Consider the following 57,671-nt stretch of genomic DNA (forward strand, 5'->3'; position numbering starts at 1 on the left):
CCGCCCGGGAGCTCCCACTGGCCCGCGCGGAACACGCCGGCCGCGCGGCGGAGGAACAGGATCCGCTCGCCGCGCGTGATCCAGCAGTACGCCAGGTGCTTCTCCGTCATGCGGGCGATTCTCGCTCAGTTGGTCTTCGACGTCGGCAGGTGGGCGCCCAGATACCCGACGTACACCGTGCCCGTCCGGTCCGTGTCGTCTAGGAAGTGCAGGCGCGGGGCCGGCGCTTTGAAGCGCTCCAAGGCGATGTGCGCGCCGAAGTAGTCGCGGCCCGCGGGGTTGGTGCGGGAGTCGACGCGGAACGTCCTGGCCTGGCGGAGCCGCTCGTTCGTGGTCACCGTGTCGGACTCGGCCAGCGCGATGATGTTGGCGCTGATCAGCGAACCCGGCTGGCCGGTGCGGGCGAACGCGAGCACGTCCGACAGCTCGGGGCCCGGGTCATGGCCCGCCCCGAGCAACGACGTGCGCGCGGCCGCGTACGCGTCGAGCGTCCGCAGCGCGTCCCACGCCTTGCGGCGCCAGGCGGCGGCTTTCGGGTGGTGGTCGAGGATCGCGGCCGGTGCCGGGTCGGCCGTGACCGCGAGGTGCTTCAGCGACGCCGTCGCGGTGGCGATCAGCTCGGCGAAGCTGGGGAACTCCTCCGGCGGGCGGCCGGCGGCGGCCACTTCGTCGTCCGCGTCGTGGTGGCGGGCGAGGCGGCCCGCCAGCAAGCCGTTGACGCGCCTGAGCTCGTCGCGCTCGGCTTCGGTCTCCTCGAACGCGCGCGCGTAGTCGTCCACCTCCTCCTGCAGCCGCGCGAGCTGCTCGCGCAGGCACACGACGTCGGTCGCGGAGACGTCCTCGAGCCGGCCGCGCAGCGCCTTCACCTCGCAGGCGTGGCGATCGCGCTCTTCCGCGTGGGCCTTCGCCTTCTTCCGCAGGATCGTGATCACCCGGCGGGCCTCGGCCAGCTCGCGCTCGGCGCGGCCGAGCTTGCCGGTCAGTTCGGCGTCGGGGCCGCGGTCCGGCGCGACGAACGGATCGGCCGCGTACCAGGCCCGCACGCTCGCCACCCCGGCCCACTCCTCGGGCAGCGGCGTCCGGCCGCGCGCCTGGATGAGCTGCGTGATCGCGCCTTCGAGCGCTTCGCCGGAGACCGGGCTGGCGGTCTCGACGAAGTCCGGGAGCTCGTCGCACGGCGGCGCGTACAGCCGCGCGCCCGCCGGCACCGCACAGCCGAGGGGGAGGTTCCGGTTGAGCGTGCGGCGGAAGCGGTCGTCGACGTCGAAGACGTTGACCAGCCCCGGCCAGCCCGAGACGGGCACCGTCGGCGGCTCGGCGAGTACCAGCACCGCCGACGTCCGCCACGGGGCCACCAGCGCTTCGCCCAGCAGGTCGGCGAGGTGGTCGCACTCCTCGCGGGACCAGCCGCGCATCGCCAGCACCGGCGTTTCGATCGGGATTTCGTCGTGGCCGCTGGCGCCCAGCTCCTCCAGCCCGATCCGGTGCGCCGGCGCGACGTGGCAGCTGCGCCACGGCCGCGTGCACGCCGCGGCCAGCAGCCACGTCACCCGGTCCTCGCCGGCGCGGTAGCAGAGGGACAGCAATACCTGAACGGAGTAGCGGCCTTCGCCGTCGCCGTAAGCGAATTCGAGGTCGCACCGGCGCGAGCCGCCGTCGTCGGACGAGCCGAGATCGGTGACGGTGTAGTCGTCGTGCTGCCGCTGGCGGCTGATCAGCCTGCTGCGCAAGGCGTCCAGGGGGCGTTTTCCTTCGGTGGGGACCAGGCCGTGGTGCCAGATCCGGTGCACCCCCACAGGACTCAACTCCGTTCGCCGCGACGCCGACCTCAGCCGAACATAGCGGATCCTGTGACCGGCCGAACGCGGGGCGTCACCTCGTCCAGAGGCAGAACGGGTGCCCGGCGGGGTCGAAGCAGACGCGCACGTCGTCCTGCGGCTGGAAGTCCGCGACGACGGCTCCGGCGGCCCGCGCGACCGCGGTCGCTTCCTCGAGGTCGTCGACTTCGAGGTCCAGATGCAGCTGTATCTGCTGGGCGCCGTCGACGGGCGGCCAGGTGGGCGGGACGTGGCCGGTTTCGAGCTGGAACGACAGGCCGGCGCTGCCGTCGTCCGGGCGCAGCGTCACCCACTCCGGCTCGTCGGTGCGGATCGGCCAGCCGAGCAGCTTCGAGTAGAACGCGGCGAGCGCGCGGGGCTCCGGCGCGCCGAGCACGGTGGAGGTCAGTTTCATGATCGGGTGGTACCCGCGGATCGCCCGCCCGTGCACGTCCGCTGTGGACGTCGTTACAGACTTCACCCTTTAGGACGTTCCATGGTGAGCGTCTAGCCTGATCAGAGCGGTGGGGCTGACTTTCCGTAGCGAAAACCCTCCCGATCATTGCTCCGTTGTGGAACTATTGGGCCGTTCGCGGGGAGAGGGCCTCGCGAGGGGGACTCACCGTCACGGTCAGCGTCCCCATGCAGATCCCCAGGGGAGAGGAGATCGACCATGTCGACGCCTACGGACACCAAGCCGGAAGAGACGCCGGAACCGATCGAGAAGGCCGGGCCGGTGGTCCCGCAGCCGACGCCCGACGAGCACGGCTGGGTGCACATCGGGCACGAGCCCGAAACGCCGGTGGCTTCGCCCAACTGCGGCGACCCCTGCTACCAGCGCGTGAACTGAATCACCCGAGGATGGTCGCCCGCCTGCCGATCTTTCGCCGGTAGGCGGGCTTCTTTCTGCCCTCGGCTGTGCTGTCATAGGAGTGTGCCTGTGACGAACCCCAACCCCACCGATGTGCTCGAGCGGGTGCGCACGTTGCAGAAGGCGGCCTCCGCCGCTTCTTGCCTGGGGCGCTACCACGACGGGGTCCGGCAGCTTCGGCAGGGGATGACCCTGCTCGACTCGATCCACCCCGTGGCGCCGGCCCACCGCTCCGACTGGCTGGTGACGCGCATCCGCCTCGCCAGCACCCTGGCCGCGATCTCCACCGAGATCACCGGGGACGTCCCCGCGGGGCTGGCCGGCCTCGACGACGTCCGCCTGCTGATCGACGCGGTCACCGATCCCGTGCTCAAGGCCGAGCTCAGCGCATCGCTGAACCACAACTACGCCATGAAGCTCATGACCGTGGGCCGGAACGAAGACAGCATCGGGTACTTCGAAGAGTCGCTCGAGCACCACGAGTACCGGCTGGCGCACGGCCCGAACCCCGCGGCCCGCATGGGTGCGTTCGTGCAGACGCTTTCGGCGCGCGGCTGGTCGCACGCGAAGCTCGGCAACGTCCGCCAGGCGCACGGCGACCTGACCCGGGCGCTCGAACTCGCCGAGAAGCACGAACTGAGGGTGGAAGCGGCCGACGTCCGCCGCAGCCTCGGCGTGCTCGCGCACCGCACCGGCGACCTGCCCGAGGCCCTGCGGCTGTACCAGATCGGGGAGCGCACGTACCAGGCGCTCGGCCTGGAAGTCCCGCTCCAGCTCCGGCTCGAACAGGCGCAGGCCTTGATGGCGGCCGGGCTGGCGGACGAGGCGGGCGGCCACCTCGACGACGCTCTCGCGATGATGAACGAGCAGCACAACGTCACGCGCAAGCGCGCCAACGCCGAGCTGCACCGCGCGGCCGCCGCACTGATGACCGACGACCTCGCGCTGGCGCGGAGCATGGCCGCATCCGCCCGCCGCGGGATGCTCAAGGTCGGCTGCCGCACCTGCGTCGCCAACGCGACCTTGACCGGGCTGCAGGCCGACGTGCGGGAAGCGCTGCGCGCCGGGGTGATCCCGGCCGCGCTGCCGACCCGCGCCCTCCGGATCGCCGCGAAGATGCCTGCGCCGCTGCTGACCGAGCAGGCCGCCACCGCGCGGATGCTCGCCGTGCGGCTGGACATCCGGCGGGGGAACCTCAAACGGGCCGGCGAGACCCTCCGTGCGGTTCCCCGGCCCGGGCAGCTCACCCCGATCGACTACCGGATGCTGCGCCGGCTCTGCCGGGCCGAGCTCGCCGTCGCGCAGGGGAACCGGGCGAAGGCGCTCACCGAAATCCGGTCCGGGCTCACCGAACTCGACGCCGTGCGCGACCGGATGGGCGGGCTCGACCTCCTCTCCGGGACCGCGCTGCACGGGCAGGAGCTGGCCGATCTCGCCGTGAAGCTCGTGCTCGAACGCAACGACGCCCGGCGGCTGTTCGTCTGGCTCGAACGCACGCGGGCGCAGACCTACCGGTACGAACCGCTCTCCGCCGGGACCGATCCCGAGCTCGCCGCGAGCGTGGCCGAGGTGCGCGGGCTCGGGCAGGCCATCCAGGAGGCCCAGCACGACGGGCACCCGATCGCCGGGCTGCGGGCCAAGTACAACGAACGGCTGCGGGAGGCCCAGCGGCTCGGGTGGCACACCGGGCGGTGGGGACGGCCGCGGCCGGTGGCCGGGCTCGGGGAGGTCGTCGCGCGGCTCGGGGAGCGGGCCATGGTCAGCTTCGCCGCTTCCGGGGACGAGCTCGTCGCCGTGGTCGTGGCCGGTGGCGAGTGCCGGCTCGTGCGGCTCGGGTCGGCCGGGGCCGCCGCCGAGTCCGCGCGGGTGCTCAACGTCGACCTCGACGCGCTCGCGCCGGACAATCTGCCCGAGCGGCTGGCCGAGGTCGTCATGGCGTCCGCGCGCAAGCAGGCCGACAAGCTCGACGCGCAGCTCATCCAGCCTCTCGCCGAGCTGTTCGGCGAGCGGGAACTGGTGATCGTCCCGACCGGGCCGCTCTACGCCGTGCCGTGGGGCGTGCTGCCGGGGCTGCGGGGGCGCCCGACCGTCGTCGCGCCCTCGGCGACCGCGTGGCTCGCCGCCGAGCTCACCAAGCTGACGCGGGCGCGGCGGATCGTGCTCGTCCGCGGGCCCGGGCTGGCCGGGGCGCGGGGTGAGCTGGAGAAGCTGACCACGCACTACCGCACCGCGACGACCATGACCGGCGCCAAGGCCACCGTGAAGTCCGTGCTGCGCGCGATGGACGGTGCGAAGCTCGCGCACTTCGCCGCGCACGGGGCGCACGAGCCGGAGAACGCGCTCTTCTCCCGGCTCGAGCTCGCCGACGGCGCTCTCTTCGGGCATGAGATGGCCGGGTTGCGGCAGCCGCCGCGCCAGGTCGTCTTCGCCGCGTGCGAGCTGGCGCTGAACCGGATCCGGCCCGGCGACGAAGCCCTCGGCTTCGCCAGCGCGTTGCTGGCCAGCGGTTCGAGGACGGTGATCGCGCCGCTGTCCCGCGTCGGCGACCTGGCCTCGGCGGCCGCGATGGACGACTACTACCGGGCGCTGGCCGAGCGGGAAAGCCCGGCGCTGGCGCTGGCCGACGCGATCGCCGTCGACCCGTTCCGCCGTCCGTTCGTCTGCCTCGGCGCGGGCTGAAGGGGACGTTGGTGGTCCGGACGTCGTGAACGACCCTTTCACCGCGTCCGGCGAGGTGAACGACTCGTTCAAGATGTCGCGAGTCGCCGGCGACGGGCCCGGAACAGTCGCGCCGGGTGGGCACGAGGTGTCTTGAATGAGTCATTCAGGACCTCCGAAGACCTGAATGACTCATTCAAGACATCGGCGGGTCGCGGGCGTCACGTTCGTGCCGGTGCCGACTGGGCGGGCGGGGACCACACCAGCCGCGGGTCGGTCTGGACGAAGCTGCCCAGCAGCTGGTCGATCCGGGTCAGGACGTCGAGGTCGAGCCGGACGCCGGCGGCCTTCGCGTTCTCCGTGACCTGCTCGGGCGTGCTCGCCCCGGCCACCGTCGCGGCGACGCCCTCGTGCTGCAGCGTCCACGCCAGCGCGAGCTGTGCCATCGTCAGGCCCGCGTCGTCGGCGACGCCGCGCAGCAGCTCCACCCGCTCCAGCAGTTCCGGCATCAGCAACGGCCGCGCGTACGCCGGCCCGGCCGCGCGGGAGCCCGCCTGGATCCGGCCGTCGTGGTACTTGCCGGTGAGCACGCCCTGGGCGAGCGGCACCGAGGCGAACTGCCCGACGCCGATCCGGTCGCACACCGGCATCACCTGCGCCTCCGCCACCCGCCACAGCATCGAGTAGTGCGGCTGGTTGGCGATCAGCGGGACGTCGTACCGCTGCGCGGCTTCGTGGGCCTGCAGCAGCTGCTCGGCCGTCCACTCCGACGTGCCGACGTACCGGATCTTCCCCTGCCGCACCAGATCGGACAGCGCGAGGAACGTCTCCGCGACCGGCGTGCGGTAGTCGAAGCGCAGCAGCTGGTAGACGTCGACGTGGTCGGTGCGCAGCCGCCGCAGCGAGCCCTCGCACGACGCGATCACGTGCTTGCGGCTCAGCCCGGCCGCGTTCGGGCCGGGGCCCTCCGGCCAGAACACCCCGGTGCACAGCACCAGTTCGTCGCGGTTGGTTCCGGAAAACGCCGCGCCGTACGCCTCTTCCGCCGCGCCGCCGTCCCACGCGGCCGCGGTGTGGAACGTCGTGATGCCGGCGTCCAGCGCCGCGGCGACGCAGCCGGGTTCGCCGTGCGTCAGCCAGTTGCCGTACGCGATCTCGCTGACGGCGAGCCCGCTCGCGCCGAGCCTGCGGTACTCCACTTCAGCCTCCCACGGCCATCTCGTCGATCCACGCGTCGACCGCGCGCGCCTTGCGGGCGAACGATTCCCGCACCGATTCGTGCGGCAGGATCAGGAACTCCTCCTTGCCGAGCCCGTGCACGACGGCCTCGGCGACGTCCTCGGGTTCGAGCAGCGGGGCCGCCGCCGCGATCGCCAGCGCGGCCGGGTGGCCGGCGGCGATGCCGGGTTCGAGCAGCGCCGTGCGGACGCCGAGCGGGCACAGCGCGCTGACCCGGATGCCGCGCGGCCGGTAGGTGATCGCCAGCCATTCGGCGAGGCCGACGGCCGCGTGCTTGGTCACCGAGTACGGCGCGTCGCCCGGGGTCCCGAGCAGCCCGGCGGCCGACGCCGTGAGCAGCAGGTAGCCTTCGCCGCGCGCCAGCATCGCCGGCAGCACGGCCTGGGCGGCGTGGACGTGCTGCAGCACGTTGATCTCCCAGGACTTCTGCCACTGCTCGTCAGAGGCGTGGACACCGGTGCCGAACGCCGCGCCGGCGTTGGCGCAGAACAGGTCCACCGGGCCGAACTCGGCGCGGGCGGTCGCGACCAGCGCCTTCAAGTCCTTTTTGGACGTCGCGTCGGCGGTCGCCGCGACGGCGCGGCCGCCCGCGGTGGCGATCTCGTCGGCCACCCGGGCCGCGCCAGCGGCGTCGACATCGGACACCACCACGCCCGCCGCGCCCTCGGCGGCGAAGCGGCGGGCCATCGCGGCCCCGATCCCGTGTGCCGCGCCGGTCAGCACGACCACCCGTCCAGTCAGTTCCACGCGGGCTCCAGGTATTTCACGGTCGAATTGTCACTTGCGTGCGGGAAATGCATTCTTCGGTTGCGATCCAGGTGATAAAAGTGCTGGTCAGGGCCATGATCGCGGAGTGTTCCACGGTTTCGTACTCTAGCACGAGTATTGCTTTTCACCGGTCCGGTGCGTTATTTCTGAAGATCGCCCCACCCCGCGCTCAGGAGGTCCGCCGATGGCCGAGCTCGTCCCGCCGTCGCACGTTCGACGGCTGCGTTGCCTCGGCATCGGCGACCCGGACGCCGTCGCCGCGGTCGCCCGCGGTGGCGGCCTCGGCGTGCTCGACGGCGCCGATCCGGTGGCCGTGGCGCTGGTCGCCGACCGGGTCCGGGTGCCCTACGGCGTGCGCACCGACGGTCCGCTGCCCGCGGGCGCGGCCTTCGCCGTCCGCACGAAAGCGCCGTGGGCGGGCGCGCTCGCCGAAGTCGGTGACGTCGCCACGGCCGCCGAGGCGGTGGAGCAAGGCGCGCTGGGGCTGGTCGCGTGCGGCAGTGAGCTGAGCGACTTCGTGCTGCTGCAACAACTCCTGAACACTTTCGACGTCCCGGTGTGGGGGACCGTGGCCGGGCCGCGGACCGCCGTCGGCGCGCTGGCCGGCGGCGCGGCGGGCGTCGTCAGCAAGTCCACAGTGGAATCCGATGTGCGCCGGATCGCCGGTGCCACCGTCCCCGGCGTGCCCTCGCCGGACCGGCTCCTGCGGACGCTGGGTACCGCGCTCCCGGTCGTCCAGGGACCGATGACGCGGGTGAGCGATCAGCCCGCGTTCGCGGCCGCGGTCGCCGAAGCGGGCGGGTTCCCGTTCGTCGCCGTGGCCACCGCGAACGGCACGCGCACCACCGAACTCCTCAACCGCACCGCCGAAGTGCTCGGCGGCCGCCCGTGGGGCGCGGGGATCCTCGGCTTCGTCCCGGACGATCTGCGGGCCGCGCAGCTCGCCGCGATCCGCGCCGCCCGGCCGCGGTGCGTGCTGATCGCGGGCGGGAAACCCGGGCAGGCCAAGGCCCTCGAAGCCGAGGGGATCGCGACCTTCGTGCACGTGCCGTCGCCGATCCTGCTCGGCCAGTACCTCGACGCCGGGGTCCGCCGGTTCGTCTTCGAGGGCGCCGAATGCGGCGGGCACGTCGGCCCGCGCTCCAGTTTCGAGCTGTGGGAGGAACAACTGGCCGTGCTCGGCGCGGCGAAGGACGTCGAAGTGCTGTTCGCCGGCGGCATCCACGACGCCCGCTCGGCGGCCGTCGTCCGGGCGATGGCGGCGCCGCTCGACGCCGTCGGCGTCCTGATGGGCACCGCGTACCTCTTCACCGAAGAAGCCGTGACGCACGGCGCGATCACGGACCTGTTCCAGCGGCGCGCGCTCGAAGCCGCCACCACCGTCACGCTCGAGACCGCGCCGGGCCATCGCACGCGCTGCCTGCCCAGCCCGTACACCGCGGAATTCGAGCAGGTGAAAGCGAACTTGCGGGACGTGCCCGCGCAGGAGGCCTGGCAGCGGCTGGAGGAGCTGAACACCGGACGGCTGCGCGTCGCGAGCAAAGGCGTGCGGCACGGCGGTGCGGTGGTCGACGAAGAGGCCCAGCTCGCCGAAGGAATGTTCATGGCCGGGCAGGTCGCCGTGCTGCGCGACCGGAAGACGACGATCGCCGAGCTGCACCGCGATGTCACGGCCGGGAAAACGTTCACCCGCCCCGAAGAGCCCGTGCCGGCGGCGGGCACCCGCGACATCGCCGTCATCGGGATGGCCTGCACGTTCCCCGGCGCCCCGGACCTCGAAGCGTTCTGGTCGACCGTCCTGCGCGGCGCGGACGCCGTCACCGAGGTGCCGCCGGAGCGCTGGGACCCGGAGGTCTACTTCGGACAGTCGACGTCGAAGTGGGGTGGCTTCCTGCCGCCGGTGGCCGTCGACCCGCTCGACTTCGGGATCCCGCCGTCCGCCATGGGCCGCATCGACCCGGCCCAGCTGGTGTCGCTGGAAACCGCGCGCCGGGCCCTCGAAGACGCGGGGTACGCGCACCGCGACTTCGACCGCGAGCGCACGAGCGTCGTGTTCGGCGCGGAGGCGGGCGGCGACCTGGCCAACGCGGGCACCCTGCGGTCCCTGCTCGAGGGCTACCTCGACGAGGTGCCGCCCGAACTCCTGGCGCAGCTGCCCGAACCGACCGAGGACACCTTCCCCGGCACGCTCGCCAACGTCATCTCCGGCCGGATCGCCAACCGGCTCGACCTCGGCGGCGCCAACTACACCGTGGACGCCGCGTGCGGGTCTTCACTGGCCGCGCTGGACCTGGCCGCCAAGGAACTGCGCGCCGGGACCAGCGAGCTGGTCCTTTGCGGCGCCGTCGACCTGCACAACGGCATCCACGACTACCTGATGTTCACCTCGGCCGGCGCGCTCTCGCCGACCGGCCGCTGCCGCCCGTTCGACGCCGCCGCCGACGGGATCGCGCTCGGCGAGGGCGTCGCCTGCCTGGTGCTCAAGCGCCTCGCCGACGCCGAGCGCGACGGCGACCGGATCTACGCGGTGGTCAAGGGCGTCGGCGCGGCCAGCGACGGCAAGGCGCTCGGCCTGACCGCACCCCGCCCGGAAGGCCAGTACCGCGCCCTCGAACGCGCTTACCACGACGCCGGAGTGTCCCCAGTGGACGTCGGGCTCGTCGAAGCGCACGGCACGGGCACGGTGGTCGGGGACGCGACCGAACTGCGGACGCTGACCGGCTTCTTCGCCGACGCCGGCGCCGCGCCCGGCAGCTGCGCGCTCGGTTCGGTCAAGAGCCAGATCGGCCACACGAAGTGCGCGGCCGGCCTGGCCGGGCTGATCAAGGCGGCGCTGGCGCTCTGGCACGAAGTCGTCCCGCCGACGCTGCACTTGAGCGAGCCGAACGCCGCCTGGGACCCGGCCACCAGCCCGTTCACGTTCACCACCGCGGCGCGCCCGTGGGCGGACCCGGCCCGGCTGGCCGGGGTCAGCGCGTTCGGCTTCGGCGGCACCAACTTCCACGCCGTGCTCGGTGCCGGCCCGGTCGCCCCGGACCGCCGGCACGGCCCGCGTGACTGGCCCGCCGGCGCGGAGAAAGCCCTTGCCGGGATCCGGCGCGCCGACGCCGACCCCGGGAAGATCGCCTTCCTCTTCCCTGGCCAGGGCAGCCAGCGCCCCGGCATGCTCGCCGAGCTGTTCGTGCACTTCCCGGAGCTCGCCGACCTGCTCAAGCTCGCCCCCGACGTCGCCGCGAAGGCGTTCCCGCCCCGGGTGTTCGCCGCGGACGCCGTCCAGGAGCAGGAGAAAGCCCTTACCGACACGCGGATCGCGCAGCCCGCGCTCGGGCTCGTCGAGACGGCGGTGGTCCGGCTGCTGGCGCAGGTCGGCGTCCGCCCGGACTTCCTGGCCGGGCACAGCTACGGCGAGCTGGTCGCGCTGTCGGTCGCGGGCGCGTTCGGCACCGGGACGCTGCTGCGGCTCAGCCGGGCCCGCGCGCGGGCCATCGCCGACGTCGCCGAGCCCGGCGCGATGGCCGCGGTCAAGGCGCCGCGGGACGCGCTGACATCCACCCTGATCGGCCCGGACGTCGTGGTGGCCAACCACAACGCCCCCGAGCAGGTCGTCCTCTCCGGCTCGGTGCCGGCGGTCGAACGCGCGATCCGGCGGCTGCGCGAGACCGGGTTCGCCGCCAAGCGGATCCCGGTCGCCTGCGCGTTCCACAGCCCGCTGGTCGCGGGCGCGGGTGCCGTTTTCGCGGCGGAGCTCGTGGAAGAGTCCGTTGTGGACCCGAAGCTGCCGGTGTGGGCGAACCGCACCGCGGCGCCCTACGACGGCGACGTGAAGGCCGAACTCGCCGCGCAGATCGGCGCGCCGGTGCGGTTCCTCGAGCAGATCGAGTCGATGTACGCGGCGGGCGCGCGGACGTTCGTCGAGGCCGGGCCCGGCCGGGTGCTGTCCCGGCTGGTCGCGGAGATCCTCGGCGACCGCCCGCACACGGTCGTCGCTTGTGGACCCGACCTGACCGGTTTCGTGACCGCACTGGCGAAACTGGCCGACGCGGGCGTCGACGTCCGCACCGAACGCCTCGAGCGCGCCAAGCCCCCGGCACCGTCCCCCACCGCCTGGGCCGTGGACGGGCGGTCCGCCCGCGCGCCCGGCGCCGAGGTCCCCGCCCTGCCCCCGGCCCGACGAATCCGGAGTACCGCCATGACCCAGCCCGCTCCCGGCCGCGACCAGGCGGTCGTCGACTTCCTGCGCACCACCCGCGAACTCGTGGCGGCGCAACGGGAAGTGATGCTCGGCTACCTCGGCAGCGCGCCCGCCCCGGCGCCCGTGCCCGCTCCCGCGCCGGTGCCGGTGGTGCTCGAAGAACCGGAACCCGAGCCGGTCGCCGAGGCGCCGGCCGACGTCCTCGGCACGGTGATCGGCGTGATCAGTGAGCGCACCGGCTACCCGGCCGAGATGATCGCCGGCGACCTCGACCTCGAAGCCGACCTGTCGATCGACTCGATCAAGCGCACCGAAATCGCGGGCACGCTGCTGTCCCGGCTGGGACTGCCGGCCGACGACCGCACCGACCAGCTCAGCCGCGACCGGACGGCCGACGCGCTGACCGCGCACCTGGAGACCTGGCTCAGCCCCACCCCGATGGCCGCCGCGCCCACCCGGTACCGGCTCGACCGGGTACCGGTGCCGCTCGACCCGGATCCCGCGCGGCTGCACGGGAAATCCGTGGCGGTGCTCGGAAAGGATGACTCCGTCAGTACCGCGTTCGCCGCGGCCGGTGCGGCGGTCGTCGACGGCGACGCGGACATCACCGTGCTCCTCGCCCGCGACCTGACCGACGTGTTCACCCGGCTCAAGGCGCTGCGGGGGACCGTGCTCGTGGCGGCCGAGCCGGACGCGGTGCCGGGCCTGCGCGGCCTGGTCCGGTCGGCCGCACTCGAACGCGACGGCGTCACCCGGCTGGTCGAGGTCACGCAGGACGTCGCCAAGGTGCTGGTCGACGAGGCTCTCAGCGACGGGCCGTCGGTGGTCGGCCACGACGACGGCGGCCGGTTCACGATCGAACCCCGGCCCGCCGATCTCGGCTCGATCGCCTACTCCGGCGCCGGGCCGGGCGGCGGCGAACTGGCCGCGCTGGGCCTCGGCCCGGACTCCGTGGTCCTGCTGGTCGGCGGCGCCCGCGGGATCACCGCCCGCGCGGCCGTCGCGTTCGCCGCCTCCGGGTGCCGGATCGAACTCGCCGGGCGCACGCCGTGGCCGGGCGAGCCGGACGACCTGCCCGCCGACCCCGCCGCGATGCGCGCGGTGCTGGCCGGCCGCGGTGGTTCGGTCGCCGACATCGAGCGCCGGGTGCGGACCGTGCTGGCCCAGCGCGAGATCGGGCGCACGCTCGACGAGGTGCGCGCGGCCGGCGGCGACCCGGCGTACCGGTCGCTCGACGTGCGGGACACCGAAGCCGTGCACCAGCTGGTCAAGGAACTCGGCGGGCGGATCGACGGTGTCGTCTTCGCCGCGGGGGTCATCGACGACAAGCTCATGGCGGACAAGGACGAGCGGTCGTTCCGGACCGTCTTCGAGACCAAAGCGGACGGTGCCCGCACGCTGCTCGCCGCGCTGGCGGAGACCGGCGCAGAGCCCGGGTTCGTCACCTTCTTCGGCAGCATCGCGGCGGTGCTCGGCAACCGCGGCCAGACCGACTACGCCGCGGCGAACGACGCGCTGGAGACGCTGGCGAGGACCTGGCCGGGCCGGGCGGTGACCGTCCACTGGGGACCGTGGGCGCCCGCGGCCGACCACAGCGGCATGGTCTCGCCGGAGCTGGCCCGCGAGTACGAACGCCGGGACGTCGGCCTGCTCGACGCGGACGAGGGTGTCGCGGCCCTGCTGCGCGAACTCGCCTACGGCACCGACCGTGCGGTCCTGTACACGGCGTCGTTGTGGTGAGCCAGGAGCCGGTGGCGATCACCGGCATGGGCGTGTTCCTGCCCGGCGCTTCCACTGTGGACCAGTACTGGCGGAACCTGGTGGCCGGCACCGACGCCGTCACCGAGATCCCGCCGCACCGCCGCGATCCCGCGTTCCACGGCCACGACGGCGCCGCGCCCGACCGGACCCACGGCCGGCGCGGCGGCTTCACCGCGGACACCCTGGAGTTCGACGCGATCGCCCACGGCGTGCCGCCGACGTCGCTCGACGGGACCGAGCCGGACCAGCTCACGGCGCTGGCCGTCGCCGTGGCCGCGGTCGAGGACGCCGGTGGCCTGGGGCGGCTCGGCGCCCCTGAGCGGATCGGCGTCGTGCTCGGCCGCGGCGGGTACCTCTCGCCCGGGCTGCAGGGCTTCGACCAGCGCGTCCGCACCGTCCGGCAGATCACCCGCACGGTCGGCGAGCTGATGCCCGCGGCCGGCCCGGACGTCCTCGAGCGGCTGCGCGCGGCCCTCCTCGAACCGCTGGGCGAGTTCCGGCCGGAGACCGCGGCCGGGCTGGTGCCGAACCTCGCCGCGGCCCGCGTCGCGAACCGGCTCGACCTCGGCGGTCCGGCGTACACAGTGGACGCCGCCTGCGCGTCCTCGCTGGTCGCGGTCGACCAGGCGATCGGCGAGCTGACCCGCGGCCGCTGCGACGTCGTGCTGGCCGGCGGGGCGCACCAGACGCAGGACGACACGCTGTGGGCGCTGTTCACCCAGCTCGGCGCGTTGTCGCCGAGCCAGCGGATCAGCCCGCTGTCCCGTGCCGCCGACGGCATGCTCATCGGCGAGGGCACCGCGATCGTCGTGCTCAAGCGGCTGGCCGACGCCCGCCGCGACGGCGACCGCGTGTACGCCGTGATCCGCGGCAGCGGCACGTCGAGCGACGGGCGGGGCGCCAGCCTGCTCAGCCCGTCCGTCGCCGGGCAGACCCTCGCCCTGCGGCGCGCCTGGGCCGGGCTGGACCCGGCGGAGATCGGCCTGCTGGAGGCCCACGGCACCGCCACCCCCGCCGGCGACGCCGCCGAGCTGACCACCGTCGCCGACGTCTTCGGCCAGGCGAGCGGGCCGCGCTCGGTGATCGGCTCGGTGAAGTCGATGATCGGGCACACGCTGCCGACCGCCGGGGTCGCCGGGCTGGTGAAGGTCGCGCTCGCGCTGCACCACGGGGTCCTGCCGCCGACGCTCCACTGTGCCGACCCGAACCCGCTGCTGGACAAGACCCGGTTCCGGGTGCTGGCCGAGGCCGAGCCGTGGGGCGAGCTGCCGCGGGTGGCCGCGGTCAACGCGTTCGGCTTCGGTGGCGTGAACGCCCACGTCGTGCTCGAAGTCGGTGACCCGGCGCCGAAGCGGCGGGTCCGCGTCGACGAGCCGGAACGCGTGCTGCGGCTGGCCGCGGCGACGCCGGAAGCGCTGCTGGAGCAGCTCGAGAAGCCCGGCGAAGGCGACGGGCGCTGCCGGCTGGGGATCGTCGGCGCGGACGAGCGCAAGCTGGCCACCGCCCGCCGTGTGCTCGCGAAGGTGGCGGCCGAGGGCCGGTCGTGGCACGGCGGTGGCGACATCTGGTGCTCGGTCGACCCGCTCCTGCCCGGTGGCAAGACCGCGTTCCTCTACCCGGGCCTGGAAGCCGACGCCGAGCCGCGCCTCGACGACGTGGCCCGGCACTTCGGCCTCGACCGTCCACAGTGGTCGACGGCGACCGTGCCCGCCCGCGCCACGAGCGTCTCGTCGACCGGGCTGCTGCTCGACCACGCCCTGCGGCGGCTGGGGATCCGCCCGGACGCGCTCGCCGGGCACAGCGCCGGCGAGTGGACGGCCATGCAGGCCGCCGGGATCTACCGGGCCGAACCCGATCTGCTGGAGCGGTACTGGCCCGGTGGGTTCGAGCTGCCGGAGGCGGACTACCTGGTGCTGGGCTGTGCTGCCGCGCGGGTGGCCGAGCTGCTCACCGGCGAACTCGTGATCTCGCACGAGAACGCGGCTCAGCAGACCATCGTGTGCGGGCCGCCGGCCGCCGTCGCGGAGTTCGCGGTGACCTGCCGCGGGCTCGGCATCGTGGCCCGGACGCTGCCGTTCCGGTCCGGCTTCCACACGCCGCTGATGGAACCGCACCTCGCGCCGTTCGCGCGGCTCGTCGCGGACCTGGACCTGCTGGCGCCCGCGGTGCCGGTGTGGTCGGCGACGACGACGCGGCCGTACCCCGCGGCCGCGGCCGACGTCCGGCGGCTCTACCTCGACCACCTGCTGCGCCCGGTCCGGTTCCGGCAGCTGACCGAGGCACTGCACGACGCCGGGTTCCGGGCGTTCGTGCAGGTCGGCGCCGGGCAGCTCGGCTCCTTCGTCACCGACACCCTCGGCGAGCGGCGGCACCTGGTCGTCGCGGCCGCGTCCGGCACCCGGCCCGGGCTCGCGCAGCTGCGGCGGGTCGCGACCGCGTTGTGGACCGAGGGCGGCGACCCCGATTTCGCGGCGCTGGAGCCGCGGCGGGTCCGGCTCAACACCGGGAAACCCCTGCTGTCGCTGGGGGAATCGGCCCGGGGCATCCTGGACACCGCGGCGCCGCCCGAGCTGCCCGCGGGGGTACCGGACGCGATCGTCGCCGAGTTCACCGCGCTGCTCACCGAAACCCGCCGGAGCGCGGCGGACGTCGTCGTGGCCGCCGCGCGACGCCGAGTCGAGTCCACAGTGGACGTCTCGCTCGCCGCGATGCCGTACCTGCGCGACCACCGGTTCTTCCGCCAGCGCGACGACTGGCCCGACGAGGACGACTTCCGCCCGGTGGTGCCCGCGACGACGCTCGTCGACCTCGCCTGCCGGGCCGTCGAACGCACCTGGCCGGGCACGAAGGCGGTGACCGTGCGGGACGCCGTCTTCTCGCGCTGGCTGATCGCGTCACCCGCCCGGGAGGTGCCGTTGTCGCTGAGCCGCGAGGGCGACCGCGTGACCGTCGAGATCGGACCGTACGCGCTGCTGACCGTCGAGGTCGGGGTCCACGCGGCCCCGCCGCCACCGGCCGGGGTGCCCGGGCCGGAGACCGCGCCGCCGCTGAGCGCGGCCGAGATCTACGAGCGGCGCGAGATGTTCCACGGCCCGGCTTACCAGGGCCTGGCCCGGCTGACCGGGCTCGGCGAGCAGCACATCCGCGGCGAGCTGGTCGTGCCGTCCGCGCCCGGCGGGCTGCTCGACAACGTCGGCCAGCTGCTCGGCTGCTGGCTGATGGCGACCCGGTCCGACGACCTGCTCGCGTTCCCGCGTTCGATCGGCAAGCTGACCTGGTACGGCCCCGAACCGCCGCCGGGCACCCGGGTGACCTGCCAGGTGCGGGTCCGGCTGCCGCGGCCCGACGTCCTGGAGATGGACGCCGAGCTGGTGCGGGACGGCCGGGTGCTGGCGAGCGTCGAGGGCTGGCGGGACGTCCGGTTCCCGTGCGACCGCGCGGCCCACCGCGTCTACGCCTTCCCCGCGGAAAACCTGCTGTCCGAACGGCGGGAGGACGGCTCGGTCGCGGTCACCGACCGCTGGCCGACGGTCGCCGCGCGGGACATCTACGCCGGGATCTACCTCAGCGCCCAGGAGCGCGCCGAGTTCGCCGCCGTGCCCCCGCGCCGGCAGCGCGGCTGGCTGCTGCGGCAGATTGCCGCGAAGGACGCCGTCCGGGCCCGGCTCGCCGAGCCCGTGTACCCGGCGGAAATCCGCGTCCACGACGACGGCACGGTGTCCGGCAGGCACCGGGAACTGCCGCGCTGCACCGTCACGGTCGAGCTGACCGGGGAGACCGCCATCGCACACCACAGGAGCACGCCATGACCATCGACCACGCGTCCGCGACGTTCGACGTCGTCGCCGAGTTGCTCGCCGAGCTCGTCGGCGACGCCGAGGTGCTCGGGATCGAGATCACGCCCGACACGACGTTCCACGAGGACCTGCAGCTGGAAAGCATCGATCTGGTGACCTTCGCGAGCATCCTCGCCGAGCACTTCGGCGCGGACGTCAACCTCGCCGAGCACCTGGCGGAGAAGGACCTCGACGACGTCATCGGCCTGACCGTCGGCGACATCGCCCGGTTCGTGGGGGAGCGCACGTGCCCACGATGACCGTCAACGGGTTGCGCACCAACGTGCAGCTCGTGCCCGCCGGCGGTACCGAGACCGTGGTGTTCCTGCACGGCATGGGCACCGACAGCCTGGCCAGCTTCTACCTCACGCTGGCGCCGCCGGTCGCGGCCGCGGGCATCGACGTGATCAGCTACGACCTGCGCGGGCACGGCAAGACCGAGCGCCCGGTGCACGGCTACACGCTCGGGGACTTCGTCGCCGACCTCGACGACCTGCTGGTGCAGCTGGCCGTCGACCGGCCGGTGCACCTGGTGGGCAACAGCTTCGGCGGCACGCTCGCCTACAGCTACGCCGTGGCGAACCCGGACCGCGTGCGCAGCATCGTGTGCATCGAGTCCGAGCCCGCGACCGAGGTGTGGGCCGGGAAGATGCGCGAGATCCTCGCGCACACCGTGCGGTTCCTGCAGGTGGAGGAGAGCTTCGACTGGATCGAGGCGAACTTCAGCGCACATCACCGGCGGCTCGCACGGCTGGCGGCCGAGCGGATCACGTCGACGAAGATGGCCGAGGAGGTCCCGCTCGGGCCGTTGCTCACCTGGGAGCAGGTGGCGGCGATCGGCTGCCCGGTGCTGTCCATTTTGGGCAGTCACGGCTACCAGGCCGACGACCTCGAAGCCTTGACGTCGTTGCTGCCGAACGGCGAGCTGCACGTCTTCGAAGGTCAAGGGCACTCGGTGCTGGTGGAGCAGCACCGCGAGGTCCGCGAGCTGGTGCTCAAGTGGATCGATCGGCACGCGGCGTGAAGTTCCTGCTGGTCGTCCCGCCGCTGGCCGGGCACGTGGCGCCGCTGCAAGGGGTGGCCGCGGTGCTCGAAGCGCGAGGGCACGAGGTGGCCTGGTGCGGTCCGGTGCCCGCACTGTCCACAGTGGTCCCCGGCCGGGTCTTCCCGGCCGGGGACTCCGCGCCGTTTTCGGTGGCCCTGCGGCCGCCGGAACTGCGAGGGTTCGCAGCGTTGAAGTACCTGTGGGAGTCGTACCTGGTGCCGCTGGCGGACGCGATGGTGCCCGGGGTCGCTTCGGCCGTCGCGGTGTTCGAGCCGGACGTCGTCGTGGTGGACCAGCAGGCGATGGCGGGTGCGCTGGTGGCCGCGCGGTGCGGGCTGCCGTGGGCGACGTCGGCGTCGACGTCCACCGAGCTGGCCGACCCGCTGGGCTCGCTGCCGAAGATCGCGTCCTGGGTGGCCGACCTGCAAGCGGGCCTGCGCGCGCGGCACGGCGTGCTGCTCGGCGACCTGCGGTTCTCGCCGCACCTGGTGCTGGCGTTCACGACCCGGGCACTCGCGGGCGATTCCCCGCTGGCGGTGCCGGTGTCCTACGTCGGCCCGGCGCTGCCCTCGGCGCCCGGTGAATGGTCCTCTATGGACGATCGGCCGCTGGTCGTGGTGACGCTGGGGACGTCGAACGCGGCGGCGGGGGCCCGGTTCCTCGCCGAGAGCGTGGACGCGCTGGCGGGGATGCCGGACGTGCAAGGCCTGGTGGTGGACCCGAGTGGTCACTTGATCAGTGAAAGTGTCGCCCTGGCCCGGCGGATCCCGCAGGTGGCGGTGTTCGCGCGGGCGTCGGTGGTGGTCTGCCACGGCGGGCACAACACAGTGTGCGAAGCGCTGGTGGCCGGGGTGCCGCTGGTGGTGGCGCCGATCCGGGACGACCAGTCGATGCTGGCCCAGCAGGTGGTCGCGGCGTCGGCGGGGGTGCGCGTGCGGTTCGACCGCGCCAAGGCGGGCGACATCCGGCGGGCGATCGAGGCGGCCGGCCAGTACCGCTCCGGAGCCGAGAAGATCCGCGAGTCCTTCGAGGCGGCGGGTGGCGCGGCGGAAGCGGCGACCCACCTGGAGGCACTGGGCTGAAGTCCCGGTCTTGATCCGGCCATGCGCCCCAATGTGGCGTTCGGTGCGTCCAGCGCACCCAATGTGGCGTTCGGTGCGTTGGACGCAACCAACGCCACATTGGGGCGCTTTGAGGGCTGGCCTTCAGGCGCGGTTGCGGAAGGTGCGGGCCGCGAGTGTCGAGCCCGCCACCGCGGCCACCGCCGCGATCACCAGGGCCGTCAGCACCGACCAGCCGATCGGGCGGCCCAGCGCCAGCGCGCGGGTCGCGTCGATCGCGTACGTCAGCGGGTTGACCGCCGAAACCACCCGCACCCACGCCGGCATCGTGTCCAGCGGCATGTACGCGCTGGAGGAGAACATCAGCGGGAACATCACCACGAACGACGCCGCCTGCAGGGTTTCCGCCTTGCGCAGCCACGTCGTGATCGCCACGAACACCCAGCTCAGGCACCAGCCGACCACCAGCGTCAGCAGCAGCGCCAGTCCCAGGCCCAGCACGCCGCCCGCCGGGCGGAAGCCGAGGAACAGCACGCTCGCCAGTGCCGTCACCACCAGCTGGACCGCGAGCCGCGCGGCGTCGGCCAACGTGCGGGCGACCAGCACCGAGACCAGGGAGATCGGCAGGCAGCGGAGCCGGCCGGTGAAGCCGCCGTAGATCTCGGCGAGCAGGCCCGCGCCCGAGCTCATCGCCGTCGTCATCGCGATGTTCACCAGCGTCGCCGGCACCAGGAAGTTCACGTAACCCTGGTACGCCGCCACGCCCGGCAGGGCGCCGACGCCGCTGAACACCTGGCTGAACAACAGGAGCAGCACCACCGGTTGCAACAGTCCGAAGAAGACCAGTCGCCGGTCGCCGAACGCCGTGCGCAGCGAACGGCCCGCCAGCACGCGGACCTGGGTCCAGAACCCGGATTCCGGCCACGCCGTGGGATCGCCGAGCGCGGAGACGGCCGCCCGGTGCCGCGCCTGCGTCACCAGCCGACCGCCGTCCGGTGCAGGGACAGGTAGACGTCGTCGAGCGTCGGCTCGGTCACCGTCAGGTCCCGCAGCGGCGCGCCCGCCGTGTCGAGCGCGCGCACCAGCACCGGGATGTCGCCGGGCCCGGTCAGCGGCACCGCGAGGACGAGCCCGGTGCGCCCGGCCCCCATCCCCAAGCGGGACAACGCGTCCGCGGCTCGCTGCAGCGCCAGCTCGGTACCGAAGGTCAGCGTCGCGGTCCGGTTGCCGAGCCGTCCCTTGAGCTGTGCCGGCGTCCCGGACACGGTGATGTGCCCGAGGCCGAGGACGACGACGTGGTCGGCCAGCCGGTCCGCCTCCTCGAGGTACTGGGTGGTGAGCACGACGGTCGTGCCGCGCGCCGCGAGCCCTTCGACGACCGCCCACAGCCCGGACCGGCTCACCGGGTCGAGTCCCGTCGTCGGCTCGTCGAGGAACAGCACCTGCGGCGCGCCGACGAGGCCCGCGGCCAGGTCCAGCCGCCGCCGCATCCCGCCGGAATAGGTGCCGGCGGGCCGGTCGGCGGCGTCTTCGAGGCCGAAGGACGCGATGAGCTCGGCGGCCCGCGCCTGCGCCTGCCGGGGTTTCGCGCCGAGCAGCCGGGCGATCAGCACGAGGTTCCCGCGCCCGGACAGGGCGTCGTCGACCGCGGCGAACTGCCCGGTCACCCCGATCCGCCGCCGGACCGCGCGCCCGCGCTGCACGACGTCGTAGCCGCACACGCGGGCGGTGCCCGCGCTCGGCCGGACGCGCGTGCTGAGGATGTCGATCAGCGTGGTCTTCCCGGCGCCGTTGTGGCCGAGGACCGCCAGCACCGCGCCGCGGGCGACGGTCAGGCTGATCCCGGCGAGCGCGGTGACTTCGCCGTACCGTTTCGCGAGGTCGGTCACGGCGATGACCGGCTGGTTCATGGCCGCTCCTTCCCCTACTTTTGGAAAAGGTAACGGGACGCGGGCGCTGCGAGCAAGAAGATCGCGGCCACCGGCCGTGCGCATGACAATTTTCGCGACCCCGATCCGTCCGCATGTGACAAGCGCTGACCTGCGTGACCCTTCCCGATGAGCGTGATCCCTCACGGGTGACAAAGAATTCACGGTCGCTTGTTCGGCTGGAAACACGGAGGTACTTTTCGCTGAAATTCCCCCATTCCCTGAGGTGACGACCCGTGAGATTTTCGTGGAAGTCGAGAAAGCCCGCGTTCGGCCTGGCCGCCGCCACCGCCGCGGGGGTCGCGGCGACCGTGGTGCTCGTCGGGGCCGGGCCGACCGAGGCCGCGCCGGTGACCCTGACGTTGAACTACAACTGCCCGTTCCCGCTGATCGGCGACCAGGTACTGGCGGTGAAGATCGACACGAACCTGCCCGACAACGCCGTCGCGGGTGCCTCGTCGACGCCGATCACCTTCGACGTCGACGTCACCGTGCCGGAGACCGCAACCGAGGGCCTCGCCCTGGTCGGCGCCACCTCGCTCGACGGCTCGGCGAAGGCCGCGGCGCAGCTCAAGTACCCGGTCGACAAGACGCTGAACCTGAACCTGCCGCTGACCATCGCGTCGACGCCGGTGCCGCCCTCGGGCGCGTTCCACGTCAAGAGCAGCGGCAAGGCGCCGGCGGTGACGTTCCCCAGCCCCGGCACCGCTTCGGTGACGGTCGGGAACTTCAGCACCACGATGACCCCGCGCACCGCGGACGGCCAGCCGACCGACCTGGGCACGTTCACGTCGGACTGCGTCGCCGTCCCGGGCCAGAACCAGCTGCTCGGCACGTTCGAGATCAAGCCGGCGGGCGGCACCACGACGCCGACCACGCCGACCACCCCCACGACGCCGACGACTCCCACGACGGAGCCGACGACTCCGACGACCGAGCCGACGACGCCGACCACGCCGACGACTCCCACGACGGAGCCGACAACGCCGACGACGGAGCCCACGACTCCGACCACGGAGCCGACGACGCCGACGACCGAGCCGACGACCCCGACGACGGAACCGACGACTCCGACCACGGAGCCGACGACGCCGACGACGGAACCGACCACGCCGACCACGGAGCCGACGACGCCGACGACCGAGCCGACGACCCCGACGACGGAACCGACGACTCCGACCACGGAGCCGACGACGCCGACGACGGAACCGACCACGCCGACCACGGAACCGACCACGCCGACCACGGAACCGACGACACCCACCACCGAGCCGACCACGCCGACGACCCAGCCGACCACGCCGCCGGGCGGCATCGAGGTCAAGTACTCGGTCAAGGGCAAGTCGTTCCTCAAGCAGCTGCACGCCACGCTGCCGCTCGGCCCGGGCAGCCTGGACGCGAAGCTCGACGCCGCGTCCGGCAAGTTCGGCGCCCAGCTCGCGCTGCCGAAGTCGGACGTGGACTTCCGCGTCCTCGGCTTCATCCCGGCGTCGGCGACGGTGAAGCTCGACCAGGTCGGCGCGATCAACGGCACGCTCACCGGCGGCGCGGTCAAGGCGGACGCCCAGATCGACGTCCAGCTGACCAAGGTGCGGGTCTTCGGGTTCCCGATCCTGCAGTCGAAGTCGTGCCACACGGTGAAGCCGGCCGACGTGCCGCTCGCCTCGGCGCCCGGGTTCGACCCGCTCAAGGGCGGCAAGCTGACCGCGACCTACGGCATCCCGCAGTTCACCGGCTGCGGCTTCCTGACCGGTCTGATCAGCGGGCTCACCTCCGGGCCCGGCAACAAGCTGGAAGTGACCCTCACCAAGAAGTGAGGTAGGGCCGCGAAAACGCAGACCCGCGTGACAAGAACGTGAACAACCCTTGTCCCGCAACGAGAATCGTCAGTAGCTTCGGAAAGGATCTCCTTCGATGAGGAAGGCCGTATGTCCGTGCTGACCCGGTTCTCGCTGCCGCTCGTGCTGATCGGAGTCGCGTTCTCGCTGGGTGCCGCGGAAGCCGCGCCCAGCGAGAACGCGCCTCAGGCGCAAGCGGCCACGCAGATCCCCTTCGGGTTCACCCTCGGGGACGCGCAGCAGCCGACCACGAGCCACGTGGCCAAGCTCGGGTCGGACATCGCCTTCCCACCGGGCACCTTCGACGGCGCGCTCGGCGGTCTCACCAACACCGTGCCGATCACCGGCAAGCTGAACATCCCGCCCACCGACGGCTACTTCGTCGCGTTCCGGTTCATGGGCACCACCGGCCGGGTCGAGATCGTCCCGGACGGCGACGCCACCGGCACGGCCACTGTGAAGACCGGCAAGGACACCAACTGCAAGGCCACGCAGACGAACATCTGCGCCGACACCGACGTGACCGCGAAGGTGTTCATCAAGCTCTCGGACGTGAAGGTGGACGGCAAGGCCCTCGACGTCGGCGCGAACTGCCGGACGGCGCAGCCCGCGTCGGTGACCATCAAGGCATTGGTGCCGATTTCGCTGCCGGCCCCGCCGGTGAAGGTGACTTCGACGTTCACGACGCCCGCGTTCGCCGGGTGCACCGGGCACGAGGACCTGAGCCGGCTGCTCACCGGCCTGGTTTCGGGGCCGGGCAACACCTTCGTCTCGAACCTCACGTTGCGCTGCTTCAGCTCCGGGTGCAAGCCGGCATGACCACCCTGCTCAGCGAAGCTCCCCGGAAAGCGGCGAACGGCCTGCGCGAGTTCGGCCGCATGTGCGCGATGGGCCTCGACATCGTCCTGGCGATGTTCCGCCGCCCGTACCAGGTGCGCGAGTTCGTCCAGCAGTTCTGGTTCATCGCCAGCGTGTCCATCACGCCGGCGATCCTGGTGTCCATCCCGTTCGGCGCGGTCATCTCGCTGCAGCTCGGCTCGCTCACCAGCCAGATCGGCGCCCAGCAGTTCAACGGCGCGGCGAGCGTGCTGGCCGTCGTGCAGCAGGCGAGCCCGATCGTGACGACGCTGATCATCGCCGGCGCGGGCGGCAGCGCCATCTGCGCAGACCTCGGCGCGCGCAGCATCCGGGAGGAGATCGCCGCGATGGAGGTGCTCGGCGTCTCGCCGATCCACCGGCTGATCGTGCCGCGGGTGCAGGCCGCCGTCGGGGTTTCCGTGCTGCTCAACGGACTCGTCAGCGTCGTCGGTGTGCTGGGCGGCTACTTCTTCAACGTCATCATCCAAGGCGGCACGCCGGGCGCGTACCTGGCCAGCTTCAACGCCCTCGCGCAGCTGCCGGACCTCGTCGTCAGCTCCGTGAAGGCGGTGATCTTCGGCTACCTCGCCGGGGTGGTCGCGTCCTACCGCGGCCTGAACCCGAAGGGCGGGCCCAAGGGCGTCGGCGACGTCGTCAACCAGTCCGTCGTCATCACCTTCCTGCTGCTGTTCTTCGTCAACACCGTGCTGACCGCGCTGTACCTGCAGCTCGTCCCGGCGAAGGGAACCTGAGTGGCCATCCTCGGCAAACCCGGCGACCGGCTGTTCGAACTCGGCGACCAGCTGATGTTCTACGTCCGGGCGATCGCCGCCGTCCCGCTCGCGGTGACCCGCTACTTCCGCGAGGTGGTGCGGCTGCTGGCGGAGGTGACCTTCGGCAGCGGCGCGCTCGCGGTGATCGGCGGCACGATCGGCGTGATGGTCGGGCTGTGCGTGTTCACCGGCGTCACCGTGGGCCTGCAGGGGTTCAGCGCGCTGAACCAGATCAACATCTCGGCGATGACGGGCTTCCTGACCGCTTACTTCAACACCCGCGAGATCGCGCCGCTGGTCGCCGGGCTGGCGCTTTCGTCCACAGTGGGCAGTGGCTTCACCGCGCAGCTGGGCGCCATGCGGATCTCCGAGGAGATCGACGCGCTGGAGGTGATGGCCGTGCGGAGCATGCCGTACCTGGTCACCACCCGGATCGTCGCCGGCTTCATCGCGATCATCCCGCTGTACGTCATCGGGCTGCTGATCTCCTACCTCGGCTCGCGGCTGACGACGGTCGTCTTCTTCGGCCAGTCCGGCGGCACCTACGACCACTACTTCACGCTGTTCCTGCCGCCCGGCGACGTGCTGTGGTCGTTCGGCAAGGTGCTCGTCTTCAGCGTCGGCGTGATCCTGACGCACTGCTTCTACGGCTACCGCGCCTCGGGTGGCCCCGCCGGGGTCGGCGTCGCGGTCGGCCGGGCCGTGCGGACGTCGATCGTGCTGATCAGCGTGCTCGACCTGTTCCTGTCCCTGGCCATCTGGGGTGCGACGACGACGGTGAAGGTGTCCGGATGAGCCGCTTCGCCACGCAGCTCGCCGGGGTCGCCTTCCTCGGCGTGCTCGTGCTGCTCGGCTACCTCGCGGTCGCCATCTACGACAAGGACTTCGACGACTCGGAACTGGTGACGCTGCGCGCGGACCGCGTTGGCAACCAGCTCGCACCGACCGCGGAGGTGAAGGTCAAGGGCGTGCCGTTCGGCGAGGTCCGGGCGGTCCGCAGCACGCGCACCGGCGCCGAGATCGACCTGGCGCTCGACCCGGCGAAGATCGGACAGCTGCCGGGAAACGTCTCCGCGCGGCTGCTGCCCAAGACCGTCTTCGGCGAGCGGTACGTCAACCTCGTGCTCCCGGACCATCCACAAGGGACGCTGCGCGCGGGGGACGTCATCGCGCAGGACCGCTCGTCGAGCGCGATCGAGCTGGAACGCGTCCTCGGTGACCTGCTGCCGCTGCTGCGCGCGGTCCAGCCGCAGAAGCTGAACAGCTCGCTGGGCGCAATCTCGCAGGCCCTCGACAACCGGGGGCAGCCGATCGGCGACAGCATCGTCAAGCTGCAGGACCTGCTGGCCCAGGTGAACCCGCTGATGCCGCAGTTCAAGGCGGACATCACCGGGTTGGCGAACGCGGCCGACGTCTACACCACCGCGGCGCCGGACATCCTCCAGGCGCTGACCGACTTGTCGACCACCGCGAAGACCATCGTGGACACCCGCGCCGACCTGGACAACCTCTACACGAGCGTCACGAGCGCCACCGGGCACCTGAACGACTTCCTGCGGAAGAACAAGGACAACATCATCGGCGTCTCCGTCGCCAGCCGCCCGTCGCTGGAGCTGCTTTCCCAATACTCACCCGAGTTCCCGTGCCTGTTCGACGCGGTGAACCGGCTCAAGCCGCTGATGGAGAAGGCGCTGGGCAAGGGCACGAACGAGCCGGGCCTGCACGTGACACTCACCGTGCAGGACCCCCGCGACAAGTACGTGCCCGGCCGGGACACCCCGCGCTTCGACGCCACCGGCGGCCCCAAGTGCTACGGCGGCGGCGCGGCGGCCTCGGGTGCCGCGTTCGCGACCGACGGCGACCTCGGTCCGGCCAACTCACCCGGCGAGCGGCAGTTGGTCGCCGAGCTGTTGAAGCCCACGCTGGGTGACGTGCCGGACTGGAGCAGTGTCCTGATCGGACCCGCGTTGCGCGGCACGGAGGTGACCGTCCGATGAGGAGCGTCGCAGGGCCCGCCGTCAAGGGCCTGATCTTCTTCCTGGTCACCGCGGTCGCCACCGCGATCCTCGCGATCACCATCGCCAACTCCAGCGTCGGCGCCACCATCGGCTACACGGCCCGCTTCACCGACGCCACCTCGGTCAACCCCGGCGACGAGGTCCGCATGGCCGGCGTCCGGATCGGCCAGGTCGACTCGGTGCGGGTCGTCGAGCACCGCCTGGCCGACGTCGACTTCTCGGTCGACCGCACGCACCGGCTCACCGCGTCGGCCGCGGTGACGATCCGCTACCGCAATCTGGTCGGGCAGCGGTACCTCTCGGTCGACCCCGGCGCCACCGACACCTCGCCGACCCTGGCCGAAGGCGCGCAGATCCCGCTGGACCGGACCACCCCGGCGCTCGACCTCACCGCGTTGTTCAACGGCTTCAAGCCGCTCTTCCAGGCCCTCTCGCCCAACGACGTCAACCAGCTGTCGTTCGAAATCATCCAGGTGCTGCAGGGCGAGGGCAGCACGATCGAAAGCCTGCTGCGGCACACGGCGTCGCTGACGTCCACATTGGCCGGCAAGGACGCCGTCATCGGGCAGGTGATCGGCAACCTCAACACCGTCCTCGACACGGTGAACGCCCAGGGCGACCAGTTCGACGCGCTCGTCGACACCACCGCGCAGCTGGTCACCGGCCTGGCCGCGGACGCGAAGCCGATCGGGCAGGCGATCGGCGGGCTCGGCGAGCTGACCACCGCCACCGCCGGGCTGCTGGAGCAGGGGCGCCAGCCGCTCAAGGACAGCATCACCGCGCTCGGGGACCTGTCGAAGAACCTGGCCGACAACACCCCGGTGTTCCAGCAGTTCGTCGACAACCTGCCGAAGAAGCTCGACCGGATCGGCACGCTGTTCTCCTACGGCTCCTGGGCGAACTTCTACCTCTGCGCGGTGGAGACCGACGCGAAACCGGCGCCCGGCGGCCCGCCGCCCGGCATCCCCGTGACGGCCGGGAGGTGCCGGTGAAACCGCCCCGCATCAAACCGTTCCGCAGCCGGAACCCGATCGCCGTCGGCGCGGTCACCGCGCTGGTGATGGCGCTGATCGGCGGCGCCACGTTCTTCTCCGACGACCTGCCGCTGGTCGGCGGCGGCACGACGTACAAGGCGGAATTCCACGAAGCCGCCGGGCTGAAGCCGAACGACGAGGTCCGGGTGGCCGGGGTGAAGGTCGGCGAGGTCACCGACGTGCGGCTGGCCGGCGACCACGTCGAAGTGCTGTTCCGCGTCAAGGACACCTGGGTCGGGAACCGGACGACCGCGGCGATCAAGATCAAGACGCTGCTCGGGCAGAAGAACCTCGTGCTCGACCCGGTCGGCAACGGCGAGCTGGACCCGGACCAGGCCATCCCGCCCGAACGCACGAGCTCGCCCTACGACGTCACCACGGTCTTCAACGACCTGGCGGGCACAGTCGGCGCGATCGACACCGACCAGCTCGCGCAGGCGTTCCGCGTGCTGTCCGACACGCTCGGCGCGTCGGCACCGCAGGACGTGCGGACGGCGTTCGACGGCATCGCCGCCCTGTCGCAAACGCTGGCCTCGCGCGACGAAGAGCTCGTGAAGCTGTTCCAGAACACCAACCAGGTGTCGAAGACGCTCGGCGAGCGCACCGGTCAGATTCAGGCGCTGATCCGCGACGGCAACACGCTGCTCACCGAGCTGAACGCGCGCAAGGACGCGATCGCGCAGCTGTTCAGCGGCATCAAGAACCTCTCGATCCAGCTGCGCGGGCTGGTCGCGGACAACCAGAAGACGCTCGGCCCGGCGCTCGACCAGCTCGACCGCGTCGCGACCGTGCTGCAGCGGAACCAGGGGAAGCTCGAGGACAGCCTGCGCCTGGCCGGGCCGTTCTACCGGCTGCTCGGCAACGCCGTCGGCAACGGCCGGTGGATCGACACCTACATCTGCGGGCTGATCCCCACCGGCACCACGCCGGGAAGCTGCCTGCCGCCGAAGAACGGGGGACGCTGATGGCGCACCAGCTGACCGACCTGGGAGCACGGGCGCGACGGCGGTCGAGAATGCGCGCCCTCACCGTCGGCGTCGTGCTCGCGCTCGTCGTCTCGGCGGCGTGGCCGATCGCGACCGCGCCCGCCGAACGGACGCTGACCGCGTACTTCACCGCCGCCGTCGGCATCTACCCCAACTCCGACGTCCGCGTGCTCGGCGTCGCCATCGGCTCGGTGTCCAAAGTGGAGCCGAACGGCACCGACGTCAAGGTGACGATGACGCTCAAGCCGGACGCGCAGCTGCCCGCGGACGCCGGTGCCGTCGTGATCACGCCGAGCTTGGTCGCCGACCGGTACGTGCAGATCACGCCCGTCTACCGCGGCGGGCCGCGGCTGCCCGACGGCGCTTCGATCCCGCGTGAGCGCACCGCGACCCCGGTCGAGGTCGACGACCTGCTGCACAGCCTCAACCAGCTGATGTCCGCGCTGGGACCGCAGGGGGCCAACAAGGACGGCGCCGTCAGCGAGGTGCTGACCAAGTCGGCCGAGTACCTCAGCGGCAACGGGCAGACCATCGGCACGGCGATCAAGAACCTCGGCGAGTTCGCCCGTGCGGCCAGCGATTCGAAGGACGACCTGTTCGGCTCGGTCGACAACATCAGCAAGTTCACCGCGATGCTCGCCGCCAACGACGGCCAGGTGAAGCAAGCGATCTCGCAGATCGCGTCGCTGAGCAAGGTGCTGGCCGAGCAGCGCGACCAGTTCTCCGGCGCGCTGACCGAGCTGACCCAGGCGCTGAGCGTGGTGCAGGGGTTCATCAAGGACAACCGCGGCAAGGTGCAGTCCGATGTGGACAAGCTCGCGGACGTCACGAAGATCCTGGTCAACCAGAAGGATTCCCTCGCCGAAGCGCTGCAAGCGGCGCCGAACGCGCTGACGAACCTTCTGGGCGCCTACGACCAGGCGAACGGGACCATCGACGGCCGCGGCAACCTCCTCGAGTTCCCGGAGGGGAAATGAAGTCCCTGGTCAAACTCGCCGCGGTGGTGACGCTCGCGCTGGTCACCACCGGCTGCGGGCGCGGGGTCAGCGTCTACGACATCCCGCTGCCCGGCGGTGCCGCGCTCGGCGACCACCCGATCCACGTCACCGCGAGCTTCACCAACGTGCTCGACCTGGTGCCGCAGTCCGGCGTCAAGGTCAACGACGTCCCGGTCGGGCAGGTCGTCAAGGTGGAGCTGGCGCCGGACGGGCACAGCGCGATCGTGGACCTGCTCCTCAACGGCGACGTCGACCTCCCGGGCAACGCCGTCGCCCGGCTGCGGCAGGCCAGCATCCTCGGCGAGAAGTTCGTCGAGCTGGCCGCGCCGCCCGACGCGACGCCGTCGGGCCGGCTCCTCGACGGGGCGACCATCCCGCTGGACCAGTCCACGCTGACGCCGGAGATCGAGGAGGTCTTCGGGGCGTTGTCGCTGCTGCTCAACGGCGGCGGGGTGGCGCAGGTCCAGAACATCAGCCACCAGCTCAACGAAGCCCTCGGCGGCCGTGAAACCGCGGCCCGCAGCCTGCTGTCCAGTTTGGACGAGTTCGTGCGCGGCCTCGACGAGCACCGCACCGAGATCACGCGTGCGATCGAGAGCGTCAACAAGCTCGCGCAGACGCTGAACGCGCACACCGACCAGATCACCACGACACTGAACGGCCTCACCCCCGGCATCGGCGTGCTCAACCAGCAGCGGGAAGCGCTGGTCGGGATGCTCAAGTCGCTCGACGGCCTGACCTCGGTCGCCGTCGACACGGTGAACAAGAGCAAGGACGACCTGGTCGCCGACCTCAAGGCGCTCGAACCGCTGCTGCGGCGGCTGGCAGATTCCGGGGACAAGCTGCCGAAGGCGATGGAGATGATCCTCACCTTCCCGTTCCCGGACGCGGCGCTCGACACCATCCGCGGCGACTACCTCAACGGCTTCCTCAAGGTGGGTCACTGATGCTGACCCGGTTCGTGCGCGTCCAGGTGACGATCTTCGTGGTCATCGCCGTCCTCGGCGTGGCCTACGTCGGGGCCACCTACGCCGGCCTCGACAAGGTGTTCTTCGACCGCGGCTACACCGTGAAGGCGCAGTTCCCGACCGGCGGCGGCATCTTCACCAACGCCGAGGTCACCTACCGCGGGGTGCCGATCGGCCGGGTCGGCGAGCTGCGGCTGACCCCGGCCGGGATGGAAGCCGACCTCGAGATCGACGCCGGCACCGCGCCGGTCCCGGCCGACACCGAGGCCGTCGTCGCGGACCGCTCGGCCGTCGGCGAGCAGTACGTCGACCTGCGCCCGCGTGCCGACGGCGGCCCGAAGCTGCGGGACGGTTCGGTGATCACCCAGGCGGACACGAAGATCCCGCTACCCGTCGACGTCGTCTTGTCGACAGTGGACACCTTCGCCAACTCGGTGCCGAAGCCCGCGTTGCGCACGGTCGTCGACGAGCTGTACCGCGCGACCACCGACGCCGGCCCGGCGCTGGACCAGCTGGTCGGCCGCGGCATCGAGTTCGTGCAGGCGGCGAGCGCGCACGTGGCGCCGCTGACCCGGTTCGTCACCGACGCGCACGTCGTGCTCGACACGCAGGTGCAGCAGGCCGGCGCGATCCGCGAGTTCGGGGCCAACGCGAAGCTCCTGGCCGCCACGCTGAAGCAGTCCGACGGCGACCTGCGCACGCTCATCCCGGCGGTGCCGGCCGCGGCGAACGAGGTCGGCGCGCTGATCCGCGACTCGGGCCCGCAGCTGGGTGTGCTGCTGGCGAACTTGCTGACCACCGCGGACGTCCTGGAGAGCCGGCGGGACGGGCTGCGGCAGCTGCTGATCACCGCACCGCAGGCGGTCGCCGCGGGCAGCGCGGTCGTGCGCCCGGACGGCGCCCACTTCGGGCTGTCGCTGACCTTCTTCGACCCGCCGCCGTGCACGACCGGGTACTCGACGCCGTACCGCGACGGCCTGGACACCTCGACCCGCCCGCTGAACACGGCCGCGCGCTGCGCGCTGCCGAAGGGCGACCCGACGAACGTGCGGGGCTCGCAGAACGCACCGGGAGGACGGCCGTGAAGATCCTGACGTGGCTGGCCCCGGCGACCGCGGTCCTGGCGACCGCGGCGGCCGGGTGGTCCGGGTTCACCTGGTGGCAGGCGGCGCACGACGACGGCGTCGACCGCGCGGTCGTCCGGGAAGACGCGCTACAGGCAGGCCGGACGGCCGTCGCTGGACTGACCACTTTGGACTACCGGCAGGCGGCCCCGGGGTACCAGCACTGGCTGGACCTCTCCGGCGGCGCGCTGCACGACGAGCTGGCCGCCGACCGGCAGGGGAGCCTCGACCGGATCGCGCAGGCGAAGACGGTCACCACCGGCAAGGTCACCGACGCCGCGGTGACCGAAGTGGACACCGGCGCGGGGACGGCGAAGCTGATCGCGTCGGTCGAGCTGGTCGTCGCGCCCGACGGCGGCGACGCCGTGACCAAGCGCAACCGGTTCCAGGCCGACCTGACCCGCGGCCCGGACGGCTGGCGCGTCACCGGGCTCGGCCAGGTCCCGGCAGGGGAGGCACCGTGACCGTTCCGACGAAGAAGCGAGCCGTGAAGGTGGCCGGGCGCCACCACGACCCGGACCCGGAACCGGCCGCCGAACCGGATCCGCCCGCCGCCCCGCACCGCCGTTCGTGGCTGGTGTTCGCGGTGGTCGCCGTGGTCATGGCCGGGATTGCCGGGTGGTGCACCATCGAGGCGCGGCAGACGAACGCCGTCGTCGCGCACAACAGCGCGCTCGCCGACGTCTCGGGCACCGCGGACGCGGCGAAGCAGATCAGCGCCGCGCTCGGCACGGTCTTCTCCTACCGCTTCGACGACCCGGCCAAGAGCGAGCAGGCGGCGAAGGACGTCCTCACCGGTCCCGCGCTGGCCCAGTACGACCAGCTCTTCGGCCAGGTGCGCAAGCTCGCCGCGGACCAGAAGCTGGTGGTCACCTCGACCGCCGTCGCGTCCGGCGTGAAGCTCCTGGACGGCGACCGCGCGGCGCTGCTGGTGTTCCTCGACCAGACCGGGACGCGGGGCGACGGGCAGCGCAGCACCGGGGCCGCGCAGCTGAGCGTCACGGCCGAGCGCGTCGGCGGGAAGTGGCGTGTCACCGGGATGTCCGCCGCCTGAGAATGCACGAGGGACCGATGCTCACGAGTTCTGAACGGGCCGCCGGCGGGCTGACCGCCGCGGCCGGGGCCACGACGCTCTCGACGCTCCTGACCGCGCGCGCCGCGGCCGCGGGTGGCGAGAGAGCGCTTACCCGGTTCGGCGGTGCCGGAGGGAGGACGGTGACGTGGGCCGGGCTGGACGACCGGGTGACCGCCGTCGCCGCGGCCTTGCGGCAGGTCACCGAACCGGGGCAGCGGGCGGCGATCGTCGTCGCGGATCCGGTGGAGTGCGTCGTCGCGTTCCTCGGCGTGCTCCGGGCCGGGCTGGTGGCGATCCCGGTCGGGCCGGACCGCGCCCGTGTCCTCGGGGACGCGGAACCGGTGATCGTGCTGGCGACTTCGGCCACCGTCGCTGCCACTCGGCAGTTCTTGTCTACTTTGGACACTTGCGGGCACCGGGTGCTGGCCGTGGACGCCGTTCCCGAGGCACCGGGTTTTGTTGAAGATCCGGTGGCCGCCGAGGACGTGGCGTACTTGCAGTATCCGGGCGGGGTGATGGTCACGCACGCGAACGTCGTCGCCAACGCCCGGCAGGCGGCGGCGGTGCTGGGACCCGGGGCGCTGGTGAGCCGGTTGCCGCTCAGCGATCCCTTGGGGCTGCTGCTCGGGGTGGCGGTGCCGCTCACGACGGGCCGGTCCGTCGTGCTCGTCGAGCGGCTGGAGTCGATTGCGTCGCTTGGGTCCGTGACCACACTCGTGAGCCTCGCCGATCCGGACCTTGAGCGGGTGCGCGAGGCGTTCGCCGGGGCCGGGCAGCTGCGGGAGTGCTACAGCGTGCCCGAGGCGACCGCGCTGGTCGCTTGTGGACACCCGGCGGGTCAACGCGTCGCGATCGTCAGCCCCGATGGACGGCGGCTGGCCGCGGGCGAGGCCGGTGAGATCTGGGTGAGCGGGCCGAACGTCGCGCGGGGCTACCGGAACCGGCCGGAGGAGTCCGCCCGCGTCTTCTGCGCCTTCCTCACCGGGGACGACGAGCCGCGGTGGTGGTTGCGGACCGGGCACCTCGGTGTGCTCGACGAGTCGGGCGAACTGGCTGTGCTCGACGACGACTTCGCTGCCGGGCACCACCCGCGGGACCTCGAAGCGACCGCTGGGGAGGCCCATCCGGCGGTCCGGGACGCGGCCGCGTTCGCTGTGCCCGGGGCGCAAGTCGTCCTCGTCGTCGAGCTGGCCGCGGGGATCGTCCCGCCGCGCGGTGCGGTCGAGCGGGCCGTGCGCGGTGCGCTGTCGGCGCGGCACGGGCTCACGCCGCGCCGGGTCGTCGTGCTGGGCGCGGGTGAGCTGCCGCCGACCCGGGCCGAGTGCCGGGAGCGCTACCTGGCCGGCCTGCCGACCCCGGACGGCCTGCGGTGACCGGGCCGGTCGAGGACGCGCGCGCGGTGTCGCCGGGCGTCCCGTTCGCCACCCGGTCGTTCGAGGTGACCTGGCCCGAAGCGCCCTTGCCGCCGGCGCCGCCGGTTGCGCCCGGGTCGTGGCTGCTGCTCACCGACGAGCACCCGGCGGCGCTCGCCCGGGCCGTCTCGCTCGCTTTGACCCTGGCCGAAACCGGCGACGAAGCCCTTTCGCTGCCGCAGGACGACCTCGGCGAGCTGCCCGGGTTCCTGGCCGGGCGGGCGGTGCGCGGCGTCGTGTTCCTCACCGGCGCACCGCACGCCTACCACGACCCCGAAGACGCGCGCGAGCTCCTGCGCACGATCTCGTCGGTGGTCGCGCGGCTCGACCGCGGCGTCCGCTTCCACCTGGTGACGCAGGCCCACGACGAGCCGGGGCTGGTGTTCCTGCGCGGGCTGATCCGGGTGCTCGCCTGCGAACGCCCGGACCTGCGGGCGAGCATCGCCGACTTCGATGCCCGGTCCGATGTGGACGCACTCGCCCGCGAGCTGCGCGCGGACGCGCCCGACGACGAAGTGCGCTGGCGTCACGACGTCCGGTACGCGGCGCGGCTGACCCGCGTCCCGGTCGCGCCGGAAGTACCGGCCGGGCCGGGTGCGTACGTGGTCACCGGCGCGTTCGGCCCGCTCGGGCTGGCCACCGCCCGGTGGCTGGCGGACCACGGGGCCACCCGGATCGTCCTTTCCGGACGGCGAGGCGGCGTGGCCGATCTCCCCGGCGTGGACGCCGTGGTCGTCGCGGGGGACCTCGCCGAGTCGGGTGTCGCGGACCGGCTGGTCGCGGAGGCGACGGCGAGCGGTCTGCCGTTGCGGGGGATCGTGCACGCGGCCGGGGTGTTCGCCGAGGACGCCGACACCGCGTGGCGTGCGAGGGTGCTGGGCGCGCGGCGGTTGCACGAGGCGACGGCGGAAACCCCGCCCGTCTGGTGGCTGCTGTGTTCACCGGCCACGGCGCTGTTCGGGTCGCCGGGCCGGGTGGGCGGCGCGACGGCGGACGCGTGGCTGGACGCGTTCGCGGCCTGGCGCCGCTCCCGAGGACTCCCCGCGGCGATCACCCGGGTCGGTACCGGGCAGCTGTCGCCTGCGGTCTGGCGGCCGTACTTTTCGGCTGTGCTGGACGAGTTCGTGCAGTTCGGCGAGGAGCCGTAGGACTCAGGCGTCCGACGGCAGCCGCTCGGCCAGCAACCCGCGGAAGTGCGGACACGTCATGAGGTCGTCGTGCGGACAGGGCCCGCCCGCCATCAGGTCGAGCGCCGCCTGGGTCCGGGCGAGCCGGGCCTCCAGCCGCCGCCGGTGTGCCGCGAGCAGCTCCTCGCGCGCCGACGCGGACTCGGCCGTCAGCACCGCGCGGATGTCCGCGAGGCCCAAGCCCGCCTCCTTCGAGACCAGGATCGCCGCCACCCGGTGCTGGTCGGCGTCGGTGTAGCGGCGGCGGTTGCCGGTGCGGGCGGGGGCCAGCAGACCCTCGGCCTCCCAGTGGCGCAGCACGTGGGCCGGGACCCCGAACCGGGCCGCCACCTCGCCTATTGACTTCATGCCGACATTAAGTCGCAGGATGGCCGCCATGTCCACGTTGCTTGCCCTCCTGGATGCCTTCGACGACCGGCCCCAGGCCGTCGACCTGCGAGAACTCACCTACCGCGGCTTGGGGACGACGGTGGTCGACGTCGGCTGCGGCGGCGGCCGCGCGGTCGGCGAGCTGGCCGCGCGCGGGGTGCGCGCCATCGGCGTCGACCTGAACCCGGCCATGGTCGAGGCCGCCGCCGGGCGCTGGCCCGCGGGGGAATTCCACGTCGCCGACGCGACTTCGCTGCCGCTCGCCGACGGCTCGGTCACCGGCTACCGGGCCGACAAGGTGCTGCACACCCTCGCCGATCCCGGGCAGGCGGTCGTTGAGGCCCGCCGGGTGCTGGCGCCGGGCGGCCGCGCGGTGCTCACCGGGCAGGACTGGGACACCATCCTGATCGACTCCGACGACCCGGTGCGCACCCGCGCGCTCGTCCACGCCCGCGCGGACCGCGTGCCGAGCCCGCGGGTCGCGCGCCGCTACCGGAACCTCCTGCTGGACAACGGGTTCACCGACGTCACGGTCGAGGTGCGCACCGCGGTCTGGACCGACGGCGCCTGCCTGCCGATGCTCGCCGACCTCGGCGGCGAAGGCGCGTGGCTCGAGGAGCAGGCCGCGAGGGCGCGCGAGGACCGGCTGTTCGTGGCGATGCCGTTCGTGGTGGCGGCCGGCGTCCGCTGAGCTACGTCAAGGTCGCGCGCAGGGCGAGGATCATCTCGAAGCGGTCGTCCGGGTTGCGGAGGTGGTCCGCGAACAGGGTTTCCAGCTCCTGGGCCCGAGCGCGCACCGTTTGCGGGTGGATGGCCAGGCGGTCGGCGACCTCCCGGACGTTGCCGCACGTCTCCAGCCACGCCAGCAGCGTGCCCGCGAGGCGGTTGTACTGCTTCGGGGTCAGCGCCGTCAGCGGGGCCAGCCGCCGGCGGCACACCTCCGTCGCGAGGAACGGCTCCTTGCGCAGCCACAACGTCGCGAGGTGGTCTTCGCACCAGGTCAGCGGCTCGTCCGGGAGGACGTCCGCGGCCACCAAGCGCAGGGCTTCCTGCGCCGTCGCCAGCGACCGGCCCGCCTGACGCGGCGGTACCGGCGGCCCGACCGCGGCGCGGTGCCCGGCCAGCGCGGCCGTCAGCGGGCCGCGGTCCTCGGGCGCGGCCAGCAGCAGCCGCGGCGTCCCGTCTTCGAAGTCCTCCAGCGCGTCCAGGCCGCGGACGTCGCCTGCCCCGTCGAGCGCCACCGCGACGAGCCGGTGCGGCAGCGGCCAGTCCGCCGCCGCCGCGGCTTCCTGCACCGTCCGCGACGGCGACGGCGGGTCCGCCAGCAGCAGGTCCAGCAGCCGGCGGCGCCGCCGTTCCAGCGCGCCCGCCGCACGGGCCTGCGCCGCCGCGTGGCCTTCGATCGACAACGCGGACAGCTCGTCGATGTAGGCGAAGATCGCCTCGGCCAGCAGGCACAGGGTCGCCGACGGCACCCCGGCCCGCGTCCCGACCTCCGCCATCCGCCGCCACGTCACCCGCGCGCCGACCCGGTAGGCCGCCTGCAGGACGTCGAGGTTGCGGCCCTGCGCGAGCTCGTGCACGCCGAGCCCGACGAACAGCTTCCGCCGGTCGTCCGGTGCCGGGCCGGACGCGGCGATCCGGTCGATGAACTGCAGGATCGCCGCCTGCACGCCGGCCCGCAGCGCCTTGCCGAACGCGCCGTCGAGCGGCCGCGCGTAATCCGGGATGGTCCGCTGGATCTCGCGCAGCACCTCGTCGGCGACGTCCAGCAGCCGCGGCCGGAACACCGCGGCCAGCTCACGGGGGAGCAGGGCCCACAGCTGTCCCGGCCGGCCGTCGCCGCCGAGCATCGGCCCATACGTCGTTTCGACGGGTGGTCCCGTCATCCGCCCACCTCATCGTGGTCAGGAACCGAGGAGTGCCTCCGCGCGCAGGGCGATCTCCATGTCGAGCCGGTCGTCGGCGTTGTTCAGCCGGTCGCCGAACAGGTCGATCAGCTGGTGCATGCGGTACCGCACGGTCTGCGGGTGCACCTTGAGCTTCTTCGCGATCTCGGGCGCGCTGCCGCGGGACTGCAGCCAGATCAGCAGCGTCTCGCCGAGGCGCGCCCGCTGCTTCGGGGTGAGGTCCTTGAACGGCTCCAGGCTGCGCGAACACAGCTCGCGGACCAGGAACTCGTCGGCGAGCAGCCACAGCGTGGACAGGTGGTCGGTGCAGCGCGTCACCGGCGCGTCCGGCAGCACGCCGCGCTGGACGAGCTTCAACGTCCGGCGCGCCCAGAGCAGCGACCGCGGCGCGTCGGTGAGCCGCACGGTCGGGCCGACCACCGCGCGCCAGCCGCGCAGCCGCTCGGCCAGGTTGGTCAGGTGCTTGGCCGGGTCGCCGGTGACCAGGCACGGCTCGCTGCCCTCGAGGTCGACGAGGACGTCGGAGTGCAGGTCCGGCACGGCGAGGCTGTGCTGGTCGGCCCGGGGTTCGAGGGCGACGACCGTGACCTCGGCCGGCAGCGGCCACTGCGCCGTGGCGGCCTGCGCGGTGATGGTCTGCGGTGCGGACGGCGGATCGGCGAGCATCAGGTCGAGCAACCGTCTCCGGCGGCGGGCCCGGGTGCCGGCCGCCCGCGTCTGCGCGGCCGTGTAGCCCTCGATCGACAGCGCGGAGATTTCGTCGACGTAGGCGAAAATGGCCTCGGCGCTCGTGCACAGCGTGTCGGCGGAGACGCCGGCGGCCTGCCCGAACTCCGAGATGTGCCGCCACGCGACCCGCCCGCCGACCCGGTACGCGGTCTGCAGGCAGTCGAGGCTGCGGCCCTCGTTGAACTCGATTTTGCCGAGGTTGCGGAACACGGTCGTCCACGTCTCGAGCGGGACGGCGCCGGGGGTGCCGACACTGTCGAGGCACTGGATGATCGATTGCCGCACACCCTGGGTGATGATGTGCCCGAACGCGCCTTCGAGCGGCTGGCGGTACTCGGGCACCGCCCGCTGGACCTCCTGGAGGATGGCGCGGGCGAGCGGGTCGACCCGCGGCTTGAACCGCACGGCCAGCTCGCGGGGCAGCGAAGCCCACAGCCCGATGGCGCCGGAAACGCGCCCGTGCTGGGGTTCCGCCGGGGTCCGGGGGACGGGTGGGTAGGCGGGCCGGGGCCGGTCGGCCGACACGGACTGCTGCCGGTAAGCCGGTCCGGAAGAGCGCTCGCCGGGATGGGGCCGGTTCGCCCGCAGGGCGGGGCCGGCGAACCCGGTGTCCACGTCGGTCATGTGTTTTATCCTTGCTGGCAACAAAATCGGCCTCTTCGTCGTCGAAGCCGATCCGATTTTTGTGGCTCAGGCAACATAATTTCGCGCGAACGGCACTGTCAACGGGTTCTCCGCTGACTTCGGGGTAACCCGTCCGGACTACACCCGAACGGGTGGAACGGCGCGAGGGGAGGTGACACTTCCGCCGCGAGCCGATGGTGCGCGGGTGACAACTTTTCAGGAGGCTTCGCGCACCGGGTTCCGGGCGAGGAGCCGGGCGACGACGTCGTCGAGCGTCAGCCGCGCGGGCGTGGTCTCCGAGACGAACTCGTTGAGCAGCAGGCAGAACCTGTCCGGATCGGCCACGTGTGGAAAGTGTTTCACGTTTTCCAGCACCGTCAAGCGGCTGTCCGGAAGCAACGCGGCGGTCCGGTGTCCGTGCACCGCCGGGATCAGCGGGTCGCGCGCGCCCCAGACCAGCAGCACCGGCACGGATTCGGCCAGGTAGAGCTTCTCCACGGCGCTCGCGCGCTGACCGCGCAGGTCGATCAGGCCGCGTGCGATGGCGAGGAACGCGCGCCGCCGCCCGGGGTCGGCCAGCGAGCCGAAATGCCTGGCCAGTTCCCGTGTTTCAGGTTTCAACGATCCGCCGAGCCGCCGTCCGATGCGGGCGGCGGCCCGTGCGATCGCGAGCGTCCACCGGTTCACCGCGAGCGCCACGGCGATCCGCGCGCCGGGCAGTGCGGTCGCCCGCAGCACGGGACTGACCTCCGGGCCGAGACCGGCGCTGCCGACCAGGACGAGCCGGTCGCACATTTCCGGGAACTGGTAGGCGAACTGCATCGCGATGCCGCCGCCGAGCGAGTGCCCGACGACGGTCGCGTGCCGCACGCCGGACACCGCGAGCACGTCCCGCACGATGCTCGCCATCGCGCCGAGGCCGTAATCCGTGCGCGGCGCGTCGGATTCCCCGTGCCCCGGCAGGTCCGGGGCGAGGAGGCGGCGGCCGAGCGCGGCGCAGCGCTGGAGTACCGGTGTCCAGGTCTCGGCGCTGCCCGCGATCCCGTGCAGCAGCACGATCGCTTCGTCACCGGCGTCCGCGCCGGGCAGGTGCTCGTGCAGCCGGACGCGCCGGCCGTGCAAGGTGAGGTCGTACGTCTCGAGTGTCATCGGCGGCCTTTCTCGCGAACCCGAAAATAGGGCATCCGACTACTTCCGCCGGTGTGGTGAACACCACCGCGCGGGAATCCGCGCCGAGCATGACAAGAAGCTTTGCGGAAAGCCGCGCGCGTGTGCGGGTTTTACCGGGGCACGGGTAAAGTGTATCGACATTCCGCCGGTATCCGGGTAATTCTCGGTGGCATGGTCGCAATGACGCACCGGACGCGCTGATGTCCTGCCGCGCGAGTATTCATTTCGCACCCGGGCTGCCCCGGCGCGGCCCCGCCCGCCGGCCCTGGCGGCGGGTGCTGCCGATGCCGGTGCGCGCGCTCGACCGCGTGCTCGGCGGGCCCGCCCATCCCCGGGGGACACCCGCGCGGCCACCACGCTGAGCCTGGTCGCCAAGCGCCCCAATGTGGCGTTCGGTGCGTCAGACGCACCGAACGCCACATTGGGTGCGCTGGACGCAACCAACGCCACATTGGGGCGCTTTGAGGGGCGAGGCCGGCGTCAGCCCTCGGGAGGTCGGTGGGCCCGCATCAGCCGTTGCGCCCGCAGGGCCAGTTGCATCCCCAGCCGGTCGTCCGCGTCCTTCAACCGGTCGCCGAACAGTTCCTCCAGCTGGCGCAAGCGGTTGCGGACCGTCTGGGGGTGCACGCCCAGCCGCTGGGCGATCTCGGGCGCGCCCCCGCGCGTCTCCAGCCAGGCCAGGAGCGTCTCCCCGAGCCGCTCGCGCTGCTTTTCGCTGAGCGAGGCGAACGGGTCGAGGCTCTGGCGGGCCAGCTCGGCGGCCAGGAAGTCCTCGGCGAGCAGCCAGAGCGTGGCCAGGTGGTCGCGGCACCAGATGATCGGGCCGGGGATGTCCGGGCCGGACAGCGACAGCGCGCGGCGGGCGGTGCGCAGGGCGGCCGGGGCGTCGGCCAGCGGGACCGTCGGCGAGACCGCCGCGCGCCAGCCGTCGAGCTTGGCCTCCAGCGGCCTCAGTTCGGTGTCCGGATCGCGGGTCAGCAGGTGCGGCTCGGGACCGTCGAGGTCGGCGAGGACGCCGTCGCCGAGCAGGTCGGCGGGGAAGTCGGCCGCGTCGGGGCCGCGCTCGAGGGCGACCATCGCCGCGGTCTCCGGCAGCGGCCAGCCCGCGCCGCCGGCCAGCTCCGCGATGCTGCTCGCGGCGCCTTCCGGGCCTTGGACGATTAGTTCCAGCAGGCGCCGCCGCCGGACCGGGACGGCGCCCTCGGCCTTGGCCTGCGCCTCCTGGTAGCCCTCGATCGCGGTGGCGCACAGCTCGTCGACGTAGGCGAAGATCGCCTCCGCCGCGACCGAGATGACCGCCGGGTCGACGCCCGCCGCGACGACGCCGGGGTGCATCGCCCGCCAGGCTACCCTCGCCCCGATCGTGGCGCTGTCCTGCAGGGCGTCGAGGTTGCGGCCTTCGGTGAACTCGATCCGGCCGCGGCCGCGGTAGAACTCGACCCAGTGCTCGTGGGACAGGTCCGGCTCGCCCATCGAGTCGACGCAGTGCTGCACCGCGAACTCGACGCTCTTGACCAGCACTTTCCCGAAAACGCCCTTGAGCGGCTGGCCGTAGGCCGGGACCGTGCGCTGGACCTCCTGGATCATCGAGGCCGCGGCGTGCTTGACGTGCGGGCGCAGGCCCTTGCCGAGCGCGCGAGGCAGCGAGGCCAGCAGGCGGAAGCTGCGGTACTCGACCACCAAATCCCCCTTCGAGTCCGGTGTGAGCTGAGCGTATCCGACCGGTGCGTGACGGATTAATCAACGACGGGTTCCCTGAAAGGGTGACGCAGACACGTCCTTTTGACACGGACGGGTGCGCGTTCTACGCTCCGTGTCAGGTGGCGGGGGTTATTTTCTGAGGCGCCAATTCCCAGTGGAGGACTGAATTCCCCATGCGCGTTCCCGCTGCCTCGGACGGCTCGGTGTGGGCCCGGCTGCCGCACGAACTCGGCGACGCCGTGCGCCCGCGGATCCCGGAGATCGCCCGTGCCTGCGTCGACGCCGTCGCCACCGAGGTTCCGGAATATTCCGGGATTTTCGGCCCCGGCCCGGGGCGCGTCGCCGCGATCGAGCAGACGCGGCGCGGGATCGAGCGCGACATCGACCGCGTCGGCACGCCCGCGATGTGGCAGGCCGACCGGCTCGCCGAGTTCCGCGGCCACGGGCGCGCGGCGTTCCACAATGGCCTCAGCCGCGAGTCCGTGCAGGCGGCCGTGCGCGTGTCGAGCCGGGTGACCTGGCGGTGGATCGCCGACGTCGCACGGGAAGCCGGCCTGTCCGGCGACGTCCTCTACGGCGCGGCCGAGGGCATGTTCGCCGACGTCGAGACGTCGATGACGGCGGTCGCGGAGGGCTACAGCGCGGCCGAAGCGGCGGTGTCCGGCACCGGCGAACGCCACCGCCGCCTGCTGCGCACCCTCCTCGGTGGCCGCACACCGGCCGAAGTGGACGGTCTGCTCGCCGCCTCCGGGCTCCCGGTGCCTTCGCGGGTGGCCGCGGTGGCGTTCCGCGCGCTGCCGGGCGCCCCGGAGTTCCCGCCGGGCCTGCTGCCCGAGCACGTCCCGGCCGACCCATCGGGCGACCCGCCGGCCGCACTGACCCCGGCCCCGGACACGGACCTGGCGGGCCTGTCCGCCCTCCCGGCCGGCTGGACGGCGGCGGTCGGCCCGCTCGTGCCGTTGGCGTCGGCGCCCGAGTCGTTCCGGGTGGCCCGCCGCGCGGCCGACCTGGCGGCACGCGGGCTGCTGGACGCCCCGGGCCCGGTGATCTGGTGCCGCGACCACGTGACGACGCTGCTCCTGCTGGCCGACGAGTTCCTGGTGACGCAGCTCGCGGAGACGACGCTGGAGCCGCTGTCGGGCCTGTCCGGGCGGCGCCGGGAGCAGCTCGCGGAGACCTTGCTGGCGCTGGTCCAGACCCGGGGGAGCGCGCCCGAGCTGGGCCGGCTGCTCGACCTGCACCCGCAGACGATCCGGGCCCGGCTGAAGAAGCTGTCGGAGCTGTTCGGGGCCCGCCTGGACGACCCGGGCGAGCGCCTGCGGCTGGAGCTGGCGCTGCTGGCCGAACGGGCACTGCCGAACCACGACTGACCGGAGGTCATGAACGACCCTTTCACCGCGTCCGGTGACAGGGTCTCGGCAAAGTCGTGGCCGTGCGGTCTGACTGGCGGCGCGGGGATGTCATGAACGGGTCGTTCACCTCACCAGACGACCTGAACGAGTCATTCACGACATCACGGCCGGGGTCCCGGCAAAGTCACGCGGCCGGGCCACTCTGCCGTCGGTGACCCGCTCGCCCGACGTCTTGAATGACTCATTCAGGTCTTCGGAGGTCCTGAATGAGTCATTCAAGACGCTGGTGCAACGCTGCGGGCTGCACCGACGCGACTTTGCCGGAGCCCTGGCGTCCGGCGAGGTGAACGACTCGTTCATGACGTTGCGGGCCGCCGGACCGGCCCGAGTGGACTGGTCCATGCCGCTCGGATCGGCACTGCCGAGCCACGACTGACCCTAAGCTGGCCGGCATGACCGGATTGCTCACCGAGCGGCTGCGGCAAGCCTGCGAAAACGCCGTCGCGATGTGGACCACCCTGGCGCACGCCCGCGGCGACCGCGTCCTCGACCGGCCCGGCTTCACCGCGGTCGACGGCCGCCGCTTCCGGATCATGCTGCGCACCGGTGAACCCGACGAGAGCACGGTCCAGGAGCTCACCGAGCTCGCCCGGGTCAAGCGGGCCGACGGCCGGACCGTCGTCGTCGAGGATCCCTTTCGCGTGCTCGACCTCGACGACCTCGGCATGACCGCGGGGCAGCTGCCGGTCATGGTGCGCGAACCCGCGCCCGTGCCGGACGACGGGACCGTCACCCGCGTCCGGACCGCCGCCGAGCTGGCCGTGGCCGAAGACCTCGTCGTCCGCGGCTTCCCGCTGGAGGAGTACCAGCCCCTCGAGCCCGGGCACGTCTTCCCGGCCGCGCTGCTGGACCAGGCCGTCTTCCTCAAGGGCGGCGAAGGCGCCTGCGTCACCATGGACCACGGCGGCGTCGGCGGCGTCTACTGGGTCACCACGCTGCCGGAACACCGCTCGAAGGGCGTCGGGCGGGCGCTCATGCACGCCGTCCTACGGCACTTCGAGGACCGCCCCGTCACGCTGACCGCCGCCCGGGCCGGGAAGCCGCTCTACGACAAGCTCGGGTTCACCACACTGGGGGACGCCAACTGGTGGCGCTGACCGCGGGAACACCCACCGCCGGTAGCCGTACCAGCGGAACGCCGTCCCGGCCACCGTGCCCAGCACCATCCCCGCGACGAAGTCCGCGATCTCCTGCGCCACGAACCCCACGTGCGGGACCGCCAGGAGCAGCACGTACCGCGACACCAGCGGCGGCACCAGGTTCACGGCCACCGCACCCGCGTTGACCGCGAAGAACAGCGTCGCCTCGCGCAGCCGCCGGTGCCCGCCCCGGCCCGCGAACGACCAGCGCCGGGACAGCAGGTACGCGAACGCCGTCGAGGCGATCGTGGCGAGCGCGAGCGCCGTCACCGGCTTCTCCCGGAACACGGTGAGCTTCAGGCTGTAGTCGCCCAGTAGGGTGACCCCGTACGCGGCCGAGCCGACGACGGCGAAGCGGAGCAGCTCTCGCGGCTCGGGCATGGTTCCTCCAGGTGACGCCGACAGGGTGGAGGTCTTTCGATGGCACGCAAGGGCGAGGGGAGCGAGCTGCCCTCGGTCGCCGAACTGGTGAACCTCTCGCAGACGAAGCCGCTGATGATCCGCGGTGAACTCGACGCGAAGCTCGCCGAAGAACCCGAGCCCGAGCCCGAACCCAAGCCCGATCCGCTCGCCATCCTCGACGCCGAACTGGCGGCGCCGGAGCCCGACGACGAGCGCCCGCGGGACGCGCCGCCCGCCGACACCTCGCGCCGGACGAAGCCGTTCATCCTCGCCGCGGGCGGGGTGGTCGCGCTCGGGCTCGCCGCCGTCGTGCTGCTCCAGCCGCACCAGGTCGGCGGGACGGCCGTGCCGCCGCCCGGTGCGTCCGCCTCCGTTCCGCCGCCGACCTCCAGCGAGGCGGTGGAGACGATGAGCGCGTCCGCGGCGCCGCCCCCGCTCACCGCGGAGGTGCACGACTCCCCGGCGAAGAAGCCGAGCGCGCCCGCCGGTGCGGGCCGCAAGCCCGCGGGCCCGGCGACGACGGCGGCGCCGCCGCCGGACCCGCAGGACCAGTGGCGCGAGTACGTCAGCTCCGTGATCAGCTCGTGGCAGCAGCGCCCCCACGGCGGACGCGACCGCTGATCAGCAGTTCGAACTCGCCGGCTTGCCCTCGATCCGGTCCTTGACGAAGGCCAGGACGTCGGCGTTGCCGGTGTAGACGAGCGTGATGTGGTCGGTGTCGTAGGTCTTCCACGTCTCCGCCACGCCGGCCGCGCAGTACGCCTTGTGCAGCGCGTCGGCCTGCGCGAACTGCACCAGCTGGTCGCCGGTGCCGTGGTACTGGAACACCGGCACCTTCGGCGGGGTGCCGCCGAGCTTGTTCTCGTTCAGCCGGGCCACCCACGCGGGCTTGATGTAGCCCGGGCCGGTCGTGTAGTCCGCGATCTTCTGGTTCGCGTACGTCGTGAGCAGCTCGAAGGTGCACGCGCTCTGCTTCATTTCGGCGAGCTTCGCGCGGCCGTTGTCGCTGAGGAACGAGTCGAGCTGCAGCTCCGGGTAGGCCTGGTCGAGGCCCAGCAGCGCGTAGGCGAACACGCCGAACCCGAACTTCCCGTCCAGCTGCAGCGTCACCTGGACCAGGTCGGACGGCACGCCGCCGGCCGCGATCCCGGCCAAGTTCAGTTCGGGCGCGTACGTCGGCTGCAGCTCCCCGGCCCACGCCGCGGCGCCGCCGCCCTGGGAGTAGCCGCGGAAGACGACCTTCGACGTCGAAGACAGCCCGGCCGCGGTGAGCCGCTGGGCCGCGCGGACCCCGTCGATCACCGCCGGGCCTTCGGAGCGGTCCACGACGTAGGTCGTCTTCGGGGTGCTCTGGTAGCCCTCGTAGTCCGGGACGGTGACGGCGTACCCGGCGTCGAGCAGGTCGTCGAGGCCGGGCTGCTCGTAGAACGCGCCGATGTCGATCATCTTCGACGGCGTGCAGGCGAACGCCGGCCCGTGCGTGCCGGGGTCGAACGAGACGATCGGGGCGGTGGCCCGGTTCGCGGTCTTGGGCACCAGCACGGTGCCGGTGACCGCGTCGGGCTGCCCGAGCGCGTTCGTCGACAGGTACATCACCTGCCACGCGTCGACCGACGCCTTGCGCGGGCCCGCGTTCGAAGGGCGCCAGCGCAGCACATCGCCCGGCTTGCCCGCGGGCAGCGGCGACGGCGGCGTGTAGAACGAGTCGTCGAAGGGGCCGGTCCCCTCGGCGGGCGCCGCCGAAGCCGCGGGGGCGAGCGCCGTCGCGAGGACCACCGCCGCCAGCGCGGCGAGCACGCGGCGGGCGGTCACGCGCCGCTCCCGTAGACGCGCTTGCAGGTCGCGGACTCGCTGAAGGCCAGGTCCAGCTCGGGGTTCGCCTTGAGGTCCTTGATCGGGCCCTCCGGGTCGGCGAGCTGCCCCATCGTGGCGTCGGCTTCGGAGATGACCTTCCGCAGGCTGGCGTCGTCGGTGACCTTGGCCTGCTCCATCTTGGTCTTCGTCTCACCGACCTTCGCCTTGGTCTCGGTGAGGTTGCCGGTGGCTTTGTCCACTGCGGACTGTCCATCCGGGACAGGCGGGACGCCGGCCCCGCGGATGCCGCCCGCCATGTCGTCGAGGGCGGAGCCGAGCCGGGTCAGGAAGTCGACCATCGCGTCCCGGGTCTTCACCGGGTCGGCGTTGTCGACGGCGGGCGGCTGGGCCAGCTTCGCCGAACCGGCGGCCACGCCGGTGCACACCTTGTCGACCCAGGCGAGTGCCGCCGGGTCGGCGTGCCGGCCGGGGTCGGCGGGGGCTTCCGAGCCACAGGCAGCGCACGACAGAAGTGCGGTCGCCGCCATTGCGAGCACCGCGCTGTGCATTCTTTTCATGGGTTTCGAAGCTACGCGGCGCGGTTGTGCGCGAGCAAGGAGAGAATGACCGGTTGGCACGTGCGTCAACATTCCGCGGCGGGGAGTTGTCACGCGCGTCAGCGGTTCGGCGACCACGCTGTGCTGGGGAAACCTTCCCCGGGCTGCTAGGAACTCGTGCGTGATGGCGTGCCGGTGTGACAATTTGCCGGTACTGCGTGGCGTTTTCACCAAAAGCTCTTGATTGACGCCATCGGCACTCGTTAGCTTACGGTCGGTCGCGATTCTCGCTGAATGTGCGCGCCGTTTCGTATCACTGTTGATACACGGAAGGACCATCGTGAGTCACCCAAGAGGGAAGAAGAAGTCGGTCGCGGCCGCCGCGGCCGCCGGCGCGGTGGGGCTCGTCGCCACCGCGCTCCTCGTCGGGGCGCAGACCAGCGCCGCCGACCCGATCTCGCTGACGCTGAACTACCACTGCACGTTCCCGCTGGTGGGGTCCCAGTCGCTGAAGGTGGTGATCAACACCGACCTGCCGACCACGGTCAACACCGGGCAGCCGACCGGCGCGTTCGACATCAAGGCCGTGTCCACGATCAACGCGGACACCGTCTCCGGCCTGAGCCTGATCGGCGCCACGACGCTCGAGGGCACCGCCACCGCCGCCGCGACCGTCGCGGCGCCGAGCCTCAACCTGCCGGTCAGCGTCCCGATCACGCTGGACAAGACGAACATCCCGGCCTCGGGGGAGATGAACATCAACGCGGCGGGCAAGACGCCGTCGCTGACGTTCACCCAGCCCGGCCAGGCGAAGATCACCGTCGGCGACCTGAACCTCAAGGTCACCCCGCGCAAGGCCGACGGCTCGGTCACCGGCATCACGCCGGACGGCACCATCGACGCGCCCTGCACGCAGGACGCCGGCCAGAACAACACCCTGGCCACCATCACCATCAACGGCGGCGGGACGACGACCCCGCCGACCACCACCCCGCCGGTGACCACGCCCCCGACCACCACGCCGCCGGTGACCACCCCGCCCACCACGACCCCGCCGGGCCCCGGCATCAAGTACTCCTTCGGCATCACCGGCCAGACCGCGCTGAAGGCGCTCGGCAGCACCGCGCCGATCAAGGGCTCCTTCGACGCCGACGTCAACCTGTCGGCCAAGACCTTCGTCGGCAACCTGGCGCTGGACCCGACGCACACCGACTTCAAGCTCCTCGGCTTCCTGCCGGGCAGCTCGGACGTCAAGGTCGTGCAGAACGGCCCGCAGACCGGTGAGCTCGTGGGCACCGGCTTCAAGGCGCACATCAAGTTCGACACGTTCCTCACGCAGGTGAACCTGTTCGGCTTCCCGATCAGCAGTGACCCGAAGTGCGGCACGGTCTCCCCGTCGACCAGCGAAATGACCACCGGTCCCGACTTCGACCTGCTCAAGGGCGGCAAGCTGTCGGGCACCTACTCGCTGTCGGCGCTGCAGAACTGCGGCGCGTTCAACGACTACATCAGCGCGTTCGCCAAGAGCGACGGCAACTCGCTGGACCTGGTGCTCGCCAAGAAGTGATCCGGACTACCGGCCCCCGTCGCGCCGCGGCGGGGGCCGGTGCCATGCCCCCGAAGGGAAAACCCGTGCGGAAAGCCCGGTCGTTGCTCGCGGCGGCCCTCGCCTGCCTGGTGCTGCCGCTCGCGGCCGCGCCCGCGCACGCGTCGACGCCGATCACGAAGAAGCTGAGCTACACCTGCCCGTTCCCGTTGATCGGGCTGCAGCAGCTGGACGTGGAGATCAAGGCGTCGTTCGACGTGCCTTCCGCGCCCGGCGGCACCTTCACGACGTCGGACCTCGCGGTCTCGGTGACCGTGCCCGACAAGTCCACCCGCGGCCTGGCCCTGGTCGGCGCGGCGAGCATCGAAGGGACGGCGTCCGCAGGGGTGACGCTGACCAACGGCCCGCTGACGCTGCCACTGGCCCTGCCGCTGACCGTGGCGAAGACGGCGGTGCCGGCGTCGGGGCCGTTCACCACGAACGCGACCGGCTCGGTCCCGCCGGTGCAGCTGCCGAACGCGGGCAAGACGGCGCTGACGATCGGCGGCTTCAGCACCCGGCTCACGCCGAAGAAGGCCGACGGCTCGTTCACCGGGCTCGGCTCGTTCACCTCGGACTGCACGCTCGACGCCGGCCAGGACCCGGTGCTGTTTTCGTTCGACCTCGGAACGGCCGCGCGCGATTACCGCGTCACCGGCACGACGACGCTGAAGGCGCTCGGCGCGACCGCGCCGATCACCGGCTCGTTCACCGGGTTCAGCCCGGCGTTCGACCGGACGCGGGCGGAGTTCAAGGTCTTCGGGTTCGTGCCCGGAACAGCCGACCTGCAGTTCAGCCCGGACGGCCCGCAGACCGGCGAGGTGGCGGGCGACGGCTTCGTGGCGCATTCCCGGCTGGCGCTGGCGCTCCCGCAGGTGACGCTCTTCGGCTTGCCCGTCGCCGACGCGGGGTGCCGGGCGAGTACGTCGATCCCGGTCGAGCTGCGCACCGGCACCGGGTTCACCCTGGCCGCCGGTGGTCCGCTGACCGGCAGCTACACGATTCCGGCGCTGGCGGACTGCGGTGCGTTCACCGCGTACCTCAGTTCGCTGGTCCAAAGTGACGGCAACACGTTCGCCGTCACGTTGGCCGCACGCTGACCGGGATTCACCTCGACCGGGTAACTGTGTCGGGATGCGCCGAACCACTGTGGGGACCCTGGCCGTGATCACGCTGCTCGCCACCGCGGCTCCCGGGGAGGCCGCCGGGCTGACCCGGGACCCGGTGGCGGTGGTCTACGACCGCGACCACGCCTTGCACACGCTCAACGGCGGGGCGACCGACGACGAGCTGACACTGCGGACGGAGACGCTCGCGTCGGGCGCGTGGGCGTTCTTCCGCGGCACTTCGCCGCTCTACTACCGGGATCTCGGGGAGCTGCCGCCGTCCGCGTACGCCACCGCGGGCGGCGACGTGTGGCTGACCGGCGACGCCCACCTCGAGAACACCGGCGCCGACCGCGGGGCCGACAACGAAGAGCAGTTCGCGCTCACCGACACCGACGACGCCTGGCGCGGTTCGTGGACGTGGGAGCTGCGCCGCGAAGCCGTCTCGATCGTGCTCGCCGGGCGCGCGGACGGCCGCAGCGCGAGCCAGATCGCCACCGACGTCGACACCTTCGTCGCCGAATACGCCCAGTGGATCGGGAAGTTCCACGGGACCGGCGACGAAGCGGGCTGGCGGCTGACCGCGGGGAACACCTCCGACCTCGTCGGCGACCTGATCGACGCCGCCGCGGCGGACAAGCGGGCCGACCTCCTCGCGAAGTGGACCACCGGCGGCCACTTCAAGGCCGACCCCGAGCTGCAGATCGTGTCCGCGACGACCCGGACGCAGCTCGCCGACGCCGTCGCGGCCTACCGGACCACCGCGGGCAAGCCGCTGAAGGCGTCCGAAGCCGTCGTGAAGGACGTGCGGCGGCGGACCGGCGCGGGCACCGGCAGCCTCGGCCGGTTCCGCTGGTACGTGCTCGTCGAGGGCGACACGACCTCGGCGTCCGACGACCGGATCCTGGAGCTCAAGCAGGAGGTCGACCCGGGCCCGAAGCAGCTCGCGCCGAACGCCACGACGCTCACCGGCGGGCAGCGGCCGGCGCTGGCGCTGCGGTGGCTCGCGAACCAGTCCGACCCGCTGGCCGGGTGGGCGAGCGTCGGGAGCACCCCGGTGCTGGTGAAGGAGAAGTCGCCGTTCGCCGAAGACCTGGAGATCGGCGACCTGACGTCGTCCGCGCTCTGGGACGACACCGTCCGCGACGTCGGCCGCCTGCTCGCCGCCGCGCACTCCCGCGCCGACCAGGACATCCCCGGCACCGGGCTCGCCTACTCGGCGGACGCCGCCATCGACGGCGCGATCACGTCCGTGTCCGGGCTGCAGAGCGAGACGCGGGCGTTCGCGACGAGCTACGCCGACCAGGTCACCAGCGACTGGCAGGCGTACGTCGCCGCGAAGAATTCCGGGCGCCCGCTGTTCTGAGCTGTCGATTTCGCCGCCTCTCGCGTGACGGAGTAGGAAAGGACCACGACGAGAGGAACCGGACATGGCGCAGTACGCGGTGCTCATCTACGAGCGGGTGCCCGCCGAAGACCTGCCGAAGGAGATCATGGACCGGCACCTGGGACTGCCGGACCGGATCGGTGAGCTGGGCGGCAAGGTGACCGCCGGCCTGGCCTTGCAGCCCAACGAGACCGCCACCGCCATCCGCGGCGACCTCGTCACCGACGGGCCGTTCGTGGAGACCAAGGAGGTGCTGGCCGGGGTGTACCTGCTCGAGGCCCGCGACCTCGACCACGCGCTCGCCTGCGCGAAGCTGACGCCGGTCGTCGAGGGCGGCGTCGAGGTCCGGCCGCTGATCGACTTCCAGGTGGTGCCGGACTGAGTTCCGCCGCCGACGCCGTCGCCGAGGCGCACCGTCGCGAGTGGGCCGCCGTGCTCGCCGCGACGGTGCGGGTCACCCGCGACCTCGACGAGGCCGAAGAGGCCGTGCAGGACGCCTCCTTGCGGGCGCTGGAGCGCTGGGGGCGCGACGGCGTCCCGGACCGGCCCGGCGCGTGGCTGACCACGGTCGCGCGCCGGACCGCGCTCAACGGCGTCCGGCACCGGGAGGTGCTGCGGCGCAAGCTGCCGCTGCTGGTCGAGCCTGAGGCCGCCGAACCGCCGGAGCCGGCCGGGCCGATCCCGGACGACCGGCTGCGGCTCGTCTTCACCTGCTGCCACCCGGCGCTGGCGCAGGAGGCGCAGATCGCGCTGACGCTGCGGCTGGTGTGCGGGGTCGCGACCGCCGACATCGCACACGCGTTCCTGGTGCCGGAGCCGACCATGGCCGCCCGGATCACGCGGGCGAAGAAGAAGATCGCGGCCGCGCGCATCCCGTACGCGGTGCCGTCGGCCGCGGACCTGCCCGCGCGGGTGTCGGTCGTGCTGACCGTCGTCCACCTGCTCTTTTCCGCCGGGCACACCGCGTCCACCGGGGCCGGCCTGGTCCGCGACGAGCTGACCGGGCGCGCCCTCGACCTCGCGCGGCTGCTGCGTGCCCTGCTGCCCGCCGACACCGAGGTCGCCGGGCTGCTGGCGCTGCTGCTGGTCCACCAGGCCCGCCGCGCCACCCGGACCGACGCCGCGGGCCGGCTGCTGCGGCTCGAAGACCAGGACCGCGCCCGCTGGGACACCGGGCTGATCGCCGAGGCCGACCGGCTCGTCGTCGAAGCCCTGAAGGCCGGCCCGCCCGGCCGGTTCGGCGTCCAGGCCGCGATCGCCGCGCTGCACGCGCAGGCGCCGAGTTACGCCGAGACGGACTGGCCGCAGATCTTGGTCCTCTACGACGTGCTGCTGGGCCTGTGGCCGTCCCCGGTGGTGGCGCTCAACCGCGCGGTCGCACTGTCCATGGTGGACGGTCCGGCGGCGGCCCTCGCCGAGGTCGCCCGCCTGGAGTCCGGAGGGAGGCTGGCCGGCTACCGCTACCTGCCCGCCACGAAGGCCGACCTGCTGCACCGCCTCGGCCGCGACGCGGAAGCGGCCGAGGCTTACCGGGCGGCGCTCGAGCTGAGCGACAACGCCGCGGAGCAGGAGTTCCTCGCCGCGCGGCTCAGCGGGGCCTGAACAGCAGGACGAACCCCGCGCCCGAGAGGACCAGCGCGGCCAGGAAGAACGCGCCGTGGCCGTACGCGCGGGTCACGACGTCGCCGACCAGCTGCACCACGAGGTCGACGATGCCGAGCGCGCCGACGACCGCCAGCGCCGTCCGCGTCCCCTTCACCCCGCGGTACACGCCGTAGACCAGCAACGCCCACAGCCCCGCGAAGACGACGTACGCGAGCACCGCGACCGGCGTCGGGACGGCCGCCTCCACGGGTGTCCGGCGCCCGCCGACCAGCGAGCCGAGGAACCAGCACGCCGTCGCGCCCCACCAGGCGAAAGCGGCGCGGCGGGCGGGCATGGCCGGAGCGTAGGCCGGGTACGCCCGGATCCGGCACGGCCGTGCACCGAACTGTTACCCGCCAGGTGTCACACCGGGGTGCTATAAAGCGCTACCCCGGTGAGACCGGTTCCGCGGCCGTAGGCGGCCACGGCCGGTGCCGCTAGGGTTGATCGTCTGGATGTGCTGGCCGAGGGCAGCCGAACGGGAGAAGCCGGTGACCGCCGCGCACGACTCATCGTGGAATCCCGGTACCCGCTTGCGGGTGCTGCTGGTCGAGGACGACGACGGCGACGCGCTGCTGGTCGAGGAGATGCTGGCGGACACGGCCGTGCCGTTCTCGCTCGAACGCGTCGAAACGCTCGCCGCCGCGCTGACCGGCCCGCTCACCGCCGACTGCGTCGTGCTCGACCTGCAGCTGCCCGACGCGATGGGGCTCAGCGGGCTGACGAAGCTCGCGCAGCACGCGCCCGGCGTCGCCGTGGTCGTCCTGACCGGGCAGCACGACCAGGCCACCGGCGTCGCCGCGGTCGCGGCCGGCGCGCAGGACTACCTCGTCAAGGACCAGGTGGACGGGCCGCTGCTGGTGAAGGCGCTGCGGTTCGCCCGGGAGCGCAAGCGCGCCGAGCAGGTCGAGCAGCAGTTCCTCCAGCAGCAGCTGCTCGCGCGGGAGAACGCGCGGCTCGAACGCGGCCTGCTGCCCGTCCCGCTGCTGCGCGACCCGCACCTCGACCTGGCCGCCCGCTACCGGCCCGGCCGCAACGGCTCCCTGCTGGGCGGCGACTTCTACGACGCCATCGAGCTCGCCGACGGCAGCGTGCACATGATGATCGGCGACGTCTGCGGCCACGGCCCGGACGAGGCCGCGCTCGGCGTCGCGCTGCGGATCGCGTGGCGCTCGCTCGTGATGGCCGGCCTGCCGATGGCCGACGTGCTGAGCATGGTCGAGCGGGTCTTGGTGCACGAGCGGATCGAGCCGCTGTTCGCCACCGTCTGCATGGTCGTCGTCGCGCCGGACCGAAGATCCCTGCGCCTGTCGCTGGCCGGGCACCTGCCGCCGCTGCTGCTCACCCCCGGCGACGGGCACCTGCTCTCCGGCGGCCGCGTCGGCGTCCCGCTCGGGATCGTCGAGGGCGCCAAGTGGGAAGCCCTCGAAGTCCCGCTGGAGCCGGGGTGGTCGCTGCTGCTCTACACCGACGGCGTCTTCGAGGGCCGCGTCGGCGCCGGGTCCGAACGGCTCGGCCACGAGCGGATGGCCGAGCTCGTGCTCGACATCCGCCACCGCGGCGGGCTCGACGGCACGGACCTGCTCGACGAGCTGATCGCCCGCGCCGAGCGGTTCAACTCCGGGCCGCTCGACGACGACGTCGCCCTCGCCCTGCTCAGCCACGACCCCGGGGAGCCCGCCCGATGAGCGCCGAAGCACGCGGCTGGTCGATCGGCCGCTGGCTGACCCTGCTGGCCGTCGCCGAAACCGCGTTGCTGCTCGCCGCGCTGATCGGCGGCGGGATCGCGCTGGGCAACCTCACCGACGCCCGCAACCGCCTGCTCGACGTGATCGGGCCGCAGCGCCTGGCCGCCCTCCAGCTGTCGACGGCGCTGCTGAACCAGGAGACCGGCGTCCGCGGCTACCAGCTCGGCCGGCAGCCGGACTTCCTCGCGCCCTACACCGACGGCGTCCGGTCCCAGGCCGACGCCGTGACCCAGCTGCGGCGGGCCGGCGCGGTCCCGGGCACCGAGGTCGGCGACGACCTCGACGCCGTGCTGCGAGCGGCCACGACGTGGCAGGCCGCCGCCGCGCCGACCATCGCCCCCGGCGCGCCGCCGGTGACCCCGGCCCAGGTCGAGCGCGGCCGGACGTTGTTCAACGCGGTGCGCACGGCGCTCGACGCCCAGCTCGCCCACCTCGCCGTGGTCCGCGACGCCGGCCGCGCCGACCTCGACGCCGCGGCGAGGCTGCTGACCGCGATGCTCGTCGCCATCGCCGTGCTGCTCGTGGTGCTGTTCGCGGTGCTGTCCTTCGGCCTGCGGCGGATCATCACCCGGCCGATCCTCGGCCTGGCCGACGAGGTCCGCCAGGTCGCCGAGCACGACGTCCACCGCCCGGTGCACGGCAGCGGGCCGCGCGAGATCGCGCAGCTCGGCGCCGACGTCGAAGCCATGCGGCAGCGCATCCTCGACGAGGTCGCCGAGCTGGAACGCGCGCACGCCCTGCTCGACCGGCGGACGCGCGAGCTGGAGCGGTCCAACGCCGACCTGGAGCAGTTCGCCTACGTCGCTTCGCACGACCTGCAGGAACCGCTGCGGAAGGTGGCCAGCTTCTGCCAGCTGCTCCAGCGGCGCTACCAGGGCCTGCTCGACGAGCGCGGCGAGCAGTACATCGAGTACGCCGTCGACGGCGCGAAGCGGATGCAGGTCCTGATCAACGACCTGCTGGCGTTTTCGCGGGTCGGCCGGAAGCCGGGCGAGCACGTGCTGGTCGGCGCGGACCGGCTGGTGGACGACGCGCTGGCGAACCTCGAAGTCGCGTTGTCCCTGAGCGGCGGCAAGGTCGCCCACGTCGACCTTCCCGAGGTGCGCGTCGAGCCGGCGCTGATGACGGCGGTGTTCCAGAACCTGATCGGCAACGCGCTGAAGTTCAAGGGCGAGAGCCCGCCGGAAGTCCGGGTCACCGCGGAGCGCGACGGCGACGACTGGGTGTTTTCGGTGTCGGACAACGGGATCGGCATCGACGCGGAGTACGCCGAACGGGTGTTCGCGCTGTTCCAGCGCCTCCACACGCGGTCGGCTTACCCGGGCACGGGCATCGGGCTCGCCCTGTGCCGCCGGATCGTCGAGTACCACGGCGGCCGGATCTGGCTCGACACCGCGGCCACCGACACGACTTTCCGCTTCACCTTGCCGGCGCGAGAGGACAATGGGGAAGTATGACGCAGGCGCCCGCCCCGATCGACATCCTGCTCGTCGAAGACGACCCCGGCGACGTGCTGATGACCCGGGAAGCGTTCGAGCACCACAAGATTCGCAACGCGCTGCACGTGGCGGCCGACGGCGTCGAAGCGCTCGAGTTCCTCAACCGCGAAGGCCGGTTCCGGGCGGCCCCGCGGCCCGGCCTGATCCTGCTCGACCTCAACCTGCCCCGCAAGGACGGCCGGGAGCTGCTCGGCGAGATCAAGCAGGACCCGCGGCTGCGCACGATCCCGGTCGTCGTGCTCACGACGTCCGAAGCGGAAGAGGACATCCTGCGCAGCTACGAGCTGCACGCCAACGCCTACGTCACCAAGCCGGTCGACTTCGAGAAGTTCATCGACGTGGTCCGGAAGATCGACGAGTTCTGGGTCTCGGTCGTGCAGCTCCCGCACCGGTAGCCGTTTGCCGGGGAGTCGGGCACGATAAGGGGCCGTGACCTCTTCATCACGGGATCTTCCCGCCACCGAGCTGGCGGTCACGCTCGATTGGCGGGGCCGCGCCGCGGTGCTGGGCGTGGCGGGGGAGATCGACCTGCTCAGCGCGCCGGAGTTCGAGGACGTCGTGGCGGCGGTCCTGGCCGACGAGCCGGAGAAGCTGGTGGTCGACCTGCGCTCGGTGACGTTCTTCTGCTCGGCGGGCCTGCAGGTGCTCGCTTCGGCGCACCGCGCGCTGACCGACCGCGCGCTGCGGGTGGTCAGCGATTCCCCGGTGACGTCCGGCCCGCTGAAGACCACCGGTCTCGACACGTGGATCAGCATCCACCCGACGGTCGACGAAGCACTCACGTGACGGCCCCCGGCACGGAGGAAGGGCGAGCCCCGATGCACGAACCCGCCGGGTCGTTCCGCTGCCACGGCGTAGAAGCGGTCCCCGAGGCGCTGCGCCGGCTCCGGCACGACCTGATGGCGTGGGTGCTGGCGGCGGGCGTCGAGGAGGCCCGGGCGCGCGACATCGTGCTGGCCGCTTACGAAGCGCTGGCGAACGTCGCCGACCACGCCTACGACGGCACCGGTTCCGGGGTGGTTGACCTGGACGCCGAAACGCACGAGGACCGGCTCGAAGTGGTGATCACCGACCACGGCCGGTGGCGGCCGCCGGTGGTCGACCCGCGCCCGGTTTCCCCACGCGGGCGCGGGTTGCTCCTGCTGCGCGCCAGCGCCGACCGCGCGGACATCTCCTCCGGCGAGAGCGGCACGGTGGTCACCCTGACCTGGGACCTCGACCCCGTCGGCTGAAGCGCCCCAATGTGGCGTTGGTTGCGTCAGACGCACCCAATGTGGCGTTGGTTGCGTCAGACGCACCCAATGTGGCGTTCGGTGCGTCGGACGCACCGAACGCCACATTGGGGTGCTTTGGGCTAACTGTGGACGACAGCGCCCGTCTTCGGGTCGAGGGTGACCTTCTTCGCCTGCGGCCACCAGAAGTCGAACATCCCGTTCAGCGACCCGGCC

General features: G+C 72.5%; 52 protein-coding genes and 1 pseudogene (2 of these 53 only partly in view). 36 read left to right on the top strand and 17 right to left on the bottom strand.

Features of this window, described 5'->3' with window-relative positions:
* The 3 genes and pseudogenes from H4696_RS42985 to H4696_RS42995 form a co-directional block, all read right to left on the bottom strand.
* Positions 1–110: pseudogene (locus H4696_RS42985) on the bottom strand (NUDIX hydrolase) (its annotated part extends 274 nt beyond the left edge of the window); the annotation flags it as partial.
* A gap of 15 nt (positions 111–125) precedes the next feature.
* The gene (locus tag H4696_RS42990; protein ID WP_192782840.1) at positions 126–1,796 is read right to left on the bottom strand and encodes a hypothetical protein; all 1,671 of its coding nucleotides are present in this window, start codon (positions 1,794–1,796) and stop codon (positions 126–128) included.
* Positions 1,797–1,872: 76 nt separating this feature from the next.
* Positions 1,873–2,232, bottom strand: a complete 360-nt coding sequence (locus H4696_RS42995) for a VOC family protein (protein WP_086865647.1) — start codon at positions 2,230–2,232, stop codon at positions 1,873–1,875.
* A gap of 258 nt (positions 2,233–2,490) precedes the next feature.
* Between H4696_RS42995 and H4696_RS43000 the strand changes: the two genes are divergently transcribed.
* The gene (locus H4696_RS43000; RefSeq protein WP_169735245.1) at positions 2,491–2,667 is read left to right on the top strand and encodes a hypothetical protein; all 177 of its coding nucleotides are present in this window, start codon (positions 2,491–2,493) and stop codon (positions 2,665–2,667) included.
* A gap of 207 nt (positions 2,668–2,874) precedes the next feature.
* Positions 2,875–5,367, top strand: a complete 2,493-nt coding sequence (locus H4696_RS43005; protein WP_225958063.1) for a CHAT domain-containing protein — start codon at positions 2,875–2,877, stop codon at positions 5,365–5,367.
* 200 nt (positions 5,368–5,567) lie between these two features.
* Here H4696_RS43005 and H4696_RS43010 read toward each other — a convergent pair whose 3' ends face one another.
* On the bottom strand, positions 5,568–6,545 hold the full coding sequence (locus H4696_RS43010) for an aldo/keto reductase (RefSeq protein WP_086856263.1): 978 nt from the start codon (positions 6,543–6,545) through the stop codon (positions 5,568–5,570).
* 1 nt (position 6,546) lies between these two features.
* Positions 6,547–7,332, bottom strand: coding sequence for an SDR family oxidoreductase (locus H4696_RS43015; RefSeq protein ID WP_086856264.1), 786 nt, complete (start codon positions 7,330–7,332; stop codon positions 6,547–6,549).
* A 205-nt stretch (positions 7,333–7,537) separates the two neighbouring features.
* Between H4696_RS43015 and H4696_RS43020 the strand changes: the two genes are divergently transcribed.
* The 5 genes from H4696_RS43020 to H4696_RS43040 are packed head-to-tail and all read left to right on the top strand — an operon-like array spanning position 7,538 to position 19,269.
* Entirely contained in the window at positions 7,538–13,285 is a 5,748-nt protein-coding gene (locus H4696_RS43020) for a type I polyketide synthase (protein WP_086856265.1), read from the top strand.
* The gene (locus tag H4696_RS51370) at positions 13,279–17,115 is read left to right on the top strand and encodes a beta-ketoacyl synthase N-terminal-like domain-containing protein (protein ID WP_086856266.1); all 3,837 of its coding nucleotides are present in this window, start codon (positions 13,279–13,281) and stop codon (positions 17,113–17,115) included. The genes H4696_RS43020 and H4696_RS51370 overlap by 7 nt, the downstream gene beginning before the upstream one ends.
* Positions 17,112–17,402 (top strand): phosphopantetheine-binding protein, encoded by a 291-nt coding sequence (locus tag H4696_RS43030; RefSeq protein WP_086856267.1) that lies wholly within the window; start codon positions 17,112–17,114, stop codon positions 17,400–17,402. Before H4696_RS51370 ends, H4696_RS43030 begins: the two co-directional genes overlap by 4 nt.
* On the top strand, positions 17,390–18,166 hold the full coding sequence (locus tag H4696_RS43035) for an alpha/beta fold hydrolase (protein ID WP_086856268.1): 777 nt from the start codon (positions 17,390–17,392) through the stop codon (positions 18,164–18,166). Before H4696_RS43030 ends, H4696_RS43035 begins: the two co-directional genes overlap by 13 nt.
* Positions 18,142–19,269 (top strand): glycosyltransferase, encoded by a 1,128-nt coding sequence (locus tag H4696_RS43040; protein WP_249026832.1) that lies wholly within the window; start codon positions 18,142–18,144, stop codon positions 19,267–19,269. Before H4696_RS43035 ends, H4696_RS43040 begins: the two co-directional genes overlap by 25 nt.
* 123 nt (positions 19,270–19,392) lie before the next feature.
* Here H4696_RS43040 and H4696_RS43045 read toward each other — a convergent pair whose 3' ends face one another.
* Entirely contained in the window at positions 19,393–20,226 is an 834-nt protein-coding gene (locus H4696_RS43045) for an ABC transporter permease (protein WP_086856269.1), read from the bottom strand.
* Entirely contained in the window at positions 20,223–21,158 is a 936-nt protein-coding gene (locus tag H4696_RS43050) for an ATP-binding cassette domain-containing protein (RefSeq protein ID WP_192782842.1), read from the bottom strand. Before H4696_RS43050 ends, H4696_RS43045 begins: the two co-directional genes overlap by 4 nt.
* 254 nt (positions 21,159–21,412) lie before the next feature.
* Here H4696_RS43050 and H4696_RS43055 point away from each other — a divergent pair, with 254 nt between their 5' ends.
* The 14 genes from H4696_RS43055 to H4696_RS43120 all read left to right on the top strand — a co-directional run bounded on the left by H4696_RS43055 (position 21,413) and on the right by H4696_RS43120 (position 35,408).
* Positions 21,413–22,993, top strand: coding sequence for a DUF6801 domain-containing protein (locus H4696_RS43055; protein ID WP_192782843.1), 1,581 nt, complete (start codon positions 21,413–21,415; stop codon positions 22,991–22,993).
* A 111-nt stretch (positions 22,994–23,104) separates the two neighbouring features.
* On the top strand, positions 23,105–23,833 hold the full coding sequence (locus H4696_RS43060; RefSeq protein WP_086863083.1) for a hypothetical protein: 729 nt from the start codon (positions 23,105–23,107) through the stop codon (positions 23,831–23,833).
* The gene (locus tag H4696_RS43065; protein ID WP_086863086.1) at positions 23,830–24,624 is read left to right on the top strand and encodes an MlaE family ABC transporter permease; all 795 of its coding nucleotides are present in this window, start codon (positions 23,830–23,832) and stop codon (positions 24,622–24,624) included. The genes H4696_RS43060 and H4696_RS43065 overlap by 4 nt, the downstream gene beginning before the upstream one ends.
* Positions 24,625–24,678: 54 nt before the next feature.
* Positions 24,679–25,440 carry an MlaE family ABC transporter permease gene (locus H4696_RS43070; protein WP_225958070.1) on the top strand — a complete coding sequence of 254 codons (762 nt, stop codon included), beginning with the start codon at positions 24,679–24,681 and terminating at the stop codon, positions 25,438–25,440.
* Entirely contained in the window at positions 25,437–26,642 is a 1,206-nt protein-coding gene (locus tag H4696_RS43075; RefSeq protein WP_086863081.1) for an MCE family protein, read from the top strand. The genes H4696_RS43070 and H4696_RS43075 overlap by 4 nt, the downstream gene beginning before the upstream one ends.
* Positions 26,639–27,655: an MCE family protein gene (locus H4696_RS43080; RefSeq protein ID WP_086863080.1), complete on the top strand. Its 1,017-nt coding sequence runs from the start codon at positions 26,639–26,641 to the stop codon at positions 27,653–27,655. The genes H4696_RS43075 and H4696_RS43080 overlap by 4 nt, the downstream gene beginning before the upstream one ends.
* Positions 27,652–28,662, top strand: a complete 1,011-nt coding sequence (locus H4696_RS43085) for an MCE family protein (RefSeq protein WP_249027132.1) — start codon at positions 27,652–27,654, stop codon at positions 28,660–28,662. Before H4696_RS43080 ends, H4696_RS43085 begins: the two co-directional genes overlap by 4 nt.
* Entirely contained in the window at positions 28,662–29,660 is a 999-nt protein-coding gene (locus tag H4696_RS43090) for an MCE family protein (protein WP_086863079.1), read from the top strand. Before H4696_RS43085 ends, H4696_RS43090 begins: the two co-directional genes overlap by 1 nt.
* A complete protein-coding gene (locus H4696_RS43095) occupies positions 29,657–30,628 on the top strand; it encodes an MCE family protein (RefSeq protein WP_086863078.1) in 972 nt (323 codons plus the stop codon). The genes H4696_RS43090 and H4696_RS43095 overlap by 4 nt, the downstream gene beginning before the upstream one ends.
* Positions 30,628–31,734: an MlaD family protein gene (locus H4696_RS43100; RefSeq protein WP_086863077.1), complete on the top strand. Its 1,107-nt coding sequence runs from the start codon at positions 30,628–30,630 to the stop codon at positions 31,732–31,734. Before H4696_RS43095 ends, H4696_RS43100 begins: the two co-directional genes overlap by 1 nt.
* Positions 31,731–32,237, top strand: a complete 507-nt coding sequence (locus H4696_RS43105) for a hypothetical protein (RefSeq protein ID WP_249027131.1) — start codon at positions 31,731–31,733, stop codon at positions 32,235–32,237. The genes H4696_RS43100 and H4696_RS43105 overlap by 4 nt, the downstream gene beginning before the upstream one ends.
* The gene (locus H4696_RS43110) at positions 32,234–32,827 is read left to right on the top strand and encodes a hypothetical protein (protein ID WP_086863076.1); all 594 of its coding nucleotides are present in this window, start codon (positions 32,234–32,236) and stop codon (positions 32,825–32,827) included. Before H4696_RS43105 ends, H4696_RS43110 begins: the two co-directional genes overlap by 4 nt.
* Before the next feature lie 17 nt (positions 32,828–32,844).
* Entirely contained in the window at positions 32,845–34,221 is a 1,377-nt protein-coding gene (locus H4696_RS43115; protein WP_158104378.1) for an AMP-binding protein, read from the top strand.
* Positions 34,218–35,408, top strand: coding sequence for a KR domain-containing protein (locus tag H4696_RS43120; protein WP_086863074.1), 1,191 nt, complete (start codon positions 34,218–34,220; stop codon positions 35,406–35,408). The genes H4696_RS43115 and H4696_RS43120 overlap by 4 nt, the downstream gene beginning before the upstream one ends.
* A gap of 3 nt (positions 35,409–35,411) precedes the next feature.
* Here the strand turns inward: H4696_RS43120 and H4696_RS43125 are convergent, their stop codons facing one another.
* On the bottom strand, positions 35,412–35,795 hold the full coding sequence (locus H4696_RS43125) for a MerR family transcriptional regulator (protein ID WP_086863073.1): 384 nt from the start codon (positions 35,793–35,795) through the stop codon (positions 35,412–35,414).
* A gap of 28 nt (positions 35,796–35,823) precedes the next feature.
* Between H4696_RS43125 and H4696_RS43130 the strand changes: the two genes are divergently transcribed.
* Positions 35,824–36,507, top strand: a complete 684-nt coding sequence (locus tag H4696_RS43130) for a methyltransferase domain-containing protein (protein ID WP_086863072.1) — start codon at positions 35,824–35,826, stop codon at positions 36,505–36,507.
* Between the two features lies 1 nt (position 36,508).
* Here the strand turns inward: H4696_RS43130 and H4696_RS43135 are convergent, their stop codons facing one another.
* The 4 genes from H4696_RS43135 to H4696_RS43150 all read right to left on the bottom strand — a co-directional run bounded on the left by H4696_RS43135 (position 36,509) and on the right by H4696_RS43150 (position 41,932).
* Positions 36,509–37,705, bottom strand: a complete 1,197-nt coding sequence (locus H4696_RS43135) for a PucR-like N-terminal domain-containing protein (protein ID WP_086863071.1) — start codon at positions 37,703–37,705, stop codon at positions 36,509–36,511.
* 18 nt (positions 37,706–37,723) lie between these two features.
* On the bottom strand, positions 37,724–39,079 hold the full coding sequence (locus tag H4696_RS43140; RefSeq protein WP_192782844.1) for a PucR-like N-terminal domain-containing protein: 1,356 nt from the start codon (positions 39,077–39,079) through the stop codon (positions 37,724–37,726).
* Positions 39,080–39,295: 216 nt separating this feature from the next.
* A complete protein-coding gene (locus H4696_RS43145) occupies positions 39,296–40,228 on the bottom strand; it encodes an alpha/beta fold hydrolase (RefSeq protein ID WP_086865546.1) in 933 nt (310 codons plus the stop codon).
* Positions 40,229–40,729: 501 nt separating this feature from the next.
* Positions 40,730–41,932 (bottom strand): PucR family transcriptional regulator, encoded by a 1,203-nt coding sequence (locus H4696_RS43150; protein WP_086863676.1) that lies wholly within the window; start codon positions 41,930–41,932, stop codon positions 40,730–40,732.
* A gap of 191 nt (positions 41,933–42,123) precedes the next feature.
* Here H4696_RS43150 and H4696_RS43155 point away from each other — a divergent pair, with 191 nt between their 5' ends.
* From H4696_RS43155 to H4696_RS43165, 3 genes are all read left to right on the top strand, one after another.
* The gene (locus H4696_RS43155; RefSeq protein WP_086863675.1) at positions 42,124–43,320 is read left to right on the top strand and encodes a PucR-like N-terminal domain-containing protein; all 1,197 of its coding nucleotides are present in this window, start codon (positions 42,124–42,126) and stop codon (positions 43,318–43,320) included.
* Between the two features lie 193 nt (positions 43,321–43,513).
* Entirely contained in the window at positions 43,514–43,738 is a 225-nt protein-coding gene (locus H4696_RS43160) for a hypothetical protein (protein ID WP_143265313.1), read from the top strand.
* A 16-nt stretch (positions 43,739–43,754) separates the two neighbouring features.
* Positions 43,755–44,459 carry a GNAT family N-acetyltransferase gene (locus H4696_RS43165; RefSeq protein ID WP_086863674.1) on the top strand — a complete coding sequence of 235 codons (705 nt, stop codon included), beginning with the start codon at positions 43,755–43,757 and terminating at the stop codon, positions 44,457–44,459.
* Here H4696_RS43165 and H4696_RS43170 read toward each other — a convergent pair.
* Positions 44,349–44,882, bottom strand: coding sequence for a GtrA family protein (locus H4696_RS43170; protein ID WP_086863673.1), 534 nt, complete (start codon positions 44,880–44,882; stop codon positions 44,349–44,351). The genes H4696_RS43165 and H4696_RS43170 overlap by 111 nt on opposite strands.
* Positions 44,883–44,921: 39 nt before the next feature.
* Here H4696_RS43170 and H4696_RS43175 point away from each other — a divergent pair, with 39 nt between their 5' ends.
* Positions 44,922–45,524: a hypothetical protein gene (locus H4696_RS43175; RefSeq protein ID WP_086863672.1), complete on the top strand. Its 603-nt coding sequence runs from the start codon at positions 44,922–44,924 to the stop codon at positions 45,522–45,524.
* Here the strand turns inward: H4696_RS43175 and H4696_RS43180 are convergent, their stop codons facing one another.
* Complete coding sequence (locus tag H4696_RS43180; RefSeq protein WP_086863671.1) at positions 45,525–46,715, bottom strand: lipase family protein; 1,191 nt, start codon at positions 46,713–46,715, stop codon at positions 45,525–45,527.
* Positions 46,712–47,275 (bottom strand): hypothetical protein, encoded by a 564-nt coding sequence (locus H4696_RS43185; protein WP_225955971.1) that lies wholly within the window; start codon positions 47,273–47,275, stop codon positions 46,712–46,714. Before H4696_RS43185 ends, H4696_RS43180 begins: the two co-directional genes overlap by 4 nt.
* Positions 47,276–47,594: 319 nt before the next feature.
* Between H4696_RS43185 and H4696_RS43190 the strand changes: the two genes are divergently transcribed.
* The 5 genes from H4696_RS43190 to H4696_RS43210 all read left to right on the top strand — a co-directional run bounded on the left by H4696_RS43190 (position 47,595) and on the right by H4696_RS43210 (position 52,934).
* The gene (locus H4696_RS43190; RefSeq protein ID WP_192782845.1) at positions 47,595–48,821 is read left to right on the top strand and encodes a DUF6801 domain-containing protein; all 1,227 of its coding nucleotides are present in this window, start codon (positions 47,595–47,597) and stop codon (positions 48,819–48,821) included.
* A gap of 65 nt (positions 48,822–48,886) precedes the next feature.
* Positions 48,887–49,939, top strand: coding sequence for a DUF6801 domain-containing protein (locus tag H4696_RS43195; RefSeq protein ID WP_086855922.1), 1,053 nt, complete (start codon positions 48,887–48,889; stop codon positions 49,937–49,939).
* Positions 49,940–49,973: 34 nt separating this feature from the next.
* Complete coding sequence (locus H4696_RS43200; RefSeq protein WP_225955974.1) at positions 49,974–51,311, top strand: DUF2252 domain-containing protein; 1,338 nt, start codon at positions 49,974–49,976, stop codon at positions 51,309–51,311.
* A gap of 64 nt (positions 51,312–51,375) precedes the next feature.
* Positions 51,376–51,714 carry a YciI family protein gene (locus H4696_RS43205; protein ID WP_086855920.1) on the top strand — a complete coding sequence of 113 codons (339 nt, stop codon included), beginning with the start codon at positions 51,376–51,378 and terminating at the stop codon, positions 51,712–51,714.
* Positions 51,711–52,934 (top strand): RNA polymerase sigma factor, encoded by a 1,224-nt coding sequence (locus H4696_RS43210; RefSeq protein ID WP_211299583.1) that lies wholly within the window; start codon positions 51,711–51,713, stop codon positions 52,932–52,934. Before H4696_RS43205 ends, H4696_RS43210 begins: the two co-directional genes overlap by 4 nt.
* Here H4696_RS43210 and H4696_RS43215 read toward each other — a convergent pair.
* Positions 52,921–53,271, bottom strand: coding sequence for a hypothetical protein (locus H4696_RS43215; protein WP_086855918.1), 351 nt, complete (start codon positions 53,269–53,271; stop codon positions 52,921–52,923). The genes H4696_RS43210 and H4696_RS43215 overlap by 14 nt on opposite strands.
* 196 nt (positions 53,272–53,467) lie before the next feature.
* On the opposite strand from H4696_RS43215, the gene H4696_RS43220 reads away from it, so the two are divergent.
* Genes H4696_RS43220 through H4696_RS43240 form a run of 5 tightly spaced genes read left to right on the top strand, consistent with a single transcriptional unit; the run spans position 53,468 to position 57,455 of the window.
* Positions 53,468–54,664, top strand: coding sequence for a PP2C family protein-serine/threonine phosphatase (locus H4696_RS43220; protein WP_086855917.1), 1,197 nt, complete (start codon positions 53,468–53,470; stop codon positions 54,662–54,664).
* A complete protein-coding gene (locus tag H4696_RS43225) occupies positions 54,661–56,181 on the top strand; it encodes a sensor histidine kinase (protein WP_086855916.1) in 1,521 nt (506 codons plus the stop codon). The genes H4696_RS43220 and H4696_RS43225 overlap by 4 nt, the downstream gene beginning before the upstream one ends.
* On the top strand, positions 56,178–56,618 hold the full coding sequence (locus tag H4696_RS43230; RefSeq protein ID WP_086855915.1) for a response regulator: 441 nt from the start codon (positions 56,178–56,180) through the stop codon (positions 56,616–56,618). Before H4696_RS43225 ends, H4696_RS43230 begins: the two co-directional genes overlap by 4 nt.
* Before the next feature lie 34 nt (positions 56,619–56,652).
* Positions 56,653–57,009: an STAS domain-containing protein gene (locus H4696_RS43235; protein ID WP_086855914.1), complete on the top strand. Its 357-nt coding sequence runs from the start codon at positions 56,653–56,655 to the stop codon at positions 57,007–57,009.
* Between the two features lie 32 nt (positions 57,010–57,041).
* Positions 57,042–57,455, top strand: a complete 414-nt coding sequence (locus H4696_RS43240; RefSeq protein WP_086855913.1) for an ATP-binding protein — start codon at positions 57,042–57,044, stop codon at positions 57,453–57,455.
* Between the two features lie 122 nt (positions 57,456–57,577).
* Here H4696_RS43240 and H4696_RS43245 read toward each other — a convergent pair whose 3' ends face one another.
* Positions 57,578–57,671, bottom strand: partial view of a phospholipase C gene (locus H4696_RS43245; RefSeq protein WP_086855912.1) — the 3' portion only. 1,529 nt of this gene lie beyond the right edge of the window; 94 of the gene's 1,623 nt are visible here — the last part of the coding sequence; the start codon falls outside the window, past its right edge; it ends in the stop codon at positions 57,578–57,580.

The sequence above is a fragment of the Amycolatopsis lexingtonensis genome (assembly GCF_014873755.1).
Taxonomy (GTDB): domain Bacteria; phylum Actinomycetota; class Actinomycetes; order Mycobacteriales; family Pseudonocardiaceae; genus Amycolatopsis; species Amycolatopsis lexingtonensis.

Bases quoted from the DNA above. Each gene is read 5' to 3' on its own strand.
- H4696_RS42995 (WP_086865647.1), bottom strand. From the start codon at position 2,232: ATGAAACTGACCTCCACCGTGCTCGGCGCGCCGGAGCCCCGCGCGCTC.
- H4696_RS43000 (WP_169735245.1), top strand. From the start codon at position 2,491: ATGTCGACGCCTACGGACACCAAGCCGGAAGAGACGCCGGAACCGATC.
- H4696_RS43005 (WP_225958063.1), top strand. From the start codon at position 2,875: ATGACCCTGCTCGACTCGATCCACCCCGTGGCGCCGGCCCACCGCTCC.
- H4696_RS43020 (WP_086856265.1), top strand. From the start codon at position 7,538: ATGGCCGAGCTCGTCCCGCCGTCGCACGTTCGACGGCTGCGTTGCCTC.
- H4696_RS43030 (WP_086856267.1), top strand. From the start codon at position 17,112: ATGACCATCGACCACGCGTCCGCGACGTTCGACGTCGTCGCCGAGTTG.
- H4696_RS43050 (WP_192782842.1), bottom strand. From the start codon at position 21,158: ATGAACCAGCCGGTCATCGCCGTGACCGACCTCGCGAAACGGTACGGC.
- H4696_RS43060 (WP_086863083.1), top strand. From the start codon at position 23,105: ATGTCCGTGCTGACCCGGTTCTCGCTGCCGCTCGTGCTGATCGGAGTC.
- H4696_RS43065 (WP_086863086.1), top strand. From the start codon at position 23,830: ATGACCACCCTGCTCAGCGAAGCTCCCCGGAAAGCGGCGAACGGCCTG.
- H4696_RS43070 (WP_225958070.1), top strand. From the start codon at position 24,679: ATGTTCTACGTCCGGGCGATCGCCGCCGTCCCGCTCGCGGTGACCCGC.
- H4696_RS43075 (WP_086863081.1), top strand. From the start codon at position 25,437: ATGAGCCGCTTCGCCACGCAGCTCGCCGGGGTCGCCTTCCTCGGCGTG.
- H4696_RS43080 (WP_086863080.1), top strand. From the start codon at position 26,639: ATGAGGAGCGTCGCAGGGCCCGCCGTCAAGGGCCTGATCTTCTTCCTG.
- H4696_RS43090 (WP_086863079.1), top strand. From the start codon at position 28,662: ATGGCGCACCAGCTGACCGACCTGGGAGCACGGGCGCGACGGCGGTCG.
- H4696_RS43095 (WP_086863078.1), top strand. From the start codon at position 29,657: ATGAAGTCCCTGGTCAAACTCGCCGCGGTGGTGACGCTCGCGCTGGTC.
- H4696_RS43100 (WP_086863077.1), top strand. From the start codon at position 30,628: ATGCTGACCCGGTTCGTGCGCGTCCAGGTGACGATCTTCGTGGTCATC.
- H4696_RS43115 (WP_158104378.1), top strand. From the start codon at position 32,845: ATGCTCACGAGTTCTGAACGGGCCGCCGGCGGGCTGACCGCCGCGGCC.
- H4696_RS43125 (WP_086863073.1), bottom strand. From the start codon at position 35,795: ATGAAGTCAATAGGCGAGGTGGCGGCCCGGTTCGGGGTCCCGGCCCAC.
- H4696_RS43130 (WP_086863072.1), top strand. From the start codon at position 35,824: ATGTCCACGTTGCTTGCCCTCCTGGATGCCTTCGACGACCGGCCCCAG.
- H4696_RS43135 (WP_086863071.1), bottom strand. From the start codon at position 37,705: ATGACGGGACCACCCGTCGAAACGACGTATGGGCCGATGCTCGGCGGC.
- H4696_RS43140 (WP_192782844.1), bottom strand. From the start codon at position 39,079: ATGACCGACGTGGACACCGGGTTCGCCGGCCCCGCCCTGCGGGCGAAC.
- H4696_RS43145 (WP_086865546.1), bottom strand. From the start codon at position 40,228: ATGACACTCGAGACGTACGACCTCACCTTGCACGGCCGGCGCGTCCGG.
- H4696_RS43155 (WP_086863675.1), top strand. From the start codon at position 42,124: ATGCGCGTTCCCGCTGCCTCGGACGGCTCGGTGTGGGCCCGGCTGCCG.
- H4696_RS43165 (WP_086863674.1), top strand. From the start codon at position 43,755: ATGACCGGATTGCTCACCGAGCGGCTGCGGCAAGCCTGCGAAAACGCC.
- H4696_RS43170 (WP_086863673.1), bottom strand. From the start codon at position 44,882: ATGCCCGAGCCGCGAGAGCTGCTCCGCTTCGCCGTCGTCGGCTCGGCC.
- H4696_RS43175 (WP_086863672.1), top strand. From the start codon at position 44,922: ATGGCACGCAAGGGCGAGGGGAGCGAGCTGCCCTCGGTCGCCGAACTG.
- H4696_RS43185 (WP_225955971.1), bottom strand. From the start codon at position 47,275: ATGAAAAGAATGCACAGCGCGGTGCTCGCAATGGCGGCGACCGCACTT.
- H4696_RS43200 (WP_225955974.1), top strand. From the start codon at position 49,974: ATGCGCCGAACCACTGTGGGGACCCTGGCCGTGATCACGCTGCTCGCC.
- H4696_RS43205 (WP_086855920.1), top strand. From the start codon at position 51,376: ATGGCGCAGTACGCGGTGCTCATCTACGAGCGGGTGCCCGCCGAAGAC.
- H4696_RS43215 (WP_086855918.1), bottom strand. From the start codon at position 53,271: ATGCCCGCCCGCCGCGCCGCTTTCGCCTGGTGGGGCGCGACGGCGTGC.
- H4696_RS43225 (WP_086855916.1), top strand. From the start codon at position 54,661: ATGAGCGCCGAAGCACGCGGCTGGTCGATCGGCCGCTGGCTGACCCTG.
- H4696_RS43230 (WP_086855915.1), top strand. From the start codon at position 56,178: ATGACGCAGGCGCCCGCCCCGATCGACATCCTGCTCGTCGAAGACGAC.
- H4696_RS43240 (WP_086855913.1), top strand. From the start codon at position 57,042: ATGCACGAACCCGCCGGGTCGTTCCGCTGCCACGGCGTAGAAGCGGTC.